General features: G+C 40.9%; 54 protein-coding genes (1 of these 54 running past the window's edge). 35 read left to right on the forward strand and 19 right to left on the reverse strand.

The features are described 5' to 3' along the window. Positions 1-269: 269 nt before the first annotated feature. The 3 genes from AB1K89_RS11860 (at position 270) to AB1K89_RS11870 (ending at position 2,470) form a co-directional block, all read left to right on the forward strand. Positions 270-803 carry a GNAT family N-acetyltransferase gene (locus AB1K89_RS11860; RefSeq protein ID WP_413054926.1) on the forward strand — a complete coding sequence of 178 codons (534 nt, stop codon included), beginning with the start codon at positions 270-272 and terminating at the stop codon, positions 801-803. 18 nt (positions 804-821) lie between these two features. Then, positions 822-1,313, forward strand: coding sequence for a DinB family protein (locus AB1K89_RS11865; protein ID WP_413054927.1), 492 nt, complete (start codon positions 822-824; stop codon positions 1,311-1,313). 248 nt (positions 1,314-1,561) lie between these two features. Further along, positions 1,562-2,470 (forward strand): lysylphosphatidylglycerol synthase domain-containing protein, encoded by a 909-nt coding sequence (locus AB1K89_RS11870; protein WP_413054928.1) that lies wholly within the window; start codon positions 1,562-1,564, stop codon positions 2,468-2,470. A gap of 176 nt (positions 2,471-2,646) precedes the next feature. Here the strand turns inward: AB1K89_RS11870 and AB1K89_RS11875 are convergent, their stop codons facing one another. Then, a complete protein-coding gene (locus AB1K89_RS11875; protein WP_413054929.1) occupies positions 2,647-3,150 on the reverse strand; it encodes a DinB family protein in 504 nt (167 codons plus the stop codon). Positions 3,151-3,324: 174 nt separating this feature from the next. On the opposite strand from AB1K89_RS11875, the gene AB1K89_RS11880 reads away from it, so the two are divergent. The 5 genes from AB1K89_RS11880 to rlmD all read left to right on the forward strand — a co-directional run bounded on the left by AB1K89_RS11880 (position 3,325) and on the right by rlmD (position 7,625). Continuing rightward, positions 3,325-3,714, forward strand: a complete 390-nt coding sequence (locus AB1K89_RS11880; RefSeq protein WP_413054930.1) for a hypothetical protein — start codon at positions 3,325-3,327, stop codon at positions 3,712-3,714. Between the two features lie 188 nt (positions 3,715-3,902). Further along, positions 3,903-4,409 (forward strand): RDD family protein, encoded by a 507-nt coding sequence (locus AB1K89_RS11885; protein ID WP_413054931.1) that lies wholly within the window; start codon positions 3,903-3,905, stop codon positions 4,407-4,409. A gap of 114 nt (positions 4,410-4,523) precedes the next feature. Further along, positions 4,524-5,429 (forward strand): peptidoglycan DD-metalloendopeptidase family protein, encoded by a 906-nt coding sequence (locus AB1K89_RS11890; protein WP_413054932.1) that lies wholly within the window; start codon positions 4,524-4,526, stop codon positions 5,427-5,429. A gap of 43 nt (positions 5,430-5,472) precedes the next feature. Continuing rightward, a complete protein-coding gene (locus AB1K89_RS11895) occupies positions 5,473-6,081 on the forward strand; it encodes an FMN-binding negative transcriptional regulator (protein ID WP_413054933.1) in 609 nt (202 codons plus the stop codon). Positions 6,082-6,260: 179 nt separating this feature from the next. Then, complete coding sequence (gene rlmD, locus AB1K89_RS11900) at positions 6,261-7,625, forward strand: 23S rRNA (uracil(1939)-C(5))-methyltransferase RlmD (RefSeq protein ID WP_413055101.1); 1,365 nt, start codon at positions 6,261-6,263, stop codon at positions 7,623-7,625. 115 nt (positions 7,626-7,740) lie between these two features. Here rlmD and AB1K89_RS11905 read toward each other — a convergent pair whose 3' ends face one another. Beyond that, positions 7,741-8,505, reverse strand: coding sequence for a 2-keto-4-pentenoate hydratase (locus AB1K89_RS11905; protein WP_413055102.1), 765 nt, complete (start codon positions 8,503-8,505; stop codon positions 7,741-7,743). A 185-nt stretch (positions 8,506-8,690) separates the two neighbouring features. On the opposite strand from AB1K89_RS11905, the gene AB1K89_RS11910 reads away from it, so the two are divergent. The 4 genes from AB1K89_RS11910 (at position 8,691) to AB1K89_RS11925 (ending at position 14,672) form a co-directional block, all read left to right on the forward strand. Beyond that, on the forward strand, positions 8,691-10,100 hold the full coding sequence (locus AB1K89_RS11910; protein WP_413054934.1) for a SulP family inorganic anion transporter: 1,410 nt from the start codon (positions 8,691-8,693) through the stop codon (positions 10,098-10,100). Positions 10,101-10,118: 18 nt separating this feature from the next. After that, entirely contained in the window at positions 10,119-10,532 is a 414-nt protein-coding gene (locus AB1K89_RS11915) for a universal stress protein (protein WP_413054935.1), read from the forward strand. A 386-nt stretch (positions 10,533-10,918) separates the two neighbouring features. Next, the gene (locus tag AB1K89_RS11920) at positions 10,919-12,151 is read left to right on the forward strand and encodes a Zn-dependent hydrolase (protein ID WP_413054936.1); all 1,233 of its coding nucleotides are present in this window, start codon (positions 10,919-10,921) and stop codon (positions 12,149-12,151) included. A 400-nt stretch (positions 12,152-12,551) separates the two neighbouring features. Beyond that, entirely contained in the window at positions 12,552-14,672 is a 2,121-nt protein-coding gene (locus AB1K89_RS11925; protein WP_413054937.1) for an ATP-dependent Clp protease ATP-binding subunit, read from the forward strand. A gap of 187 nt (positions 14,673-14,859) precedes the next feature. On the opposite strand, the gene AB1K89_RS11930 is transcribed toward AB1K89_RS11925, so the two are convergent. Both AB1K89_RS11930 and AB1K89_RS11935 read right to left on the reverse strand, forming a co-directional pair. Next, a complete protein-coding gene (locus tag AB1K89_RS11930) occupies positions 14,860-16,542 on the reverse strand; it encodes a M20/M25/M40 family metallo-hydrolase (RefSeq protein ID WP_413054938.1) in 1,683 nt (560 codons plus the stop codon). A gap of 22 nt (positions 16,543-16,564) precedes the next feature. Continuing rightward, positions 16,565-17,929 (reverse strand): alanine/glycine:cation symporter family protein, encoded by a 1,365-nt coding sequence (locus AB1K89_RS11935; protein ID WP_413054939.1) that lies wholly within the window; start codon positions 17,927-17,929, stop codon positions 16,565-16,567. A 227-nt stretch (positions 17,930-18,156) separates the two neighbouring features. On the opposite strand from AB1K89_RS11935, the gene AB1K89_RS11940 reads away from it, so the two are divergent. Continuing rightward, positions 18,157-18,894 (forward strand): IclR family transcriptional regulator, encoded by a 738-nt coding sequence (locus tag AB1K89_RS11940; RefSeq protein ID WP_413054940.1) that lies wholly within the window; start codon positions 18,157-18,159, stop codon positions 18,892-18,894. Positions 18,895-19,366: 472 nt separating this feature from the next. Here the strand turns inward: AB1K89_RS11940 and AB1K89_RS11945 are convergent, their stop codons facing one another. From AB1K89_RS11945 to AB1K89_RS11960, 4 genes are all read right to left on the reverse strand, one after another. Then, complete coding sequence (locus tag AB1K89_RS11945; RefSeq protein ID WP_413054941.1) at positions 19,367-19,888, reverse strand: hypothetical protein; 522 nt, start codon at positions 19,886-19,888, stop codon at positions 19,367-19,369. A gap of 258 nt (positions 19,889-20,146) precedes the next feature. Next, entirely contained in the window at positions 20,147-20,626 is a 480-nt protein-coding gene (locus AB1K89_RS11950) for a DUF6584 family protein (RefSeq protein ID WP_413055103.1), read from the reverse strand. A gap of 702 nt (positions 20,627-21,328) precedes the next feature. Beyond that, the gene (locus AB1K89_RS11955) at positions 21,329-21,784 is read right to left on the reverse strand and encodes a hypothetical protein (protein ID WP_413054942.1); all 456 of its coding nucleotides are present in this window, start codon (positions 21,782-21,784) and stop codon (positions 21,329-21,331) included. Between the two features lie 33 nt (positions 21,785-21,817). Continuing rightward, positions 21,818-22,435 (reverse strand): hypothetical protein, encoded by a 618-nt coding sequence (locus tag AB1K89_RS11960; RefSeq protein WP_413054943.1) that lies wholly within the window; start codon positions 22,433-22,435, stop codon positions 21,818-21,820. Positions 22,436-22,989: 554 nt separating this feature from the next. Here AB1K89_RS11960 and AB1K89_RS11965 point away from each other — a divergent pair. Further along, positions 22,990-23,187 (forward strand): hypothetical protein, encoded by a 198-nt coding sequence (locus AB1K89_RS11965; RefSeq protein ID WP_413054944.1) that lies wholly within the window; start codon positions 22,990-22,992, stop codon positions 23,185-23,187. Positions 23,188-23,308: 121 nt separating this feature from the next. Continuing rightward, positions 23,309-23,749, forward strand: a complete 441-nt coding sequence (locus AB1K89_RS11970) for a cell wall hydrolase (RefSeq protein WP_413054945.1) — start codon at positions 23,309-23,311, stop codon at positions 23,747-23,749. A 231-nt stretch (positions 23,750-23,980) separates the two neighbouring features. On the opposite strand, the gene AB1K89_RS11975 is transcribed toward AB1K89_RS11970, so the two are convergent. After that, positions 23,981-24,436, reverse strand: a complete 456-nt coding sequence (locus tag AB1K89_RS11975) for an SRPBCC family protein (protein ID WP_413054946.1) — start codon at positions 24,434-24,436, stop codon at positions 23,981-23,983. 271 nt (positions 24,437-24,707) lie between these two features. Here AB1K89_RS11975 and AB1K89_RS11980 point away from each other — a divergent pair, with 271 nt between their 5' ends. The 7 genes from AB1K89_RS11980 (at position 24,708) to AB1K89_RS12010 (ending at position 33,854) form a co-directional block, all read left to right on the forward strand. After that, positions 24,708-25,040 carry a YrdB family protein gene (locus AB1K89_RS11980; protein ID WP_413054947.1) on the forward strand — a complete coding sequence of 111 codons (333 nt, stop codon included), beginning with the start codon at positions 24,708-24,710 and terminating at the stop codon, positions 25,038-25,040. A 240-nt stretch (positions 25,041-25,280) separates the two neighbouring features. Continuing rightward, on the forward strand, positions 25,281-25,718 hold the full coding sequence (locus AB1K89_RS11985; RefSeq protein WP_413054948.1) for a general stress protein: 438 nt from the start codon (positions 25,281-25,283) through the stop codon (positions 25,716-25,718). A 366-nt stretch (positions 25,719-26,084) separates the two neighbouring features. Next, positions 26,085-26,195 carry a putative holin-like toxin gene (locus tag AB1K89_RS11990; RefSeq protein WP_413054949.1) on the forward strand — a complete coding sequence of 37 codons (111 nt, stop codon included), beginning with the start codon at positions 26,085-26,087 and terminating at the stop codon, positions 26,193-26,195. Between the two features lie 283 nt (positions 26,196-26,478). Further along, complete coding sequence (locus AB1K89_RS11995) at positions 26,479-28,422, forward strand: DNA/RNA helicase domain-containing protein (protein WP_413054950.1); 1,944 nt, start codon at positions 26,479-26,481, stop codon at positions 28,420-28,422. Between the two features lie 62 nt (positions 28,423-28,484). Then, on the forward strand, positions 28,485-30,407 hold the full coding sequence (locus AB1K89_RS12000) for a TerB N-terminal domain-containing protein (RefSeq protein WP_413054951.1): 1,923 nt from the start codon (positions 28,485-28,487) through the stop codon (positions 30,405-30,407). Then, positions 30,397-31,710, forward strand: a complete 1,314-nt coding sequence (locus AB1K89_RS12005; protein WP_413054952.1) for an ATP-binding protein — start codon at positions 30,397-30,399, stop codon at positions 31,708-31,710. Before AB1K89_RS12000 ends, AB1K89_RS12005 begins: the two co-directional genes overlap by 11 nt. A gap of 59 nt (positions 31,711-31,769) precedes the next feature. Beyond that, positions 31,770-33,854 carry a DEAD/DEAH box helicase gene (locus AB1K89_RS12010; protein WP_413054953.1) on the forward strand — a complete coding sequence of 695 codons (2,085 nt, stop codon included), beginning with the start codon at positions 31,770-31,772 and terminating at the stop codon, positions 33,852-33,854. Between the two features lie 341 nt (positions 33,855-34,195). Here the strand turns inward: AB1K89_RS12010 and AB1K89_RS12015 are convergent, their stop codons facing one another. The 4 genes from AB1K89_RS12015 to AB1K89_RS12030 form a co-directional block, all read right to left on the reverse strand. Beyond that, positions 34,196-34,945: a hypothetical protein gene (locus tag AB1K89_RS12015; protein WP_413054954.1), complete on the reverse strand. Its 750-nt coding sequence runs from the start codon at positions 34,943-34,945 to the stop codon at positions 34,196-34,198. Positions 34,946-35,086: 141 nt separating this feature from the next. Then, positions 35,087-35,848, reverse strand: a complete 762-nt coding sequence (locus tag AB1K89_RS12020) for a hypothetical protein (protein ID WP_413054955.1) — start codon at positions 35,846-35,848, stop codon at positions 35,087-35,089. Next, positions 35,838-36,692, reverse strand: coding sequence for a hypothetical protein (locus AB1K89_RS12025; RefSeq protein WP_413054956.1), 855 nt, complete (start codon positions 36,690-36,692; stop codon positions 35,838-35,840). The genes AB1K89_RS12020 and AB1K89_RS12025 overlap by 11 nt, the downstream gene beginning before the upstream one ends. Position 36,693: 1 nt before the next feature. Continuing rightward, positions 36,694-38,589, reverse strand: a complete 1,896-nt coding sequence (locus AB1K89_RS12030; RefSeq protein WP_413054957.1) for a hypothetical protein — start codon at positions 38,587-38,589, stop codon at positions 36,694-36,696. Between the two features lie 498 nt (positions 38,590-39,087). Between AB1K89_RS12030 and AB1K89_RS12035 the strand changes: the two genes are divergently transcribed. The 4 genes from AB1K89_RS12035 to AB1K89_RS12050 all read left to right on the forward strand — a co-directional run bounded on the left by AB1K89_RS12035 (position 39,088) and on the right by AB1K89_RS12050 (position 46,226). Continuing rightward, on the forward strand, positions 39,088-40,818 hold the full coding sequence (locus AB1K89_RS12035; RefSeq protein ID WP_413054958.1) for a DEAD/DEAH box helicase: 1,731 nt from the start codon (positions 39,088-39,090) through the stop codon (positions 40,816-40,818). Further along, positions 40,815-44,111 carry a DISARM system helicase DrmA gene (drmA, locus tag AB1K89_RS12040; protein ID WP_413054959.1) on the forward strand — a complete coding sequence of 1,099 codons (3,297 nt, stop codon included), beginning with the start codon at positions 40,815-40,817 and terminating at the stop codon, positions 44,109-44,111. Before AB1K89_RS12035 ends, drmA begins: the two co-directional genes overlap by 4 nt. A 2-nt stretch (positions 44,112-44,113) precedes the next feature. Then, positions 44,114-45,820 (forward strand): DrmB family protein, encoded by a 1,707-nt coding sequence (drmB, locus tag AB1K89_RS12045; RefSeq protein ID WP_413054960.1) that lies wholly within the window; start codon positions 44,114-44,116, stop codon positions 45,818-45,820. 175 nt (positions 45,821-45,995) lie between these two features. Then, complete coding sequence (locus AB1K89_RS12050) at positions 45,996-46,226, forward strand: HRDC domain-containing protein (protein ID WP_413055104.1); 231 nt, start codon at positions 45,996-45,998, stop codon at positions 46,224-46,226. A 367-nt stretch (positions 46,227-46,593) separates the two neighbouring features. On the opposite strand, the gene AB1K89_RS12055 is transcribed toward AB1K89_RS12050, so the two are convergent. The 3 genes from AB1K89_RS12055 to AB1K89_RS12065 all read right to left on the reverse strand — a co-directional run bounded on the left by AB1K89_RS12055 (position 46,594) and on the right by AB1K89_RS12065 (position 49,194). After that, the gene (locus AB1K89_RS12055) at positions 46,594-47,319 is read right to left on the reverse strand and encodes a VCBS repeat-containing protein (protein WP_413054961.1); all 726 of its coding nucleotides are present in this window, start codon (positions 47,317-47,319) and stop codon (positions 46,594-46,596) included. A gap of 151 nt (positions 47,320-47,470) precedes the next feature. Continuing rightward, a complete protein-coding gene (locus AB1K89_RS12060; protein ID WP_413054962.1) occupies positions 47,471-47,968 on the reverse strand; it encodes a YehS family protein in 498 nt (165 codons plus the stop codon). Between the two features lie 377 nt (positions 47,969-48,345). Then, positions 48,346-49,194: an STAS domain-containing protein gene (locus AB1K89_RS12065; RefSeq protein WP_413054963.1), complete on the reverse strand. Its 849-nt coding sequence runs from the start codon at positions 49,192-49,194 to the stop codon at positions 48,346-48,348. Between the two features lie 298 nt (positions 49,195-49,492). On the opposite strand from AB1K89_RS12065, the gene AB1K89_RS12070 reads away from it, so the two are divergent. The 7 genes from AB1K89_RS12070 (at position 49,493) to AB1K89_RS12100 (ending at position 53,842) form a co-directional block, all read left to right on the forward strand. Next, positions 49,493-49,681, forward strand: a complete 189-nt coding sequence (locus AB1K89_RS12070; RefSeq protein WP_413054964.1) for a hypothetical protein — start codon at positions 49,493-49,495, stop codon at positions 49,679-49,681. 152 nt (positions 49,682-49,833) lie between these two features. Then, positions 49,834-50,052, forward strand: a complete 219-nt coding sequence (locus AB1K89_RS12075; RefSeq protein ID WP_413054965.1) for a DUF6980 family protein — start codon at positions 49,834-49,836, stop codon at positions 50,050-50,052. A 57-nt stretch (positions 50,053-50,109) separates the two neighbouring features. Beyond that, positions 50,110-50,373, forward strand: coding sequence for a CPCC family cysteine-rich protein (locus AB1K89_RS12080; RefSeq protein ID WP_413054966.1), 264 nt, complete (start codon positions 50,110-50,112; stop codon positions 50,371-50,373). Between the two features lie 270 nt (positions 50,374-50,643). Further along, positions 50,644-51,417, forward strand: coding sequence for a PDDEXK-like family protein (locus AB1K89_RS12085; RefSeq protein WP_413054967.1), 774 nt, complete (start codon positions 50,644-50,646; stop codon positions 51,415-51,417). Positions 51,418-51,458: 41 nt separating this feature from the next. Then, positions 51,459-52,436, forward strand: coding sequence for a hypothetical protein (locus tag AB1K89_RS12090; RefSeq protein WP_413054968.1), 978 nt, complete (start codon positions 51,459-51,461; stop codon positions 52,434-52,436). A gap of 4 nt (positions 52,437-52,440) precedes the next feature. Further along, on the forward strand, positions 52,441-53,181 hold the full coding sequence (locus AB1K89_RS12095) for an HNH endonuclease (protein ID WP_413054969.1): 741 nt from the start codon (positions 52,441-52,443) through the stop codon (positions 53,179-53,181). A 256-nt stretch (positions 53,182-53,437) separates the two neighbouring features. Then, the gene (locus AB1K89_RS12100) at positions 53,438-53,842 is read left to right on the forward strand and encodes a helix-turn-helix domain-containing protein (protein ID WP_413054970.1); all 405 of its coding nucleotides are present in this window, start codon (positions 53,438-53,440) and stop codon (positions 53,840-53,842) included. Between the two features lie 144 nt (positions 53,843-53,986). Here the strand turns inward: AB1K89_RS12100 and AB1K89_RS12105 are convergent, their stop codons facing one another. The 3 genes from AB1K89_RS12105 to AB1K89_RS12115 all read right to left on the reverse strand — a co-directional run bounded on the left by AB1K89_RS12105 (position 53,987) and on the right by AB1K89_RS12115 (position 55,887). Further along, on the reverse strand, positions 53,987-54,256 hold the full coding sequence (locus AB1K89_RS12105) for a hypothetical protein (protein ID WP_413054971.1): 270 nt from the start codon (positions 54,254-54,256) through the stop codon (positions 53,987-53,989). A gap of 144 nt (positions 54,257-54,400) precedes the next feature. Continuing rightward, positions 54,401-54,883 (reverse strand): DUF2975 domain-containing protein, encoded by a 483-nt coding sequence (locus AB1K89_RS12110; protein ID WP_413054972.1) that lies wholly within the window; start codon positions 54,881-54,883, stop codon positions 54,401-54,403. Positions 54,884-55,212: 329 nt separating this feature from the next. Further along, positions 55,213-55,887: an SH3 domain-containing protein gene (locus AB1K89_RS12115; RefSeq protein ID WP_413054973.1), complete on the reverse strand. Its 675-nt coding sequence runs from the start codon at positions 55,885-55,887 to the stop codon at positions 55,213-55,215. A 292-nt stretch (positions 55,888-56,179) separates the two neighbouring features. Here AB1K89_RS12115 and AB1K89_RS12120 point away from each other — a divergent pair, with 292 nt between their 5' ends. Together AB1K89_RS12120 and AB1K89_RS12125 are read left to right on the forward strand one after the other, a co-directional pair. Next, complete coding sequence (locus tag AB1K89_RS12120; protein ID WP_413054974.1) at positions 56,180-57,007, forward strand: STAS domain-containing protein; 828 nt, start codon at positions 56,180-56,182, stop codon at positions 57,005-57,007. A gap of 163 nt (positions 57,008-57,170) precedes the next feature. Then, a protein-coding gene (locus AB1K89_RS12125; protein ID WP_413054975.1) for a CBS domain-containing protein crosses the window boundary here: on the forward strand, positions 57,171-57,671 show its 5' portion. The gene runs 204 nt beyond the window's last position; the window shows 501 of its 705 coding nt (coding positions 1-501); it begins with the start codon at positions 57,171-57,173; its stop codon lies off the right edge, out of view.

Below are 57,671 nucleotides of genomic sequence, written 5' to 3' on the forward strand. Positions count from 1 at the left end.
CAATCGCCGGTACAATACCGACAACTGGCTGCTTAATAAGGTGTTTTTTACTTGTCTCAAAAAAGATAGTCAGTGCCATCAATATTTTGTTGGCTTTTTTCCGTATATATATTACTCATGTTGAATTGTCATAAATGTGTGATGCACAGGCACCGATTAAATGGCACGAATTAAATAATGGCAATTCCGAAAACTGTGTTATTCTATATGGAAGCAATCTAGTAACTTTTTACAAGTGTTGTTATTCCATTTGAAAGGGAGCGACCATCATGACATTTCCCGAATTACAAACAGACCGGCTGTATCTTGTAGAGGTCAATAAGGAGCATGCCCAGGGGGTATTTGATAACTTTTCTAATCCTGCGGTTCTCCAATATTACGGAATGGATCCGATGACTGAATTGGTGCAGGCGGAAAAGCTGGTTGAGCGTTTTAAGAGTAGTTTTTTAACAGGTCACAGCGTGCGTTGGGCTATGATTCGGAAGGAGGACAACCGTTTCATGGGGACAATCGGTTTGAATAACCTTTCGAAAGGAATGAAACGGGCGGAAATCGGATTTGAGATCCATCCGGATTTTTGGCGAACCGGCATTACATCAGAGGCGTTGAAGGCGGTATTGCATTATTCATTCAAAGAGCTGGGCTTGCACCGAATGGGAGCTGTCACGTTCTTGGACAATGTGGCTTCTATCAATTTATTAGAAAAGCATGGGTTTGAGCAAGAAGGAATCCTACGTAGCTATCTCTTCCAAAATGGACAATCGCATGATGCACGAGTGTTTTCGGTGTTGAAAAATCAATGACTGTAAGGTGGGGGCCGTTTGAAAACATTTTTTGCGTACAATTGGCAAGTGAGAGAGGATTGGTATCGCTGGTGTGAAGAGGTGGAGGAGGAAGATCTACTTCGAACGCGAACTGGTGGGGTAGGCAGCATTTTAGAGACGCTGTTCCACATTATTGATGTGGAGTGGAGCTGGATTCGGATGTTGCAAGGAAAGCCGGATTTTCAAGAGAACTTTGAAGACTTTAAGAGTCTGCAGCGAATCCGGGAGCTGGATGCGCAGTTCAAGCCGGAAGTGGAGGCGTTTGTCCGGAATTGGGAGGAGAGCATGGAGCATAACCTACTACAGGAGACAATGCCGGATGGCCGGATTGTGGCAGATGCTTGGGGTGAGGTCATGCGGCATATAATTGCGCATGAAATTCACCATATCGGGCAGCTGTCAGTGTGGGCGAGGGAGATTGGGAAGAAGCCGGTTTCCGCTAATGTGATTGGTCGAGAGTTAATTACGCATAGGGTTAATGATAACTGAATTGTCGAAGGTGTTCGGGCGCCTGTGTATCACACTACTCAGATTATACACTTCAATTGAATAAAACAAATGAAGAAGCCATCCATGATCGGCTTCTTTTTGTGTATTTATAACTCTAAGTGAATTGTCATAAATATGTGGTGCACAGGCACCGGGCTGGTACCTTATTGAATTGAAATTCTAGGTTTTTTATTCCGGAGCTAGGTACTACAATGGTAGGGGACTTTATTAGGGAGTGGGGTGATGGGATGTTCAAGATAAGGAAGGAGCAACTGTTCAGCGTTCTAAAGGTGTTGTTTCCGCTCGTCTTACTAGCTTTGGCGGCTTTTGAAATTCGACAGGCGGTATCTGGTGTAGATCTACCAACGCTTTGGATGGAGGTAAATCAATTACAGCCATGGAAGCTCTTGCTCATCTTGGTCGTTTCATTTTTCGCAATCGCTCCTATGCTTTACTATGATGTCGTTCTTGTGAAGGTATTGGGGATTAACATGAAGACACGGAGCGTCTTACAAAATTCATTCATTGCCAACACGTTTTCCAACCTGATCGGGTTTGGCGGTCTAGTCGGCGTCATGCTGCGCAGTTATTTTTATTCGAAATATAGGATTGAAAAAGAAGGCGTATTGAAAAGCATTGCTTCCGTCACTTTGTTTTATTTGACGGGGATTTCCGTATTGGCGTGGATTATTGCTTTCTTCTATCGAGATTTTCCGTTATTGCAAGAAACAAAATGGCTCTTCATTGCTGTTGGAGCGGTGAGTCTATATTTTCCGGTTTTCATTGGCATTTTCATTGCACGCTTTCGGAAATCGGGTTCCCCTCAGATAAATGCAACCATGGCTGTTCAACTAGTCATCGCTTCTCTGTGTGAATGGATTTGCGTCTTTTTAGTAATCTGGTTTTTAACATCATTATTGAATATTCCAATCGGTCTATCGGTTCTGATTCCTATTTTTATAATCGCTGCCTGTACAGGGATTGCGAGTATGATCCCCGGCGGTCTTGGTTCCTTTGACGTCGTTTTCCTATGGGGGACGCAGAGCTTTGGAATCGCCGACGAAAAGGTGCTATTCCTGCTCATTTTGTATCGTATGGGTTATTTCATCCTCCCGTTCCTCTACTCATCCCTATTATTTTTCAAAGAGTATCGGTAGCGGTAGCATGTGTCAGAATTGTTTGGGTGCCTGTGCAGGACACTATTCAGATAATACACTACAATTGCATAAAGTAAATGAAGAAGCCAACCATATCAACGTTTGGTTGGCTTCCTGGTGAATTTATATTCGTTTTAATGAATTGTCATAAATGTGTGGTGCACAGGCACCAACTATTATACTGTTGGTGCGGGAGCGCCGAACGCTGCCCATTCCTCTCGTGCGGGACCGTATACGCCGATTACGCGTAGTCCGGCTTGGCGCATGAGGACTGTCATTTGGCCGCGATGGTGTGTTTGGTGAGCTGTTAAAATACCGAGTACTGTACCGACTGACCATTGTTCTCCATACATCTCTTTTACCTCTGCAAGTGATTCGTCCGTCCATTGTTCTTTAATTGCGGCAACCATCGCCTCATTGGAAGTGCGGTAGGCTTCAGCAATTTCAGCTGCAGTTTCCGGAACGGGCAAATTGTGATCTGTTGCCTCGAACTCAAGACCTGTGCGCGACATCATTTCACCGAGTGTCGTCACGATATGCCAAGCGATGCGACCGAGCGTGCGGTCTTCGGGAGTAACCTCTGTACGCAGTGATTCATCCGTTAATGTATCGAGTAATTTCTGCGTGGAATTACTTTCATGTCCCCAATGAATAAGAAAATCTTCAATTGTCGTAAACATTTTAATATCCCCCTTTTTTTCAACTTCCTTCACTTATTCGTGAAATGAAGGTCGAACTCCTTCATTTGGTTTCTGTAATAGGCAGGAATTGTTAGTATTAGTGCAGAAGATACATTCATAAGGAGTCGATCGATGACAAGGTAATGAAAATAAGATAGAAGGGAGGTGTGCAAATTGGCGGAGAAATTGAGGCACGTGAGCAGGCTGTTGTTAGGTGTCATTTTTCTAGTCGCGGGAATTAACGGCTACTTTGTCATCTTCGGGTTGGAGCCATTCATCGCAACGAGTCCCGAAGCAATGGCATTATTCGAATTCAAATATCTATTAATCGCAGAAAAATCATTAGAAATCATATGTGGAATCCTGCTCTTAACGAATCAATTCGTCCCATTGGCCATTGCAATATTAGCCCCAATCGTCGCCAATATCTTCTTACTCCATCTGTTCCTCGATCATTCATTGCTTCTTCTAGCCATCCTACTTGTCCTTGCCTTTGGATATTTATTGTTCTCATGCAGAAAAAACTTTATAGGAATACTTGAAAGGCAACCGAAATCCTCTTAGAAGTTTTTAGAATATTTCCGGTGCCTGTGAAGAACACAATTCAGATAATACACTACAATTGCATAAAGTAATTAAAGAAGTCATTTACATCAACATTCGGTTAGTTCCAATATGCAACTATATAATTCCTAATGAATTGTCATAAATGTGTGCTGCACAGGCACCTGTTTTCCGAGGAGGAGAAAACAATGCTTTTTTTAAAGAGACTGACTGCATATTGGCTGGATTGCACGCTCATCGCATTCTTATTGATCGGATTCCAATGGGCACTCTATCGCGCGACGGATGGATTTCCTTTCAATCATTTCGAAAAGGGCTATCAAATCGAGCTTTGGGTGCTTCTCACTTTTTCATTGCCAGTTTGGTTATATTTCATTCTCAGTGAAATGTACAAACAAAGAACAATCGGCAAAAAGTTGTTGAAATTAACCATCTCAACCGACCGCGAAACAAAAATCAGTTGGAAACAAGCCCTTATCAGAACAGCCGTCAAGCTGTTGCCATGGGAGTTGACACATCTCATTGTTCTCTTCCCGAAGCCATGGTGGGGGATTGAAGAACCAGAAAACTTCTTCCACATCTTCATCCCAAACGGCCTACTCGTTTTCTATATCGTGTTTTTCGCTTGGACAAAAGGAACGAAAGGGTTTCATGATCAATTGGCGCGGACGCGGGTGAAGGAGCTGGCTAAGTGAAAGCGGTGAATCTAACAGGTGCGCTGCAAGGGGACCGGTCTACAGAAACAGGATTTACAGCTACACATGAAGGGATGAAGATGAAATTGAGATGAAAACAAGGGGGGGAACTTGATGTACGGAATCATTCTGTCACTCGCCATTCTCATCGCACTGCCGCTATTTTTCATTGCAACGCTGTGGAAAACTGCTTTTAAAAGCAGATTGGAATGGCTATTGGATGCGTTAACGTCAATTATGTTTCTAACTTGGTTGTTCCAGTCTGGCCACTGGCATTTGATCGGCTATTTTTTCCGTTATGTTTGGATCGGCCTGCTCATTATCGCACTCGTCATATCTTGGAGAAAAACACGCGACTTGCCATTCCGGACGACGAACACAGAGAAACAGAAAATGACGATCGGTGTCTATGTTGTACTTCTCCTCATATTCGGCCTTTGTAATACATTCGTATTTACAAGTTATTCGGTCAAAGAAGAGGCGATCGAGCTGGCATTCCCGCTCAAACAAGGTACGTACTATGTCGGCCATGGCGGAAATAATGTGCAAATGAATTATCACAACGAATATGAGGATCAAAAATATTCATTAGACGTCTTGAAATTGACGAAACTCGGAACACGCGCAAACGGGCTCTACCCGAAAGACCTGCCGAAATACGCAATTTATGGCGATGAACTTTTCAGCCCGTGCAACGGAAAAGTTGTGGAAACGAGGAACCACCTGCCGGACTTGACACCATCCGAATCAGATTCAGAACATCCGGAAGGGAACTACGTCGCCCTTGTCTGCGAACAGCACGAAGCTACGCTTTTCCTAGCACATATGCAAGAAGGCAGTGTTGTTGTGGCGGAAGAGGATGAGGTGGAAATGGGTCAACTGCTTGGTAGGGTCGGCAACTCCGGAAATACAACCGAGCCTCATTTGCATATCCACGCGGAGCTAAACGGGGTAGGGGTGCCTCTAATATTCAATGATAGATTTTTAGTGAGGAATAGTTTAATTAAGACGGGAAAATGAACTTTCCCATATACAGCAGATCTTATGAGAAAGGAAGAATTACATGTATATCCCAAAATACTTTAAGGTCACAGATGTTAATGAAATCTTGAGTTTCGTACAAGAGAATTCATTTGGCACGATTGTCACGACGAAAAAAGGGAAACCGGTTGCGACGCATTTGCCTTTCGGGTTCACGAAACATGAAGAGGATCTCTATATTACCGGGCATATGGCGTATGGCAATCCGCAATGGCGAACATTCGAAGAGACTGATGATGTTCTCGTCATGTTTCAAGGGCCGCATGCTTATATTTCTTCTTCCTGGTATTCTCATGAAAATGTGCCGACGTGGAATTATCAGGCGGTCCATATGTATGGCAAAGCAAGCATTCAAACTAGGGAAGAATTGATCAAAGACTTAACAGCAATGCTTGAGAAATACGAGGGCATACGCGAAAATCCCGTGCTATGGGAAACGCTTTCGCCCAAGTTTCTTGAAAGTGAACTGAAAGGCATCGTCGGATTTAAAATAAAAGTAGAGGAGATTCAGGCTGCCTATAAATTAAGCCAGAATCGCAATGAAACGGATTATCATAACATCATTGAGCAATTGCGAAATGAAGGAAATCCACAGTCGAAACAACTGGCGGAACGGATGGAAAAGAGGTGAACTCTGGCGTAGATAGATAGACCTTAACATGGAAATGAACATTCATTTTCATTCCGCTCCATTTCCGTTATAATAGTACAGTTGAAGACAAGTGCAAGCCGTTTAAAAAGCGGCCGTTTAATAGATAAAGGAAATTATGAAAGGAGAATCATCGATTGACCGTTACAATAGAAGAAAAAATGGTTGCGGAAATCGACCACTTGGACAGAAAAGGAAATGGACAAGCGGTCATTTGGCGTGAGAATGAACTGGGCAACCTAAAAAAGTTGAAGCTCGTCATTCCGCAGACATTACCGGGAGAGACCGTACAAGTTACGGTGGATGATCCGACTATGAGATGGAGGAAGGTATTACCTGAAGAAATCTTGGTCGAAAATCCGGACCGCATGGAGGCGCCTTGTCCGCATTTCGAGCTTTGTGGCGGCTGTGTGTGGCAACATTGGAGTTATGAAGGCCAGCTGAAGCATAAGACGGAAAATGTGAAAAAGGCGTTGGAAAGCGTCGGAATGAATCCGGATCTCGTCCAGGAAACGATTGGCATGGACGAACCTTGGCATTACCGCAATAAAATGGAATTCACCTTCTCTCCTGAAGGGGAACTCGGCTTGCATGAGCAAGGGAATTTCCGTAACATCATCCCGCTTGAAACATGCCTGATCGCCGGCCGGAATATGGTCGATGCGACGATGGAAGTGAGCGAATGGGTGAAGGAGTTCGGCCTTCCGGGCTACAATAAAGATACGAAGGAAGGGCTTCTCCGTCACTTAATGGTCCGGGAGTCTTTTGAAACCGGCGAACTCATGCTTGCATTATTTGCGACAGAACAGCCTGCCGATGAATTGGCGGCGGCTGCGGAGAATTTGATTGACCGGATCACGAACAATTATCCGAACGTGAAAAGCTTAATGTGGATCGTGAATACGGATATAGCGGACCGCACGCAATCCGAAGAGACTTTCGTGTTGGCGGGTCGTGACTTCATTTACGATGAATTGGGCGGCTATCGTTACCGCCTATGGTTCGATACGTTCTTCCAGACGAACCCTGTCCAAGCGCAAAAGCTCGTCGACCTTGCGCTGGAGATGGGCAAGCCGCAGGAAGACGAAAAAATGATTGACCTGTTTTGTGGTGTCGGGACATTTTCATTGCCATTTGCCGCGCGCGTGAAGGAATTGGCCGGCATTGAGATCGTCGAGACATCGATTGAATCTGCAAAACGGAACGCGGTTGACAATAACCTGCATAACACGACGTTCCTTGCTCGCGATGCGCGTAAAGGAATCGATGAAATACATGAAAGCTGGGGCTTGGCGGACCTGTTAGTAGTTGACCCGCCACGCTGCGGTGCTGGCGGTAAAGTGATGCGCCGAATCGGCCGCGCCCAACCGAAGCGGATCGTCTACGTCTCGTGCAACCCGGACACATTCGCAACGGATACAGCTGAGCTACTCCAATTCGGCTACACACTTCAAAGCGTGCAGCCGGTCGACCTCTTCCCACACACCGTGCATGTGGAACTCGTCGCGTTGTTGACGTTGGATTGATTATTGAGGAAGGAACTGCCGCTGAGAGTCGGAACATGACTTTCAGTGGTGGTTCTTTTTTTATTGTCAGGAAGGCCTGCCCAAAGCAAATCCCCCAGCTGGCTTTCCTATTCATTCACTCAAACGTAATTTCAACTTCTCCAATATGTGAATACGTTACCTTATATGTTCCTTCCTTCGCCACGAGCGGAGAAATAAATGTACCGGAAGAGATGACCATGCCTTCCTGCAACACTTTATTTTTCATTGCTAGTTTCTCAGATAACCACGCGACAGATGATACGGGATTGCCGAGCACGGCGGAAGACATGCCTTCACTGATCTTTTCACCGTTATGAAACAGCTCCATTTCAACATGTTCAAATTGATTGAATGTCAACGGTTCGATCGGGTCGGCTAAGACGACAAGTCCAGTGGCGGTATTGTCGCACAGCAAGTCCGCCAAAGAGAAGTTCGGGAACCAGTCGATATAACGGGCATCCGGAATTTCGATGCCGGCACACACTTTGCTTTTCTGAATGATTTCCTCTTCACTTGCATTCGGTGACAAGTCCTCTTGCAAAATGAACATGATCTCCGGTTCAATTAACGGGTCAAACAAAGAAGAAAGCGGAATCGTATCACCGCTATATTGAATATGGGTGGATAGCAACGTGCCGTATGCCGGCTCATTCGTATTGGCGATTGCTTGCGTTTCGGCGCTCGTCATGCTGACCTTATAGCCAGCAATTTCAGCGTTATGTAAAATCGCTTGTTTCATTACTAGCTGCTCCTGCACGAAATAGGCGGTATCCTCGTCCAACTTATAATCGTGGCGGATAAATTCAATCGGCTGTTTCGTTTTGTGTGCGTGACTTATTTTGCTCACAATTTCATCCATCTTAATCATCGAAAAAACACCCCATTTCGAATTTTGTAAAAACAAATGTACTATATTTTTAGACTTTAGTAAAGATGACGACAATTCAGCTCGAGGGGAACTTGTGTTGATGACAGGCATCTAAATAGTTCAGTCTGTTATAATGAGAACGATTTTACCTGACATTTTATTGAGGAGAACAACATATGCATACATTGAAACAACAATGGTTCGGGAATATCCGGGCCGATATTTTAGCAGGAATCGTCGTAGGACTGGCACTCATTCCTGAAGCGCTCGCGTTCGCGTTCATCGTAGGAGTGGATCCGCGTGTCGCGCTCTATGCTTCATTTACAATTGCGGTCATCACTTCGTTTGTCGGCGGCCGTCCAGGTTTGATTTCCGCGGCAACCGGTGCGATGGCGTTAGTGCTCGTCAACTTGATGGCGGATCATGGCTTGCAGTACGTGTTGGCAGCCACCGTATTAACAGGAATTATTCAATTGATTCTCGGGGGACTCGGGGTTGCGAATTTAATGCGCTTCATCCCGAACTCCGTCATGCTCGGGTTCGTGAATGCGCTTGGCATTATGATCTTCATCACTCAGCTGCCCTATTTACGGGGACATGATGCAATGACGTTTGTTTTTGCAATCGCGACATTAGTATTGGTATACGCGGTTCCGCGTTTCTTCACGGCTATCCCCGCGCCACTCATTGCGATTGTCGTCATGACAGGCATTGCACTTATAAATGGCGTATCGATGCAAACGATCGGTGATCTAGGAAGGATGCCAAGTTCACTGCCGACGTTTTTCCTTCCGGATATTCCGCTTAACTTGGAAACACTCAAAATCATCTTCCCGTATTCATTGGCGTTATCGATCGTCGGCTTGCTGGAATCATTGCTCACTTCCCAAGTGTTGGATGATATGACCGATACGCCGAGCGATAAAAATCGGGAGGCGCGTGGACAAGGGATCGCGAACTTCATCACCGGCTTTTTCGGCGGGATGGCAGGATGTGCGTTGATTGGCCAATCGATGATCAATATCAAATCGGGCGGCCGCGGACGTCTGTCCACTTTCACAGCGGGCGTCTTCCTCATGTTTTTGATCATTGTGTTGGGAGACGTCGTCGTCAAAATCCCGATGCCAGTGCTTGCCGGTGTCATGATCATGGTTGCCGCGACAACATTCAACTGGGGCTCATTCAAGTTCCTGAAGCAAGCGCCTAAAACGGAATCAATTGTCATGCTCATCACCGTCGCAATCATTTTATATACGCATAACTTGGCAATCGGCGTTGTTGTCGGTGTCATCCTGAGCTCGCTATTCTTCGTCGCCAAAATTTCCCGCGTGACTGTGACGAACGACGCAGGTCTATACAAAGTAAAAGGGCCGTTGTTTTTCGCATCCACAACGAAATTCATCCAAGCATTTCGCGACGTTCAGGAAAAGGACATCATTATCGACTTTGCAGATAGCCAGCTTTGGGACGAATCTTCTGTCGGGGCTGTCGCCAAAGTGAAGCAGAAGCTCGAAGAAGAAGGAGTGTCGGTGACAATCCGAGGTTTCAATTCTTCAAGTGAACAACTATATGAAAAATTACTTTGAGGGAAAGGGAGGAAACACATGAAAATAGGTGTAGCAATCGACGGGTCGGAAAATGCGCTGCGTGCTGCAAAACATGCCATTACGCTTGCACAACATTTACCGGAAGCGCAATTGGAGTTCATCTATGTCGCGGATTACAATAAAGCAAAAGACGAACGTCTCTTATCGCAAAACGAAGAAAGCCTCCTGCTGAAACGAAAGCATAAAGTCGATCCTGTTCTGGAGTTGGCGCATACGGCTGGCGTGAAAGCGAACATGACGATGCTCAAAGGGGACCCGAGCCAGGAAATCATCAAATACGTCAATGCCAAAGCGATCGACCAACTCGTCATCGGCAGCAGAGGCCTAAATGCATTCCAAGAAATGATCCTCGGCAGCGTCAGCCATAAAGTGATGAAACACGTCGACTGTCCAGTGACAGTCGTAAAATAGGGTGTCCGCCCATTTTGGTGCCTGTGCAGCACACTATTCAGACTATACACTACAATTGCATATAGGGAAAACATAAACCTTATAGATATCATGTTTACCGATGTCTTCTTTGTATAACTAGTCATTTCGATGAATAGTCATAATTGGTTGCTGCACAGGTACCAACACAATTCTGACTATACGTTAAAATTGCATAAAATAATTGAAGAAGCCAACCGTATCAACATTAGGAAGGCTTCTTTGTGTATATAAATGACTTATCTTGAATTGTTATAACTGTGTGGTGCACAGGCACTTGATTTAACGCTGTTTGATTTTTTCTAGGGTAGTTGCGATACTTTATCTAAAGATAGTTCGAATGTTAACTGGATGAATGGAGGATTGCCATGAAGCTGGATCGTTTGCGTCAGTCATTTGGAGAGCTTGCAAGATTTACAGACGAAGGGGAAGGCATTAATCGGCTGGCCTACACCGAGGCCGAGAGGAATGCCCGCGATTATCTGATCAAGCAGTTGGAACTTGCGGGGCTGATAGTGCGTACCGACTACGCAGGAAATGTCATTGCCCGACGGGAGGGGCGTTCACCTGACCTGCCGGTTGTCGCGACCGGCTCGCATATCGACTCCGTCTATGCTGCGGGTGAATTTGACGGGACGGCGGGCGTCCTTGTTGCACTTGAAGTGATGCGGTCTCTGGCGGATGAAGATGTGGTGACAGAGCACCCGCTTGAAGTCATCATTTATGCTTGCGAGGAGTCTGCTCGCTTCGGTGCATCGACCCTTGGAAGCAAAGCGATGTCGGGCCGTCTCGATCCGGCGTACACGCGGTCGCTCACTGACAAGAACGGAATCACGCTCATGCAGGCATTTGAAGAAAACGGTCTCGATTTGGAAGAGGTCCATTTGGCAAGGCGCTTTCATGATGAAATCAAAGCGTTTGTCGAGCTGCATGTCGAACAGGGCCCCGTGCTCGAAAAGCAGGGGAAGGCGATTGGCATCGTCTCCGCCATTGCCGCGCCAATCCGTTTTCATGTACATGTCGGAGGGACAGCGGATCATTCCGGCACGACGCCGATGGATTACCGTCATGATGCATTGCTTGGAGGCGCGGAAATCGCCCTTTCCGTCGAAAAGGCAGCATTAGCAGAACTTGAGCATGGCACGGTCGGCACAGTCGGCGTCTTCTCCATACAACCGGGTGCGATGAATGTAGTACCGGGTTCCGCTGATTTGTACGTCGACATTCGGGGAACGAACCGTGAATCACGCCAGCGAGTTGTCGTTGCACTCGAAACAGCGGTCAAAGGCGTGGCGAAAGAACGCGCCCTGAACATATGGATGGACAAGATTTCAGAGGAAGAACCTGTTCAGATGGACAGCGCACTCGTTGCCGAACTAAAAGCAATCTGCGAAGAAAGAGGAGTGGCGTGGCTCGAAATGCCAAGTGGTGCAGGACATGATGCCATGAATATGGCAACGCTCTGTCCGACTGGCATGATCTTCGTCCCCTCAAAAGACGGACTGAGCCATAACCCAGCCGAGTACACATCAATGGAACAGTTGATGGAAGGGGCGGAAGTATTGCGCGCTTTTATGTTAAAGCAAGCGAGTGTAGTGTAAGTATACTTTTTTTTGATGAGGAATCGGGCGGTCTTGGTGCAACACCAGGCGGTTCAGGCATGACATCAGGCGGTCATGGTACGACATCGGGCGGTTCAGGCGTGATATCGAGCGGTTATGGTACGATATTGAGCGGTTCAGGCGTGATATCAGGCGGTCATGGTGCGACATCAGTCGGTTCGGCCGAGTAATCATGCGGTCTCGATGCGTTCTAGGAAAAAGTCTTGAAGATAAAAAAGGCATCTATTCCCACGATGGGGAGATGCCTTTTTGCATTTAGGTACATCAAGCAAAAATCTTGAAAGTCAAAGAAGGTCAGTGTATAATAAAGTTATAAGTCAAAGATAGTCAATGTCAGTTTTAATATAAATGAATGAAAACTATAAGGAGGAAATGGCTTATGAAATGTCAACATTGTGGTAAAAACGAAGCGACAGTGAGCCTTCGCCTACATGTGAATCAACAACGTATGCAAATGCAAATGTGTCATACATGTTTTCAACAGATTCAAGGACAATTGAATGCAGGCAAGATGCCGTCATATGGCCATGATGCCAATCAATTTTTCCAAGCGAACGGCCAGCCATTCGCACAAACGCAAGTTAGAGAAGTCGATGAAAACCATGAGAACGGCTTGTTGGACCAACTCGGGAAAAACCTTTCGAACGATGCCGAGGAAGGACAAATCGACCCGGTCATCGGCCGCGACAATGAAGTGAAACGCGTCATCGAGACGTTAAATAGACGAAACAAAAACAACCCGGTGCTCATCGGTGAGCCGGGTGTCGGTAAGACAGCGATTGCAGAAGGGCTTGCAGTGAAAATCCATGAAGGCGATGTCCCTTCAAAACTGCTGAACAAACAAGTTTATGTGTTAGACGTCGCTTCACTTGTGACGAACACAGGTATCCGCGGTCAATTTGAAGAGCGGATGAAGCAATTGATCGAGGAGATCGAAAGCCGGAAAGATGTCGTTGTGTTCATCGATGAAATCCATCTTCTCGTCGGTGCAGGTTCAGCGGAAGGCTCCAAAATGGATGCCGGGAATATCCTAAAACCAGCATTGGCACGGGGCAGCATGCAGCTCATCGGGGCGACGACGTTGAAAGAATACCGTCAAATTGAAAAAGATGCGGCACTCGAACGACGCTTCCAGCCGATCATCGTCAAAGAGCCTTCTACGGAAGACGCGATCGCAATCTTGAATGGCATTAAAGACCGTTATGAAGCTTTCCATGAAGTGCGTTATTCGGATGAAGCGATCCGAGCATTCGTCACATTGTCCCAACGCTATATCCAAGACCGATTCTTGCCGGACAAAGCAATTGATCTGATGGATGAAGTCGGAGCACGCTTGAATCTGAAACATTCTTCAGCAGACGCGGATGCAATCGAAAAACGGATAGAAGATGTCGTCCAGCAAAAAGAACAAGCTGCGGAAATGGAAGACTATGAAAAGGCGGCAACTTTACGCCAAGAAGAAATGCAATTACGTCAACAACTAGAAGACGCCGAAAAAGGCGAAGCATCTCTCTATGAAGTGACGGTTGAAGATATCGAGGAAATCGTAGAAGAAAAAACAGGCATTCCGGTGACGAAACTGCAAGCATCGGAACAAGCGAAAATGAAAGACCTTGCAGAAAATCTACGGAAAAAAGTAATTGGACAAGAAGAAGCGGCCGACAAGGTTGCTAAAGCAATCCGCCGAAGCCGTGCAGGGTTGAAATCAAAAACGCGTCCAATCGGATCTTTCCTATTCGTCGGTCCAACAGGTGTCGGTAAAACGGAAATTACAAAAGTGTTGGCGGAAGAACTATTCGGTTCCCGTGACACGCTCATTCGCCTCGATATGAGTGAATACATGGAGAAGCATGCCGTGTCTAAAATCATCGGCTCACCTCCAGGTTACGTAGGGCACGAAGAAGCGGGCCAATTAACGGAACAAGTCCGCCGCAATCCGTATTCGATTTTGCTATTCGACGAAATCGAAAAAGCGCACCCGGACGTTCAACATATGTTCCTTCAAATCATGGAAGACGGCCGACTAACGGATTCGCACGGACGAACAGTCAGCTTCAAAGACACGGTCATCATTATGACAAGCAACGCCGGAACAGGGGAGAAAAAGATCAATGTCGGGTTCAATCAAACCGCACATGAATCCGTCTCCATGCTAGAGTCTCTCGGGGACTACTTCAAACCTGAATTCCTCAACCGTTTCGATGCCATCGTATCGTTCAACGAATTGACAGAAGACAACCTACTCGAAATTGTCGACTTGATGCTCGTCGATTTGGAAGAAGCGATTGAAGAAAACGATATCGAGATCTCCATCTCGCCTGAAGCGAAACGGGAATTGGTGAAGCTCGGCTACGACAAACGTTTCGGAGCACGACCACTTCGCAGAGTTATCCAAGACAAAATCGAAGATCCATTGACAGATCTCATTTTGGAAGAAGATGATATTGAAAAAGTCCATGTAGACGTTGTGGATGAAGAGATTGTTGTAAGTAAAGCGTAATGGCGTCTAATGCCGATTGAGCTTGCATAGATCTACTTGCATCGATGCAATAACAAAGTAAAACCCCTTCATAGCCGTGAAAAGCTTGAAGGGGTTTTGCTGTTGTTACAAACCGTCCCGGTCTCGAAAAAGTTTCATCATGGGGTAATCTCCCATATACCGGTCAAAAGGGGCCGTTTATATACTTTTACACTAATTCTAACGACTGATCTTCAGACGCCTTTTCGAGCATACGCATGGTTGTTTTGCGGATCAACAAAGGCAAAACTCCGAATGAGTAAGGTTTATAGACACGTTCCGTCCATTTATGGCCGTCTTTTCCGTAGACACCCATATTTACGGATGGGATATTCAATTTTTGAATGGTATGGAATGGAATTGTGTAAATGTTGTCCCATTCCGGCAAATTGTGAACAAGTGGTGCCAGTTCTTCCTCTGCCTCATGGATCGATAGAAAACTGCCATCTGCCAAATAAGGGAAGAATTTTTTTAACTCAAAACACTCGTCTGTCAGTTCACCCATTTCTTCCAGCACTTCCGCAATGGAAGATTGGATCTTTTTATCACGTGATACATCCGTCTTCAAATAATTATGCGGAAGGAACGGCGGTGCGAAGAATAAAATGACCCGAGCTTTTTTTTCAGGATCGGCTTCCTGCAAGGCGCTGACGATAGAGAAACTAACATCTCGTAAATCGCCAGACTTCTTTGCAAGCGCTTCGTCGATAATCGATTTCACATTGACGCCACGCTGAATCAAATATTGTAAGTACTTATCATAAGTAGTCACGTCAATTTCCCATGACAAATCTCGGGAAGGCAATCCGGTAAACTCGATATATTCTTCAAACTGTTGCTGCAAGTAACGCTCGGTTTCCTCACATGCCTCTCTAGCTTCATGCAACAATTTCCCGAGTATTTGCTCGGGAGTATCTTCATAAACGAAATAGTTGAAGTAAAGATGACTGCTAATCGCCGTTTGAACCGTATAAAGCTCTTTCGTGTCGCGTTGTTGTAGACAAGTCGGCGGCAGAACAAGCTCCCCGGGAATTTTTTCCGCAAGGGCATATCGGTTATGGATCCGTTCCGTCAATTTGGCAGCAATGAAATTCGGATCAATACCTGATAGTGTGTCACCAACATGTACTTCTTTACCGTAAATATGGAAGCAAGGAAGGATCTTGCCTGCGGCTCCCGTGTAAATATATCGGTTTGAATCGCCGTCATACAATGGAGTGATGAAATCAGTATTGATAGCGGTGACAAAATCAAGACCCTGTTCCGCTTGGAGTCGATTTAATTCGGAAAGGGCACCGATAATGCCACGGTGTTCGCTTTCTTCATCCCCATTGCATAGGAGGAGTACATTACCGGTCAGTTCTTCTGGATGTTCTGTAAAGTATAGAGTATTCGCAATATGGACAGCTGCACCACTTTTCATGTCCACAGAGCCGCGTCCGAACATCCAATCGCCTGAAAGTGCCTCCTGTTGGATTACTGGATCATTTTCATATCCACGGAAAAAATCTTCCATTGCATCCGTAGAAAAAGCATCCTTTTTCAAGGGTCCGAAATCTTCGACAGCAACCGTATCAATATGAGAATGGTATAAGACGGTTTGCTTCGAGAGTTTTTCGCCTTTTACTAAAGCGAAGACATTTTGACGGCCGATTGGATCACCTTCAATTGTCTGGAGCCAGAGATGGTCGGGATGTTCTTCGAAATATGGGAATGATCGAAGTATCCGATAGATCTCCTGAACAATCTCCACCTCACCAAGTGTCCCGTTAATGCTATTGATGCTTACCAAATGACGAGTCAACATCTCGACCTGTTGTGATAATTCCAAATTTTTTAGCTGATTGTACATATCTCTTGCCTCCTTAATTGATTCATTTTTTTCGTTCGATCGGATAGAGATTCATAAAATAGTCGTTTGTAATTTCTTTCACTTTACCGCTCAAGAATAGAACAGCGATGACGTTCGGGATGACAACAAAAGCGAGCAATAAATCGAGGAACTGCCAGATGAACTGCAATCCTCCGACTGCACCGACGATAATGGCACCGATATAAATGAAGCGCATCACCTTGGAGAATGTTGTCCCGAAAAGGAACTCAGCCTGCTTTTCACCATAGTAAATGATGACGACTACTGTGGTGATGACGAATAGGAATAGCGTTGCTGAAACGATAGTCCCGGCAAGTGATGAACCGAATACTGGCACAAACGCTTCTGTCACCATGGATGAGGCATCATCCGGTGACATGGTTTTCCAGACGCCAGACGTCAAGACGACAAGGGCAGTAATTGTACAGACGACGAGTGTATCGACGATTACTTCGAACACACCCCAGAATCCTTGTTTCGCAGGATGATTCGTAATGGCTGCTGAATGGGCAATCGGCGCCGTTCCCATACCTGCTTCATTGGAATACAGCCCCCGGGCAAGGCCCCAACGAATGGCAGCCGCTACACCAGCGCCGGCAAAACCGCCCGCCGCCGACATCGGCCGGAACGCATATTCAAAAATCAGTCCGAATGCAGTTGGAAGTTCTTTTATATTTGAAACAATAACAACAAGTGCAGCAACAAGATAAATGACAACCATGAGTGGAATCAACTTCTCCGACACTTTTCCGATTGTTTTAATTCCACCGTAAGTGACCAAGACAACAAGAAGTGCAACAAGAGTGCCTGTAACAATAGGAGACAAGCCAAACGAACCTTTCATCGTTGTTGCGATGGAATTGGATTGCACCATCGTACTCGCTACAATTTCAATCATAAGTGCAAATGCAAGGAAAGAAGCGACCTTTTTCCAGCCAAGTCCTTTTCGTATGTAATACATTGGGCCGCCGACATATTCACCGACCTCGTTTTTCTCCCGATAGTGCATTCCGAGAACGACTTCCGAATACTTGGTTCCAATCCCGATAAGAGCGACAAGCCACATCCAGAAAATTGCCCCCGGTCCGCCGAGTGCGATAGCTACCGGAACTCCGACAATATTCGCTGCACCCATTGTGGAAGCAAGCGCACTTGCCGTCGCTTGGAATGGAGTCAACGTACCGTCCCCTTCACTTTTTGAAAATATCTTTCCGAAAGTCTGCTTGATAATATGCGGGAAGTAGCGGAATTGGAAAAAACCAAGACGCACCGTCAAGAAAACGCCACCTCCGATGAGAATGACCATGATCGGTATCCCCCATATGAAATTTGAAATATCCGCGATGAACTTTGTGAACCCTTCCATTTCTCCCACCCTCTCTATTTCTCTCTTTAGAAAGCGCTTTCACTTGTCGTATTGAAATTCCGCATTGTGGAATTAATTCTACATAGTGAAATGTTAATATAATTTTAGTTCTGTCATTGGGTGGATGTCAATCAATTTCTCTTTTATTTTGGAAGGGTCTGATAATTAAAGATGCGGGGCTGGTCCAATATCTGCTACAATATGGGGAAGACGGGAGGCAAACGAAGATGATTCAATCGATAGACAGGGCCATGCTCATCATCGAAGTCATGTCAGACTCACAAAAGGATAAATGGCTCGTCGCAGAATTGGCGAAGGAGACGGGACTGCCGATTAGCACGGTGTATCGGTTGTTGCAATCACTAGAGTTGCATAATCTCGTTTCGCAAATCGAACATACGAAGCAATATGAACTAGGCTATAAATGGATGGAACTGGGCTTAAAAAAATACGAGAAACTGGACATTCGTCATGTAGCTCGGCCGATTCTCGAAAAATTGGCAAAGGAAGTAGAGGAAACCGTATACCTTAATACACCGAACGATGACGTATCTATTATCATAGACCGGATTGATAGTCCGCGGAATGTACGTATCATTGATAGTATAGGTGAACGCATACCGATGAACATCGGGGCCGCTAATAAAACGATGCTGGCATATGCGCCTCCCCATATTACGGATGCCTTGCTACAAAGGCTAATTCCGGAAGAGGGGGAGCGGGAACAATTTAAGCAACAATTGCGCTCGATCAAACGAAAAGGGTTTGCAATCAGTATAGGCGAAAAAACGGAAGGGACACTAGCAGTCGGTGCGCCTATTTTTGATTTTGAAGGAACGGTGCTTGGGGCTATTAGTATCGAGGCACTCGAAATGCAAACAACTGAAGATCAATTGGATCACTTTATCGAAAAAGCAACCGAAGCTTCAGAAAAGATTTCTTCTGCGATGGGGCAAAAAAAATAACTAGCAATGCATTGAAAACGCAGGAAGTGTATAGATTCCCTGCGTTTTATTTTTTAAAATCCGGTAGAACTATTGCAGTCGATAGTCCGTATAAAATATAGTTCTGTCTGCGATAATTCCAGATGGAAAATCACGATCTTGTTTCTTTATTAAGAAGGTACAATAGCTTTCTTTGTGCTTCTTTACTTCGAATGATTTTTCTAACACGGATTGTGCTTTGTAAATAACGTCTGACATATTTATTCACAAAAAACAAACGGTGATATCTTTCATCCTCGTAGATCTTTTTAAACCAATCGTACTGATTTAACCTTTTTATATTGTGGTCAATTTTTTTCGTATGTAAAGAATCACTAGATCCAACGCTGCCGAAGATCCCTGCAATTAATTCAATAAAAAAACTAAGCATAGCTTACTCCTATCTACTTCACCTTTTAAATACTCCCGATTGTGGCTAATCCTTGTTCAAGAATTAGGACTTAATCTCCTCCAACTTTGCTAAAAACTCAGAGTGAAAGCCTGCTTGAAATACTACACACTGAATTATCTTCAGGTCTTCAGAAAAGGCAAACAGACCTTTTAAATCGATAAAAGATAGTGGGGTAAATTCAGGTCGAGGTTTTACTTCCCATGACTGGACTTCACCTATGCAAAGAAAATCATTAGAATTTCGATATTCACTCTCGGAAAAATAGTTTTCAAGGAAACCACTTGCTGAGGAATTTATGAAGTCAGTTTGAATCAGCTTTTTCCCTTTTAAAACAGTTTGTTTATAAGGAAGAGGGATTTTCAATGGAACAGGTTCCGATATGATTGTAATTAGCCTAGTTGAATAATCAGCGAGAATGGATATAACACCTCTAAAAATGTTATGGTACTGCTCAATGTCCTCACACTTTATTTCGAAAATGTTTGTAGGTGTTTCTTTTGTTTTAATACCGAAATTCACTTCTTCTTCATAGTCCTCGCTTACATTAATAAATGAAATTTCCACTATTTTTCATCCCCGTTAGCATAATCATCATAGTAAATTTAATATCCTCAATAAGCCATATACCATTAGTAGAAGCCCTAAATAAAACAAAGCTGTTAGCCCGGTAAAAGGGTCTAAAACAAAATTTAATAACTCCAACCACTTCTCCTTAACAGAATTGGCTTTCTTCAGATCGCGTATGTAAATAAGCAATGAAATGACTATGCATATCACTCCTGCAAATAAGGATAAAACCCCCAACATTCATCACGCCAATCATTAAAATATCCAATCAAAAAACGTATAAACTCCAACTGATGCAAAAATAATTATTGAAAGTATTACTGAAAGACACCCCAAAATAATCAATTTGTATGTAGGCCCTATTGGAACATCTTGTTCTTCTACTAATTTTTCTTTTACTTTATATTGACTAGATAAAAGTGCTGGGTCTACATCCAGTCCTTCTAAAAGCTCAATATCACCTTTATACTTTAATGCCCGCGCGATTTTATCCATGTCATTGCCCATGGAATTTTCAAACTCCATACACGCTTTTTTCATTTGGGGAGTCTTATTCTTTGCTAAATACCAGTATCGGCCCGCCATCGCAGGGTATTTTAATTCAAAATAAATGTCTCCCAACTTTTTACGAAGTTCTAATTCATTCGGATAGGTTGAGATTAACCCGTGCAATCGATCCCTCGCTTTTCCCAAATCATCATTTTCAATATCTTCGTCTACTCGTTTTAGCGTCATAGCGATTTTATTTTTAATAATAATTCCTTGTTCTAACAACCTTGCCTCATTCTTTATCTTTGATATTACGTCTCTCTCGTTCAACGTAAAACATTTAAAATCATAGTCAAGCCTATCAATCAGTTCACTTATTTCAATCCAAGGCGATAAATCATCTGAACTATCTAATTCAGTAGCGACAACTTGAAAAATCATATCGGCAAAATTAAAAATTTCCTGGGGATCATCAGCGTTCAGTATTTGTTTTGCCAAAAAAACAATATGGGCTCTTGCACATGTTTCAAATGTCGGTTCTATTATTGCCAATTCCTTTAATGACCGTTTAAAGTAAGACTCTATTTCAAAAATATTATCATCAAATGAACATGAGGATAGAATATTCAGGGATGGTGAGGATCTTCCGTTGCTCAATAAATCGTAAGACCAATTTACATAATCATGGGTTGTAACAGTACCTTTTTGAATTTTATAGAACAAGTGATTTGTTTCCATCTTTCACGATTCCCTTCTGCCATTCCAAAGGAACTGATAATGAAAAGTGCGCTTATTTTTCCGCTAAGAGCCCGTTAGCTAAAGTCCTTTAATTTAGCAAGAACAAAGAGCCGTCTAAGCAGCCCAGCAATCTTCAGCGAAAGCACCTGATTACTGAATAGGGGCTACTCCTTATTCAAGAATTGTGCCCTTTTTTTTGAACAACTCAAATTAGAATGGTTCGACAAGATCCGTTGCGGCTGTTTTTAAAAATTCTTCGTATGCTTCGTATTGCTCTTTTAGACGCCCATGTGCTTGTTCACGTTCTTCGGATGTTGTAGCCTCCATATAAGCATGTACAATAACAGCGTATTTTGTTTTTGCATCCATATACTCATAAAAGTATTGTTCCTTAATATGTGGTTCTAATTGTAGAGTCCCACCTGTGTAATTGAACACGTCAGCGAGCGCATTAAATAATGGCTCAAATAATTGGGCTCTTTGCGCATCATTATATTGCTCTGCTGTTTCCTGGAATGTCAGAATTCGTTCAATCGGCTTCTGTATAATCGCTAAATCCCCATAAATTGACTGCCGATAATCTTTAATTAACTGTTGCTGCTGATAAAAAATCGTGCCGACTACAATCAGTAGCAACAGTAATGCACCGATGTAAATCTTTCTCACCAACAAGACCTCCTCAATGCCAAGATGGTTCACTTATTCGAATTCACATAAGCTTGGTGTTACAAATTCCGGAAGAGTTTTTATTATATTTTCGTAAGTTGAAAAGCATCGCTGGCCCGAAAGAACGTCAATACTGTTCCCATCATAGCCAATCCAAAAAATACTCGTATCTACTTTCGGTTTGATGACTATTGTTTTTTCAATTAAACCGTCCCAATTTCCTTTCCACTTTCTTAATTCAACACTAAAAACATCCTCTTTTGTACCCCAAACCACAGTTTCTCCTCCACAACCAAGTGTAATATAAAAAGGAAAAGCTGCTAGTAGTTGCTTTCCATGTTGAATCCTTGCGACGGATATATGCTGTTCTTTACCCTCTGTTAGGTAGCGATATTCAATTTGCGCTGCACTCAAAATCTCTTCATATTCATCCTTGAAATAATTAGGTACTTCTGCACAGAAATAAAGAGGATATGCTTTTATATTTTCCATCCAACTCGGTACGAAATTTTCATCACACTCCGGTAAATAAATATCACAAAACGATACGACATAGGGAACTTCTATATCTACTGCAAACGGAAAACATCCTCCAGCATCCGGTGTGAAATCGTAGTAACTAATCGGTAAATATCCGATTGATAAATTCAAGTTTATGACCTCTTTCCGACAGTTGCCTTAAGTTAGTTGAACAAGAAAAAAGAGCTGTCTAAGCAGCCCAGTTAGCTTGGCTATTCCTTCACCTTCCTTAATTGAAAATACACGAAGACAGAAATAATCAAGCAAAGTATGCTGATTGTTATTTTGACAATTGTAAGGTCGAAAAACAACAGAGGTAGTGCTACAGCATTTATGATTAATTCCATGTGAGGCACATCAATACCCAAAATACCTAATATGACAGCACCTACAACGATACTAGCGCTGCATAATCCAACAATAAATAACCATTTTACAATATGTAATAGTACAATAATCGTCCTCAACATTATATAAACCTCTTTCTGACACAAAAACAATTTTAGGCTACTTTCCAAACTAGTAACACAAGTAAATAAAACCAGTTTGATCCTAAAAATACTTCATATGCTTGAACCGGAGTGGATGTTTTATGAAATAAAAATCTTTGAAACTATTTTCGGATATCTCCGTCTATACGTTGCTAACCAGACAAGAGAGGAATTGAAATAATAGGGGGTAAATTCATGAAAACAAAGTTCACTGTAACTCTAAATGATCAGGAAATGAAAAAACTCAAACTAGTGGCAGAAATGTATGGGAAGGACATTTCGGCAATCGCAAAAATAGGTGTACAGCTATACCTTGACCGATTTATCGATTTTGTAGTAGAAGAATTTGAAGAGATAGAAGAAGGAAAAGAGAGATACTCCATTTTGCATTAGAACATCTTGGCGTGGCGGTGTCTAAAGAAGGCTGAGTTTAACATCCGTGCATCAGATTCTTATTTTTGAAAAATGGCATTTGAACAGGCATTGCTTCATACAATATATTTGAGGTGGATAAATGCCAAGAGTAAAATACCGGGATTCAGATGTCAGTTTAATGGCAAGGATGATGAGGGCGGAAGCCGAGGGTGAAGGACAACAGGGGATGCTGTATGTCGGCAACGTCATTGTAAACCGCGCCGTAGCCGATTGTTTGGATTTTCAAGACGTAAGAACGATTAACGATGTCATTTTTCAGGTGCAGGGAGGAAATTATTCTTTTGAGGCTGTTCAAAAGGGGAATTTATTTTACCAACGGGCGAGAGAAACTGAAAGACGATTAGCAAGACGGAATTTGGAAAACTGGAGACAACATCCAGCGAAATTCGCGCTTTGGTATTTCAATCCATTCGGTCCTTGTCCTGCAACTTGGTACAACCAACCGTTTACGGGCCAATTTAAACAGCATTGCTTTTATGAACCAATCGCGGGAACGTGTGCAAGTGTTTATAGTGGGTAGGCTTTCGATGTAGGTTCTGGTGCCTGTGCAACACACAATTCAGTAAATACACTACAATTGTATAAAGAAAATGAAGAAGTCAACCATATCAACACCCGGTTGGCTTCTTTGTGTATTTATATACATAACAATACAAAATTTAAAATGCCACTTAAACTATACTATTACTCTGTAAATAAAAAAAGTAACCACGCATTGCTATGGTTAAGGTAGCAAGGTGGTTACTTCAGTTTACACTCTTCTCAATTCAATACTCGTAAGTTCCTCCGCAATCGCTTCCGTCAAATTCTCCGCCGTCTTCGGGACGAATGATTTTAAAATGGTGTTGATCACCGGACCCTTCAACCCTTTAGCAACGATTTCCAAATTCCCGTGCATTTCGGTTTTAAAACGTGAGATGGATTCCGCTTTAAAATACCCATTACCCGCAAAGTTTTCATTCAACCCAGTTAAATCGAATGTGACTAGCGTCGGTTCCTTCCATTTAGTGATGTCAATTTGCAACTTCACTGTCTTTTGCATGACGCCGAGATCACCTTTAAACGTCCACGTCGATTGCGTGTCACTTAGAATTTCATGCTCGATATATCCCGGGACAAGTGGTGCCCACCTGTTCATATCACTGACGAAATCCCATACCTTTTCAATGGGGATATCCAATTCTGTCGTATGTGTACCACTAGGCATCTGATCGTTCCTCCTTTATGTTGTTAGAACGTTTCCATGTCGCTTATAGTACGCACCGGCACGTACCCAATATGCATTCTCGTTAACTAGCATGCCCGCCAGCATCCTGATAGCTCTGTTATTTCTATCTACTATTTCAATACCCCCTTATCTGTCCGGGAAACGATTACGAATCCGTCACATATAAAATCACTTGATGCTATTGAGTTGAAACCTAGTCCTTGAATAGGACGTATAGAATAGCGACTACGAAAAGTAAGGGTGAATGGAAATGAAAGTAAACCTAGCGCTTCGCTTTATGTTAGAAATGAGTGGCCTAGTAGCAGTGTCATACTGGGGCTTTCAAAGTGGTAGCAGTTTTCTAATGAAGGCAGTTTTAGGTATAGGCTCGCCTTTCCTAATGGCAACAATTTGGGGTATCTTTATCTCACCTAAGGCTCCTCTGCGAGGCAAAGGTTCCGGGCGAGTAGCACTTGAACTTATCATTTTTGGTGTAGCGGCTTTCGCTTTATATGATGCTGGACAGCCAACCGTAGCAATTATGTTAGCAATCTTAGCGGTAGTAAGTAGTATACTGAACCACCTATGGGAACAACATAGGTAAGGAAGTATAGGTTCTGGTGCCTGTGCAGCACACAATTCAGTAAATACACTACAATAGTATAAAGAAAATGAAGAAGTCAACCGTGTCGACACTCGGTTGGCTTCTTTGTGTATGTATATACTTTAAGTTGAATTGTCATAAATGTGTGGTGCACAGGCACCTGTTAAATAGTAAATATATTCTAGTCTAGAAAAATTAAAGGGCGGGTAGAAGATATATATAATTAGGAGGTAGTTTATATTGAATAATCATATTGTTGGTGTATATGAAAATGAGCAACAAGTGGCTGGAGTTATAGAGGATTTAAAAAAGAAAGGCTATACAACTGAAGAGATTTCAGTGATTGCTAAAAACACAAAAAACCTGCCTGCCATCGCACAGGAAGTAAAACCTTCCACTAAGGACGGAGCGATTGCTGGAGCTGCAACTGGAGGAGCAATTGGTTTAGCAGGAGTGATAGCAGGGTTATCCACTGTATTGATTCCGGGATTTGGTGCTTTGTTGGCAGCAGGTCCTATACTTACAACAATTGGAGGGGCAGTCGTAGGGGCCAACTCGGGTGCTGGAGGATTAAAGCACGCGCTTATGGAAATGGGAATCACGGATGATGAAGCTGAACGCTATTCAAAAGATGCTGAGGACGGTAAAATCCTTGTATTCCTTCATCCGAAAGAGTGAGGTTGGATTGGAATTAACTAAATAAGATATGTATTATGAAGTGATTCACAATCAAGAAAAGGATGATAACATTGCCTCCTACCCCCCTCACAGCGAGAGAACGTGCTGCACTAGAGGAGTCGATTGTCTTTCGAGTTTTTGCGATGCAAGAGAAACCCGGGATGCCAAAGCATTATTATTATGACGGAAGGAGTCGGGAGCTTATTGCTTCTGACTCTTTTTCTTTTTAGTATTCTCTAGTTAGGTAACTCGAATGTTAAATTTCTTAATATTCAATCGAAAATTAATAAAGATATGATAGACTAATAGTAGCAACGGCATATAGCGGATGGACGGTTGGCACTCCCCTAGAAAGGGGGTGTTTACATGGTGACATATGAAGCAATGAACATGATGTTCCAATTTGGAATATTTATCGCAACAGCTGGACTAGCGATCGCAGCAATCATTGCTCTAGACACCAATAGAAAAAAGTAACCACCCACCGCTAACGACCAAGAAAGCAGGGTGATTACTTTTTGTGACACTTTTATTTCGCTACTGGTCAACCGCTCTTCTTGCGGTATGTCCGTTGCATCGTGATCGGATGTTAGTGCATCCGGTCTTTTTTATCTTACGTATAGTTTAACACAATTAGACGGAAGTTACACGAATATTGAGCGAACGAAGAGGATAATCATCTTCGGTATATAGACTTGCGGTAAAAGCGGAATTGAAAGACAATGGAATTAATGAATTTTTTAAAAAAGTTGGTGTGCTTATGATCATATATGAATCTACAAAAGAACAATTTGTAGGGGATGTCGTCAATGAATTGCTAATTGACCGTCTCTACAATTCCTATCAAAAGAAAATAGGACGTACCTCTAAAGCGGAGATTCGCTCATGGGAAAACTCCTTGCAAAAGATGTCCAATGTCATGCAGGACGATGAAATTCCAAATGACGCGTCAGTTGCGATTGAGTTTAACATTCCTAACACATCTAAACGAGTGGACTTTTTAATTGCCGGCAATGATGGCAAGCAAGATCATGTTGTCATTGTGGAGCTGAAGCAGTGGGAAGAAGTCGAAAAAGTCACCTCTAGGGATGCGATTGTAAGGACGTATTTGGGCAAAGCCAATCGTGAAACGACTCATCCTTCCTATCAAGCGTGGTCGTATGCTGCGCTCATTGAGGATTTTAATGAAAACGTGCAGGAAAAAGAAATTCAGTTGAAACCTTGCGCGTATTTACACAATTACAGGAAAACAGAGGATGACCCTTTGACAGATGTTCATTATCAAGACCATCTCGAAAAGGCTCCTGTTTTTACTAAGGGCGAAATACAAAAACTTCGCTCATTCATTAAGAATTTCATTCGAAAAGGTGACGAAAATCACCTGATCTATCAAATTGAAAATGGAAGAATACGACCTTCAAAATCACTGCAAGATGCGTTGAACAACATGCTGAAAGGCAACGAAGAGTTCATTATGATCGACGAACAAAAAGTGTTCTTTGAAGAGGCATTTCATAAAGCAATAGAAGCCGTTAAAACGGATACGAAACAAGTGATGATTGTGGAAGGGGGACCTGGCACAGGTAAGTCTGTGTTGGCCATAAATTTATTAGTGAAACTGATTGACCAAGGGCTTGTCACGATGTATGTAACAAAGAACTCAGCCCCGCGGAACATTTACTCCACCAAGCTCAAGGGGGATTTCAAGAAATCCCATATCGATAATCTATTCAAAGGGTCCGGCAGCTTTACAGAAGTGGATGACAATGAATTTGACGTATTGATTGTAGATGAAGCACATCGGTTAAACGAGAAGTCGGGGATGTTCCGTAACAAAGGTGAAAACCAAGTGAAAGAATTAATTAAAGGGTCTAAGTTCACCATCTTTTTCATTGATGAAAATCAAAAGGTAACATTGAGTGATATCGGCAGTGTCGACATGATCAAACATTATGCAGAGCAATACAATGCCGAAGTTATCTCATGCGAACTTACATCCCAGTTCCGTTGCGATGGGTCTGACGGGTATATCGCGTGGCTAGATGATGTACTTCAAATTAGAAATACGGCAAATAAGAACGACTTAGGAATGGATTATGATATTAGACTATATGATGATCCAAATGAAATGCTTACGGAAATTGAGAGATTGAATGAACGAAACAATAAATCCCGTGTAATGGCGGGGTATTGCTGGGAATGGCCGAAAGAAAATCGCCAGGACGTAGAACACCATGATATCTCTATTCCTGAGCACGATTTCGGAATCAGCTGGAATATAGAAAACACATGGGCGATCGAAAACTCCTCCGTTAGAGAAGCAGGCTGCATCCATACTGCGCAGGGATTGGAGTTTGACTATGTTGGCGTAATTATCGGTGACGATATGCGTTTTGAGAACGGACAAATTATTACGGATTTCACAAAGCGTGCAAAAACGGACCAGTCTTTAAGAGGAATTAAAGGAATTGCAAAAGAAGACCCAGAAAAAGCACATGCATTGGCCGATCCTATCATTAGAAATACGTATAGGACGTTAATGACCCGTGGGCAGAAGGGGTGTTTTGTGTTTTGTACGGATTCGGCATTACAGGCGTATTTGAAGGATAGGTTGGAGAGGGTTTCGTTGTATCGGAAAGAGAGGGAGGAGACGTTGTATTTGGTGGATGAGGGGGAGGGTTATCGGACTCTAGATCGAAAATAGTTTATGTTGAAATGTAAAAAGGAATGGATAGAATACTGTATTTAAGTTAAGGGGGTTGCGAATTGCCTACTTATAAATCTGAAACTGCAGGATATATATTTGCCGCCTTATTTGGAGGTATTGGTGTACACCACTTTTACTACCGAAACTACATTAGGGGGTTTGCATACTTATTATTTTGTTGGACATTAATACCGGTAGTTCTAGGCTGGATTGATTTATTCTTTATAAAAAAGTGGAACGATAGGATTAATGCCCAAATTAAGGCTGGTTTGATCAATTCTCCTGATAGAAAAGTTACCCATAATCCTACTACATTAGAAGATATGAAAGGTAATGCAAATAAAACAGAAAAAGAAGTAGTAGCTTCACCTAAAAAAATTGTGAAAGAGTTAGCTTATGACCATAGCTTATACAATGAGCAGGACATCATACTTTCAAAATATGAACACCTTCAAACGCCTAAAAAAATAGAAGCCGATGTTCATTCCTTAGTAAATACAAGGAAAAGTAAAAATAGAGGCGACATTGTTATAACCTATTCGAGCAGTCAAATAGACTTCGCAAGAGATTCATTTAGTTATAGAAATAAAAGACAAAGTAAATGTCAAGAAATCCCTCTGAAAGAATATTGGACAACCTTTAGCAAATTAAATGATAGACAGCTTAAATGGTATTTTTATTGGAGGGAACAAGCTTTAAAAGGAAATTATTTGGACGTGGATTTAAGCTACCTTATTTTATTCTCATATGAACTAATTAATTATACTTTTCATCCCAAAGCAGCCTTTAACGTAAGCATGTTAGTTAGGTTGCATGACAATTATATTGGGAGAATTCCTAACGTAGCGAATTACTTATCAGATTGGATTGCCGATATGTTACTGGAATTGGGAGAAGGAGAACTAGCGAAGGAATGGCGGGATGACTTAGAAATGATTCCCTCATTATATATGCAGTTAGTTGAAAAAAGAGAGGTACTTGAAAAAATCTCGATTACAGCATGGAAGCCTTATATCCAAAACTATCGTGAGACGGTATTTTTTTTAAATAACAAGAATAAGGTTTACAAAACTTTCAAAGAAAGTATCCCACTACTTAGAGAATATTATGAAGAACAGGGAAGCAAACTTGAGAATGTTTGGTTTGAGAAAGTGACACAACGCAATGTAAGACCCCTTTTTAGGAGTGCTGTTCTAGCCAGAGATGTTGACGATGTCCATGTATATACAACTAACTATATTCCTACCGAAAGACTCTACAAAGAAATAACTGCATTGTTTAAGCTTGCAGAAAATGTTACCCGTTCACTGAATGGAGAGAAGCGTGAAATAAAAGTCGAGGATGGTATATTGCCAGACGATTTTAAACAAGAGATATTTGAAAGACTCGAAGAAGTGAAATCTGCTAATAAGCGTTTCAAAGTGGTACAGGAGGAGAGCGGTCCTTCATCTGGAAGTAAAATTCCTCACCCTACAAAAGAGTATGAGCCGAAGGAAGAATCGAATCATAGTAGTCGTGTCGCTAATATTCGATTTAATGATGAGATTATTGAAGAAATAGCAAAGGCGAATGAAGATTTGCAGAAAGAGTTTTTGGCTCTCTTTGATGGGAACTCAGGGAGCAAGGAAGAAGATGAGGCCGTTAACTCAAAACCTGAAGGTAATAATGTTCTTTCAAAACAAGGATCGATTCCAAGAATTGCTGATGACGGAGGTCTTAATAAATTTATAGAGTCATTGACAAATATGGAGGTGGAGTTTTTGTCCCAGTTCGAAAACGAACAACTTAACAGTGAAGAGGCAAAGTTGTACGTGAAGCAACAGGGACAGATGCTTGGAATGTTCTTGAGTACATTGAATGAAAAGTCGAATGAATTCCTCGGAGATAATCTTTTGGAACAGCAGGGTGAAAACATTGTTATCTATGAAGAATTCGAGCAGTGCCTACCATTGGTAAAGGAGAGAGGGAAGTTTGAAAATTAATAAACGCGATTCTACTGCTATAATAAATTCGTTGTTGGGGGGAGTCGTGCCTAGTAGAGGGCTGCAATATATAATGGTAGGTCGTGCAGAAGAAGCCAAACAAATTCTTACCGATTTATCCGATGTAAAGAGCGGTTCCTCTATAATAAAGTTTTTTATTGGTCCCTTTGGGAGTGGAAAGAGCTTTATCCAAGCTTTAACACAGCAAATTGCTTTTACAGAAAAATTTGTTGTTACAAAAGCGGACTTTACGCCGGAAAGAAGATTATATGGCGGTGAAGGAAAGGCGGTCGCAATTTACACTGAATTAATGAAAAATATATCCACGTCTACAGTGCCAGATGGAGGAGCCCTTCCAACAATATTGGATAAATGGATCAGTGAAGTGTTGTCTTTGGTTGTTAGAGAGAAGGATTATCGCGCTGTAGAATTCAATAATCCAGAGTTCGTTAAGGATGTTGAAGCAGAAATCACTTCTATTGTAACTAAGATGGACAGTCTAACTGGCGGCTATGACTTTGCACGTATACTAACTCTGTATTTTAAAGGTTTTATTGAAGATAATACTGAAATTCAACGTAGAGCCATACGGTGGTTGCGAGGGGAATATAGTACCAAAACTGAAGCTAAAGCAGATTTAGGAGTAAGAGATATTATTAACGATAGCAATTACTATGATTACATCAAAGTGGTTTCTCAGTTTGTTAAGCAAATTGGCTACTCGGGATTGGTAATTAATTTTGACGAAGCAATTAATCTTTATAAAATTACACACCCTCAGACACGGGATAAAAATTATGAAACCATATTAAGGATTTACAACGACACCTTGCAAGGAAATATGGAGGGATTATATATAACATTCGGTGGCACACCCGAATTCTTGGAGGATGAACGTCGTGGGCTGTTCAGCTATGGTGCATTAAAACGACGTTTAGAGTCAAATCCGCACGAAACGTCGGAATTTCGGGATCTTACCCAGCCAGTTATAAAGTTAACGCCTCTACAACATGATGACACATTTGTTCTTCTTCGGAATCTTAGAGATATCCATGCAGGACATTATGGATATGATGTTGATATTAGTGATGAAGAAATTAAGAACTTTCTTCGCATTGAATATTCGAGACCGGGTGCAAATATACACTTAACAGTTGGTGACATCATTAGGAAGTTCCTAGGGGCTCTAAATATAATCCATCAAAACCCTGATTTTAATCGTTCTGAAATTTTCGGAGAAAGAGATGTACCTGCAAACGCAGTATCTAATATTCAGTCGCGATTTTCAAGGACAGAAGGGTAGAGATTACCATGAGCTCCTTCGAGTTGTTGTCCGAAAGTATTCAGAAAAAGATTTGGGATATGAAATGGAATAGTTTCACCCAGATTCAAGATAAAACCATACCTATAATCCTAAATACAAATAAAGATGTGGTTATATCATCAGGGACGGCATCCGGGAAAACCGAGGCAGCCTTTTTGCCAATCATTTCTCTAATTGAGAAGAAGGCGGCCTCAACATTAAAAGTACTATACGTATCGCCACTTAAAGCACTAATTAATAATCAATTTGGGAGAATTGAAAAACTTTGTGAGTATACAGATATCCCAATTCATCGCTGGCATGGTGACATTAATCAAAGTCAAAAGAAAAAAATTATTAATCAACCAGCTGGAATCCTTCAAATTACACCAGAATCGATTGAAAGTTTATTTATAAATAGAACAGGACAGCTGCTACAAATTTTCCAACACTTAGAGTTTATTGTTATTGATGAAATTCATTCTTTCATTGGGAGTGAGAGAGGTGTACATCTCCGCTCCTTATTATCTCGGATTCAAAGTTACACACTAAATCCACCTAGAATTATAGGATTATCAGCTACTATCGACAATTTTGAACTCGTGAAACGATGGATTAATTTTAGCAATCCTAAAACCGTAGAGATCATTGAGGCTTTAGATAGTGATAAGAAATTACTATATCACCTGATGCACATACCTACGGACGAGGATAAAAGAATTCCGGTTGAATTATTTGAGGATATACGCGAATTGACTAGGGATCAGAAAGCAATCATTTTTTGTAATAGCAGAGGTAACGTTGAAGAGACTACAGTGTTTTTAAATCGGCTAGCCGAAAGAGAGAAAATGGGGGAAACATATTACGCGCATCATTCTTCGATAGATAAAAAGGAAAGAGAATTTGTAGAGAAAACAATTATGGAATCTAAACTACCTAAAAGCGTGGTAGCCACAAGTTCATTGGAATTAGGAATTGATATAGGGGATATCGACGTTGTTATTCAATTGGATAGCACGTTTACTGTATCTTCTTTAAAGCAAAGGCTAGGCCGGTCTGGTAGAAAGAAAGATGCAAACCAAATGCTACAGCTATATAGCACCAAGGAAGACAGCCTTTTACAGTCCTTAGCCGTTATGGAGTTGGTACTTGAGAAATGGATAGAGCCCTCTGCTAATTACCCATTTCCGATAGACATTGCATTCCATCAAATTATCTCTATTTGCCAAGAGACAAATGGTGTAAGTAATAGAGAACTACTGGATATAATTGGATTAAATCACATCTTATATACCCTAGATAGTGTGAGTCTCCAAGCATTGATCAGCCATATGATTGAGCGAGATTACTTAGAAGTTGTTCGAGGAAAGGATGAACTAATCGTTGGGATTGAAGGAGAACGGATATTAAGGAGTAAGGAATTTTACTCGGTTTTCATAACACCTGAAGAATATGAAGTCTTATCCGGGATTAGAAGGATAGGTAAACTGGACAAATCACCCTTCATAAGTGCTGGAGACAATATTATACTAGCAGGTAAATTGTGGACCATATTAAATGTCGATGCAGATAAAAATAAAGTATATGTAACTAGCGCAGTGAACGGAAAACCTCCCCTGTATGTAGGTAGTGGAGGGAAGCTGCACAAAAAAATCGGAGAAAAAATGTGGGAGATTGCTATTTCTGATAGAGAGTTCTCATATACGAACGAGGAAGCTACAAATACGCTCAATAGCATGCGTGCTAAGTACCAGCATTATGGATTTTTGTCGAATCAGAGGCCAGTTTGGATAGATAAAGAAGAGATGTTGATAGAGACCTTTACTGGCACAACAATAGCTCAAACTCTTGGTTGGATGTTAAGAGCATTTGGTGTAAATGTAATAGGAATAGATGGTATTGGGAGAATTAGAATTAAGGGAACTCCTGAAATCAATACTATTTTAAGCAAAATTCAGCAAAAAGACTGGCAACCGGAAGATTTATTGCCACATACCAAAGAAAATGAATATTATTCCTCAAAGTACTCATTTTATTTACCAAAGAGCTTGCAGGATAAGATTCATATGGCTCATGAAATAGATCTTGTATCAACATTGGAATATTTAAATAGGAATGCTTTTAGACAAATTGTATTGGCTTAAGTTATCAACCAGTTCCTGATTGTCTAGCGTTAAAATGACAATCACAATAGATTTTATAACTGTATATAATAATCAAACACTGCTTACAAAAACCATCATTGAAAGTGTAAACACAGGAACGAAAAACACTAAACTCGACAAGGCGATCAAAGCGTTTAATTATGACCCTGTGAGTGGAGCATGGAATAAACGAGAGATCGAGAGAAGGGCAAAAGCGTTGAAAGATTTGGCGGAACATATTTGGTTTAAGTTCTAATGCTTAAACACAAATGATCCATCCTTTGAGTGGGAGCTCAATAGGATGGATTATTTTATTACTTGTTAATGGGAAACCAAGATATTCAATTTAACAAACTATCAATTCGTATTTGCATATAGTGTATAAATTCATCTTTGAATTTTAAAGTGTCACGTAATACTTTAATTTGTGCTGAACTAGATAGCTGTTCAAATCGTTTCACCTTTTTGAAAAAGACTTGTAGGAGTTTTCGCTTTTCATCAGTCAGTCTTTTATTATTACCTTGTGGAAGACCTGCCCGTTTGTACAAAAATGCCTTCACATCATCATTAACAATTAGGCTGCTAATCCAGTTTAAAGTATTTACTGTGGTGTTTAAGTTTATATACTTTTTGGGAACTTCTTGATTGTATTTGTAACCACTTAACTCCTTTTTGGTTAATCCAGTCATATTTTCGATTCGTGGTAATGATAGGTTCCTGATTTGTGGCTTGCTTAAAACACGCTCTTTGCTAGTGGAATTAGAGTCGCCTTTATTTTGAAGTCTACGAAGGATCTTGAGATATTGGCCCTCTCTTCCTGTAAACGTTTCAACTATACAAGGCACGGACTTAAGAGGATCTTTGTTGGCGATGAATGAGTAAACGTCATATCTGCCAACTAAAACATATTCGTCTTTATGGGGATATTTTTCAACAGGGAGAATTAAATCAAAATAGTCGAGGAAGTAAAGGTTGTTTTTCATCCGTTTATAAAAAACCTCTGTAACATGTGGTTCAAACAACGTTTTAATCTTTCGAAGCGGAATCATGATAATGTCAGGCCCCGGGTAAGTCTCAGCCCTCACTTTCATATACATACCTCCTTGTAGCATGTATATGGGATATGTAAGTTGTCCTATAACTATGATTTATTATGAAGAAACATCAAAAGAGAGCATGTAACACATGCTCTCTTTACCATAGTAATAGCGCCAGTTTTGCCGCTATTACCCTCAAACCAACACTCCGAGCTCCTCAACATCCACATAATACCCAAGATACTCCATAAAGATCTCCTTAAGCTCCTCTTTCTCCAACATAGGAGACATCACGACAGGATAGGCTTTATTAAACTCCAGAAGGACTTGTCGTCCCACCCGTGGATCATCACCTAAGTCATCGCGCCAAGTTATTTTCTTCTTCAATACACTGGATAATTCTAATTCATCAACAATCGACAAGATATTAAAGACAAATTCTTTGTTTCGGAAGACTTCATATTTGATCATATAGTTATAGAGGTCCAAGTTGTCGACGATGACCTCGTAATAGTGTTTGCGGGTTGCTTCGTCATCGACTAGATCGGTTATATATTCTGCTCCAATTACAATCTTGTAAATGTAGTTTTGCCAGTCAAAGTTCTTCAACACAATATTGTTGAAGTTAGAAATGCTTTCTGTAATCTCCGGGTATTCTCTAAGCAGGAAATCCCTTTTCTTTAAGACGAGCAATGAGTGCCAAAATTGCTCGTCAAAGTGTAGCTCACGATTGCTCGATAGATAGTGATTCCCGACTGTTTCAAATGCTTCTAAGAATGAGCGCTTCCTAATTCCATCGCTCCTAGATGCTATGTAGATGGGGAAGTCAGGCGCATCTTTTATATAGACGGTTTCATCGGTAAAGTAGTCATCGTTGTTTTCGATTGTGTCGTTCAAGAAGTCATTGTAAAACTGTTCGTTTTTCTTGTAGCCTTTGCTTAGCAGTTTAATCTCCACTTGCTTCCAATCCTTTCACAGCTGTCGCGTATTTTTCAATGACGCGGTCGGAAATTTTGTAGATCACTTCGTCAAGCGAATCGACATCTAGTTCGTATACCATTTTCGCTTTCATGAGTCGATACAGCTTGGCATCCAGCTGGTCCGTCGGCAATTCAACCTCGTCTAGGTAGACATGGCCGTCTTCTCCATATTCAGGATTGGTCGCGAAACGGTGCAATGCTTTCTGAAGTCCCATATAGATGTACGGGTTATTTAACGTACCGCTCATCGGCATGCCAGCGAATTGCAGATCTTCATTTTTGTAATGAATGACAATCGTTTCACTGCCGAGTTCCACTTTAATGTCAGATTTTAATGCAGGGTCAATCTTCCGTTCAAATAGATCGAACGGTTTTGTAGAGCTGCCTTCGAAAATGACGGTATTCGAAAAGCCGAGAAGCGCATGTTTTGGAACGACGATGTCATCTTTGAATTCTCGATAGAAGTCGTTTACGTCTTCATTGTCACGGAATGAAATGTCAGTCATCGCTTGAATGCTCATTTGAATAGATGTTCGTGTGTTGATGGATAAACGTGATTTCGCAATTTCGATAGCACGTTCATCTGGCTGCAGTTTGAAGAACTTATTATCCTTCGACTGGATGATTAAGAAAAGCTGAGCCTGCTTTCGAGCGAGAAGCTGTTTTAGAAAATCTGATTCTACTTCGTATTCGATATCGAATCGATACGTATCTGTATTCTCTTTCAGATCAACGTTCAACGTAAATCCGCCGCTCTCATAACTGTTCGATGTATTCGTGAGCACTGGGTAAGGGAAATTGGCATCCTTTTTGTAAATCATTTTACACCTCTATATAATAGACGAATTTCAATGCGCGGTTGTAGTTGTTTTTCAGATCGAAAGTCAATTCAGCTAACCCTTGCTTGATCGTCACGTGATTTATTTTATTGTTGTTGAGTGAGCATGTTGAGCCTGTCGATTTATCGATGACTTTACTGAAATTATCTTTCAGTTTGAATGCGCTTCTGTATTCTTGGCCCATGCCGTCAATAATGGAAATGCTGACGTTGCATGTAGCAGCTTTTTTAACTTCCTCATTGCTAGAAAGGTTGAATCGTACAATTTCTTTATTCCCCATAAGCAAACGCTCTACAGTGTTCGGATGGACGTTAAAAATACTAACTGGCTTGTCATCGGTTGAATCGCTATCATCCGCAGATCTATCCCTTTTCACGGGTTTGATCATTGGCGGTGTCAGTTTTTTGCGGCCGCCAGGTTTCTTTTTATCTTGACGAGATGGTAGATCATCATCCATTTTGACAACCGGTTTCTTCTTATCGATGACAACTGCGCCCATCGCTTTCGATAATTCTTGCTTAAATTGAATTTCAGAAACGTACAGCAAGTCTTTTGTATCCATTTTGCCATCAGTTGGGTTATGTTCTTTCACCGCTTCGTCAATGACAGCAGTCATCGCTTTTGACAAGTTGTTAATGAATCGCTTCGCTCGTTTCTGAAGCACGGGATCTTTGATGTGATCATGTGTGAGCTCGGTATGCGACTCGTTTTCTAATGACTTTAAATACGCATCTTCTTTCATTCCGCCGATTAAAACAGCGTTAAAAGGTTGGTTCGCTTTGTTCTTCACTTTTTTATCTTCGATCTTCATGCCAATTGTTCTAACAATGGCGACTCGGCCTTTTGGTATTTCTTCGTCATACCTGAAATACAGATTGAATTCGTAATCGTCTTTGCCGTCGGATACTTGAATCGTGCGGGCAGGCTGTTCCAAATAAGTGCTCACATAAAGAGGGGTGAATACATGCTTCATGTCCGCGATATTTTGGTTGTAGTAATCCGGGTTTTTCACATAGTCCTGAATGTTGTCGGCGTTAATCATTCTGCCATTGACGTCGACTTCTAATTTATTCAGTAGAATCGAAACGAAGAAGCTGTCGCACACGCTGCGAATGATTTCCGTTTCATCGCTATATTCTTTGCGTAAAAACGGGATAATGATTTTTAATCCACGTGTTTTCTTTTCGAACACTTCATGGAAGGTGTTCTCGAAAGGATAGAACTTTGTTTTATTGGAATCTAGGTATTTAATATCTGCGAAGTAGCCTGTGGAACGGTAACTTTGATCGTTATAGTTATGTTCAATTAGCTGGACGGTACCGCCTAAATGCTGATCTCCGTTGGCATCGCAGTTTGCGAAATACATGACATTTAAATCGGAAGCAGCGTTGGAAGCAATTTTACCAACTCCATGAGATCCGCCGCGAGACGTTTCGACAGCTGCATCCTCTTCCTCTGAATGGACACCTTTGTTATAGGCGTAAATCGCCCACGTGTCTTTCGGCGAATGACTCTGGCCATTTTTAGCTCCACTCAAGCCTCTCGTATTAGAGTCTTCGAAAGAGATATAGTGGACCTCTTCTTCCTCAGACGTTTTCACCATATGTTCTATGGCTTCTTTTGTATAACTGTTGCGTCCTTTCAAGCAATGGATGCGCTCGATTACTTCCTCAATGCCTGGGACGTCTTTCTTTTTAATCGTGCCAGTTGTTATCGTGAACTTTACCGGACCTTCATAGCCAAGCAACCTTCCATCCAACGAGTTCTGGATGTTTTCACGGATGAGCCCAGCGACTTTCAAGTTATAAAAACGTTCAAGGATTTTATTGAAATTGGATTCTTCTATATTAGGAATCGGGGAGAACTGCCAATAGGACATACTGCACCTCACATGGGTTTTCTTATTTTAATAGCTAATGTCTTGGATCTAAGACATTGTATTAAAGTATAGGGGAAAAGGTGCAGCGGATCAATGTATCTCGTAGTATTGTTTTAGGTAAGTTAACCCATGAGACCCTAACGGTATAAATACGCCCTCAACCAAAATAAAGGAAAAGGGTGTGTTTTTCGTCCTGTTCAATTAGTAGTAAAATCCTCTAACGTATCTACTATTCCTCGAAAATGAAATAGTTATCGATATAACAATTGAAATCTGGATTTTCAAAGTCTGATTACATCCGGAAAATGCTAAACGCCGTATTAGAATTAAAGGTTATATGGTAATATTGTTGCATGTACTTTTATATAATTAAAGGTGAGAAAAGTATGATGAGATGTAATTCATTTTTAAGAAAAATGATGAAGAGAAAAATAAACCTTATAAATTCGGTGACTAAATAGACTTGGCAATGAAAAATACAGTGAAGGAGCGGTAAAAATGTTTTTATCAGACAGTGATATTAGAGCAACAATTCACTTGCTTTTAAAGCGTATAGAATTACCAGCGCGATTAATAAAGGATTTAATAGGCGAGGAAAAACATCACAAAATTGCAGATTTTATTAATGAAGTAGAAGGAAGAAAGGCAACTGATGAAGATCTACTAAAAATTATGCTAATGGCAAAAGGACCAGAATTTTTTGCAGGGAGTTCAGAAGCTATTCGGGAAATTCGTCGCCATATGTTGAGAACATTGCCGGAAAACAAATTAATAGATTTGTATAACAACAATCCAGTGTCCGGTAAAAAAATTACTTCACCTTCTTATATGATTAGACCGCTTTCAGAAAAAAGATGGGTAAAAGGCGGGAGGTGGGCCCGCCAATTTATTGCGGCATTTAATATCCCAATTATTTTTGCAGGGATAGCATCAATTAAAGACCATAAAGCAGATTCAATTATGGATATTGAACCGAGAAAGCAAGTGCCGCCACTCGCTGAATTTCAGGTGGGAATTAAAAATGAAATGTTAACCGTATTAAATCGTGATAACACAGATGCTAGGTGTATTGTTTCGTTGCCAACGGGAGCTGGTAAAACACGTGTTGCGGTTGAAAGTTTTATTGAATGGATGCAACCACGATTTTCGAATGGAAAGTATTTGTTTTGGATTGCTCAAAGTGAGGAGTTATGTGAACAAGCGATAGAGTGTATTGTCGATATGTGGCAAGACAAAGAGTTCCCGGAATCATTAAGGGTTTATAGATATTTTGGCGGCCATAAGTTCAAGCAAAGTGATGATTTGGTCGGTGGTGTTGTCGTTGCTAGCATTCAACAGCTTCGTGCACGTATTATGTCGAATGACGAAGCATTAATTGAAATGCTCCAAGGTACTGGGGCGATGATTATTGATGAAGCACACCATGCCACAGCGAAAAGTTACCAAATATTATTTGCAAAAGCCCGTGAACTGGTTGGTGAGAGTTTGTTTCCGATTTGTGGATTAACGGCGACCCCCGGTAGAAGTAACGCAGAAACGATGGAATTAGTAAGCGAGTTTCAAGCGAATCTAATTCATCCAACCTTTAAAGATGATGTGATTTATAGTGAGAATCCATTGCAATATTTTAGAGATGAAAAATATTTGGCCATACCTGAATATATTTTAATGCAAAATGAGGAAGAAATTATTGTCGATGAAGAAGATTTGGATGGCGAGCAGGAGTTCACTAGCGAATTTTTACAAACGTTAGCGAATGATACTGCACGTAATGAATGGATTTTAGATTCTTTAAGAGCGGTTCCGAAAGGGGCATCAGTTTTGGTTTACGCGTGTACAGTGGATCATGCGGAAATGTTAGCAATGTTTATGAATGTAGTGGGAAGAAAAGCTGTGTCGATATCTGCGAATACGCCGAAGGCATTAAGGCGTTCGTATATCGATGCCTTTAAAAAGGGAGAAATCGAGTTTTTATTTAACTACGGGGTTTTAACAACAGGATTTGACGCACCCATTACAGATCATTTGTTTATTTTGCGTCCAACTTCAAGCAGTATTTTATATGAACAGATGGTAGGGAGAGGTTTACGAGGTCCGAAGTTTGGCGGGACAGAGAGTTGTAAGATTGTGGATTTCTCTCAAAATATTATTGTACACGGCAAGCCACTTGCGTTTGCGAGGTTTACAGATGAATGGAATATTGAAAAAGAATATGAGGTGATTTCATGAGTGTACTTACAAAGGAGTTACAAGACTTTTTAAAAGCAAATAATAATTTACATATTAACGATGTTCGTAAAATTAACTCAAAATGGACAACTGCCAAATTAAAACGAATTGTTAATGAAAATGATCATCTATTTGAGATTGTAGATGAGAAAGTTTCACTCGTTCAGGAGAATGCAACTGATCAGGAAAATCATCCAGAAACGCGTAAGCAAGTGGTGGAATCATTAAATCGATATTTGGTTGGTCCGTTTGAAGAAGAGGAAGTGCTTGGAAGCCGTAAACAACCAACTGCCCTTTATTTATCCGGAAAGTTGGTTCCTTTAGGTTCAGGAAGTGAAGTTGTCAAAGAAGAGGAAATGGATGTAGCAACAAATGTGGAAGCGACAGACGAGGAATTAGATGAATATATTGGGGACCGTAAATTATTTCGTCCTTCGTCAATGGGCTTAAGTTTTAAAGTGAAGGAACCTACGACATTAACCGTTAAGGCAAACTGGGCAATGTACGAAGGCGAAGTGCATAAGAGAGTACCATTCGAAGAAACATGGACATTGAAAATTGATAAGGATGACAAGGTCACGCTGCCAACTCAATTGGATGGAACGCCGGCATCTGTTTCGTATCGTATCATTGAAAGAAATGGATTTTTTAATGTTAGTCTTTTTTTGACGAATCGGTATAAGCGTAATAACCAGTATCCGAAACAAAATGAAGTGATGTTTCAAACGAAGCTCACGGTAGAGGTTCCTAATGAACATATTGCAGCATTCCATTCAAAAACTGACCCTTTAAGGGTTCGGGATGAACTGCTTTACCGGGACCGAGAAGAGATCGCGATTGGTCATGGTGTAGGAGTGATGTGGGAACAAAAACAGGGTGTGTATTCAATTAAAACGGTTTGGTTGCCTTTTTATGAATTACCAGTGATTGAACATGCTAATTTCGAAGAAGTTGAATTAGGGATGAAACGATTATCTGAAATGCCGGTAGATGAATTGAAAGTGTCAATGTCAATAATTCCAGAGCTTTATAAATCTTGGTTGGATGGTCAACGTGAAGTGATTGCGTCCTTAGAACCGCGATTACAAGTAGAAGCAAATAAGATTGCCGGCCAAGTAGAAAGTATTATATCTCGAATTGAAGATGGAATAGCAGCCATTTCTTCTTGTGAAGATAAATTAGAAGCCTTCCGATTTGCGAATCGGAGTATGATGATTCAACAAGCACAATCAAAAGTAGCGCATGATTACCGAGTGCTATCTAAACGCGTAAACCCGCAATATACAGGGAAATGGAGAATTTTTCAATTCATGTTTTTATTAATGAATATTGAAGGTGTATCTTCTCCAGAACATGAGGATCGTGAAGTGGTCGACTTAATTTGGTTTCCAACGGGTGGAGGAAAAACAGAAGCTTACTTAGGCGTTGCGGCTTATTTAATTGCATATAGGCGATTGATTTCAGAGATCGATTGTCCAGAAACGTATGCAGGTGTAACAGTATTTATGCGTTATACACTTCGCTTATTGACGATTCAACAATTTCAACGTGCAACTGCTTTAATCTGTGCGGCTGAATATATTCGAAAAGAGCAAACCTATCGTTATGGTACAGTTCCGTTTAGCATTGGTCTATGGGTTGGGGACAATTCATCACCAAATAAATTAGTGGATGCGAAAAAAATACTTGAAAAGCTTGAAAAGGGAGAAGAAGTTAAAGAAAGCAATCCGATGCAGTTAACGCACTGCCCATGGTGCGGAGAAACGTTATTGCCTTCAGATTATACAATTACAAACGACGATCAAACCATTCATTGTCATAATGTGTCTTGTGAATTTCATCATGAACCTATACCAGTTTATACAGTTGATGATGCGATTTATCAGCATGTGCCGACGATTTTAATTGGGACGGTAGATAAGATTGCTCAACTTCCATGGCGTGCAGATATGTTTGAGTTATTTGGCCATAAAAATATACAAAAGGATCATTATTTTCATTATGAAGAAAAGGGTACGAAAAGAGGTTATCGTACAATTAATCATTTAAAGCCACCGGAATTAATAATTCAAGATGAATTGCATTTAATATCCGGTCCTTTAGGATCTTTAACGGGACTTTATGAAGTGACAGTAGATTTGCTTTGTAAACAAAATGGGCGCGGTCCGAAAATTATCGCGTCTACTGCAACAATTCGGGGGGCAGATGAACAAGTTAAGGCGTTATATGGTCGTAAATTAAGTCAATTCCCGCTTTCTGTAACGTCGATAGATGATAACTTTGTATCTAAAACGGTTCCGGTTAGTGAGTCGCCCGGCCGTTTGTATATGGGTATTTGTTCACCTGGAGTTAGTGCAAAGATTCAAGCGATCCAAACATATGCGGCACTCGTTGATATCACAAGAAAAATGGATAGGTCAAAAATCGATCCTTATTGGACTTTACTCGGCTATTTCAACACTGTGAAAGAACTTGCCGGAATGACTACAGCTTTCAAAGATGAGATTCCGACACGATTGAATATGTTAGACTCGAAAAAATCTTATAATCCTTATCTGGAAATTGAGGAAATGACAAGTCGTAAAGCTTCGAAAGAGATTCCAGATTTATTGTCACAGATGGAAATCACGGTTGAAGAGGAAGGGACGCTGGATGCAGTTCTAGCAACGAATATGATTTCAGTGGGCGTAGATATTAACCGGTTAGGTGCGATGGTGGTACATGGACAACCTAAAACCACTGCGGAATATATTCAAGCATCGAGCCGAGTGGGAAGACGAGATCCGGGGCTGGTTTTGACAGTGTATAATTCACTAAGGTCACGTGACTTATCCCACTTTGAACGATTTGTTCCTTATCATCAGGCGTTGTATCGCCACGTCGAACCGATGAGTGTCACACCATTTTCTACAGGCGCACTTCACAAAGGATTAACGGGGGCATTCATTGGCTGGCTACGTCAAATGATCAAGGAGATTAGTCGGGAGCAATCAGCAAATGCATTTGTTAACGATGAAAATATAGAGGAACTCGTTCAATTGTTTATCGGACGAGTGAAAAAGACTGGAATAGATACGGCTGAAATTGCAGGATTAGTAGATGAAATCTTGTCGTGGTGGGAATCGATGGCGCAAGCTTACCCAGAAAATTTTTCATACCGAGAATCCCGCTATACGCGTGCGCACCTACTAAAAGATTTTTCGAAGAAGGCGAAAAGTAGAGATGCAAGACCTGCTATGAACTCATTACGTAACGTTGAAGGGTCAATCGAAGTAGAGGAATGGAGGTCATAAGCATGACAACATCGTTTGGAACAATCCGTTCAAGTCAATTAATTTATCATTATGGGCCGGGTTCAATTGCCGATTTAAAAGAAGGTACTGTAATGCCTTTGGCAGTTGATAAATGGAACCTATATGATGCGATTCATGAAGTGGATAAGCGAATTACGAATGTTTTAAAAATAGATCATGTGAAATTAATAAGCGAGGAATCTGAATCACTTAGGGTAAAGGCAGTTCGTTTCCCAAAATGGCAGATTTGCCCGAGTTGTGGAATGATGACTGAATGGAATCAAACACACTGTTATTATTGTAAAAAGGATAGTGGGAAAGAAATTGATTTGTATCCGAGTCGGTTTGTAGTGGCGTGTGAAGCTGGTCATATTAAAGATTTCCCTTATAACGAAGTCGTTCATAAAGGAGAATCTTGTTCACATTCAACACCATTATTGAAATTAACCCGTCGTGGAAATTCAGGCTCACTGTCAGATCTAGTAGTTGAATGTGTTAAGTGTAAAAAGGAAGAGCCTCTCGGAATGATTATGCAAAAAGATGAGATGAAAAAGTATATGTCTCAATGCAGTGGCAATCGTCCTTGGCTTTTAGATAAAGTAGAATGTACAAATCCAGTTGAAACTCATTTAAGAGGTGCGTCATACCTATACTCTCCATCAATTGTTACCTTTCTAAAAATCCCTTTAACCGAAATAGGCTTTTCCAGGATTGAAAGTTTTATTCGTGAGCGCAGAGAAGATTTTACTAGAATGAAAACAGAAGAAGAAAAAAGATTCTATCTTAAAATGTTTGGTCAGATGAAGAAAAATGAAATTGACTATGCGTTAGCGTTATTAAATGATGAACCTGAGCAGATTTCTTATGAATCAATTCGAAAACAAGAATGGCGAACGTTGGAAAGTGGTACAAGAGATGATTTACATGGTACTGGCTATAAGGCAACTGAAATGCTAATACATGAATCAATAAAAGGTTTGTTTTCAACTATTACAAAAGTCGATTCTATGCCGGAGATAAAAGTATTACAAGGCTTTACACGAATGGATTATTCGGACCGCTTTGAAGTTCAAGAGCGGGAGAAATTACTTCCTGTTACAAGTAACACAAACGTTAATTGGTTGCCAGGCATAAAAAATATTGGTGAAGGCATCTTCTTTAAGTTTAATGAGCAAGCTTTGCAGCAATGGGAAAGTGACTTGGAAGAAGTCTATAATGGCCCAATTAAGAGATTTAACGAAACTAGGGAAGAAGAAGGGCAAAAAGTAATGGACTATTCACTTCGTCATATGATGATTCATACATTCAGTCATGCAATGATTGAAGAGTTTAGCGCACATTCCGGATATCCGACGACTTCTTTACAGGAAAGAATGTATTGCGGGGATGGAATGTATGGGGTATTAATCTATACTTCTTCGGGTGATGCAGAAGGAAGTTTAGGCGGTTTAATCAACCTTGCTACACCTGATAAGTTAAAAGCAATTCTGTTAGATGCGCTTGAACGTATCGTTTATTGTTCGGCAGACCCACTCTGTTCGGATGTGGAGCACGGCCTACATTCAACTGCCAACGGAGCTGCTTGTCATTCATGTAGTTATTTGTCCGAAGTTTCGTGTGAATGGGGAAATGTGTTGCTAGATCGTCGTTTATTAAGAACGATTAATCCGCATGAAGAGACGGGTTATTTTGATGAATTGTTTGCATGAGCAAGTGATGTACTAGGTCTGATAGTAATTAAATAACCAAGACCCCTTTCAAATTCATTCGGATTAAAAGGGGTCATTTTTCATTTGCGGAGGACGAAAATAGTTTTAGACGTGATTATTTCGCAGCGATTAGGCAATTCAGGAAAGCCCCGCTGGTGAAACACTTGCTGCGGAGATTTCGGATGATGAGCTTGAAGCAGCGCTGAAAGAGTTTCGAAAACAACTTGCGGATAGCAGCAATCGAAAGGCATTCCATATCTTTACGAACAAAACGTTGGACGATTTGCTTGAAAAAAGGCCTAAAACAATGGACGAGTTAAGGCAGATCCATGGATTGGGTGATAAGAAGATAAATGAGTTTGGTGAGGAATTGGTGGGGATGGTCAGGGTGAGTACTTATAGGTGAATAATAAAGAACGAAGATATTATTTTGTCATTACTGCTTTTATTCTCTTGCTAAGTGTTGGGTATAATATTTACAACTATTCTCATGGCTACCCTTTTGGAATAGGGGTATTCATCGCGATAGTTGCATTGATTTGCATGCCGTTTCTGCTATTTGAAAAGTAGGTGCCTGGCACCTTTATTTTAAAAAGGCGTGTTTATATTGGCGTTGAAGCTGCATGCAGTGGATGAAGATGGGGCGGATAGGCGAAGGGATTACTCAGACCTCACTGTACAGCCTTGTATTTGAAGTAAATAATGAACCCCTTCAAGCCGTAAAAAGGCTTTGAAGGGGCTTTGCTGTTTGTTTAATTTGCAACTTGCAAACACTACACCTGTGCGCCGTATATAGCTAAATACTGTTCCTGCAATACAAATCCATTGTTTTTCCAACGTAATGTATTCAGTATATAACCTAAGCTGTCCGCATGATATCTTCCGGATATCTTTTGATAAGCTAACAGCTCGTAGACTCCATTGGCATCAAAATCGACCGGATATAAGCCGCTTAACGGATCCACAAAACCGGTGATTGGGCTTTTCAGCTTGCCATTGCTATCATATATTTCATTTAAATAATCCGGACCTCTAAGAGATATATCGATAATATACCTCTCATTATTCGGTCTGCTGACCACTTCAACCTTATAATTGTCTAGATACGTGACGTCGTATTGGAATTGATTATTATAAACATCAGAGTCAAACAGTAGTCTTGCTCTATTTCCGGCAAAGGAAACAATGTAATAATTTATAATCCCACCACTGCCACCTGTAGCCATGCCAATTAATATCTCATCTACGCCATTCCCTGTAAAATCGCCCAAGAACAATGTCGGATTATAGCCCTCATTGTTATGAAGTGGAATACTTGCCGTTATTCCTGTTCTACCGTCCCTGACGAGAAGCGTTATATTTTGGATGTATGGACTATCCGACGTTTTTGTGCCAGTGAGATAGACTTGATCAATCACGTTATCACCCGTTACATCTCCACTAACAAATGCAACAATACGTGGTTGACCCATTTCAGCTGAAACACGTGAATTATTCATAATACGCCCCTTTTCATAAAGACTCTAGTTATCATCTATCCTATGGGTTAATGGACTGAATGCTACTAGTAGTAATGGGAGCAAGTTGTTGAATTAAAAAAGTGCCTGGTACGAACGCAATTGGAATTGCATCAGTACCAGGCACCTTACATTAGGCCCTATATTTTAAAGCTAATCCTTTTAAGAAGTTCCTAGCGTATCGATCCAAGCACGGTTTATAATTCTTGTGCCCTTCTTTTCTCAATACAGCGCTTAGTTCGCCTTTTGATATTGTGATTCCTGCATCTTCTAAGATTTCAAGCACATCCTCACCTGTTAACGCGAGTGCTATTTTCACTTTCTTTAGTAGGATATTATTAACATTTTCATTCGTCATGACAGATCCTGCTGGAGCTTGAGGTTGTCCTGGTTTTGGATCCTGTTTTCCTCGTTTATAGATAATAAGGCCATTTAAAAATGAATCCAACATTTGATTCGTACACTTCATTTGGACTTCATTTTCCGTTTCATCATCATTTGATTTTGTAAGTAACTGTAATACTTCTTCTTTTGTCACTTCGACGCCGCCGAGTTTGAAAATGTCTACCATCTCTGTATTACTAAGATCTAAAGCATACCGTAATCGAATTAATCTATCATTATTATTCATTTGTAGACCTCCTGTATATAGTGCTGTTAGTACAATACGACTTCATCCTTATTATTACCCTTTTTGTGTGTTCCTAATAGGTGACTCAAGGGTGGTCGGCCATTAACCATAAAAAATAATCCATCCTTGAGTGGGTAGCTCATAGTGGATGGATTATTTTAATACCCGAGCTGATTCCCCTTGTAGGGAACCTGCTATTACTTATTACAGACCGCCTAATGTTTGCCGCATTGGGCGGTTCTTTTTAGTATACGCCTGTTATTCTTATTATAATGCAGTTTTTTCATCATTACAATAAAAGCATTTAACGCATCATGTCCAACCATCAACATTTTTCCAAGGCTTACGGCATTTTAAAATACTATTTACTTAAACTTTTAATCACGATTAAATTTTAGTTCTTCTAGTGCCTTTTGCAAAGTTCCTTTTGTCATTATATTACTAAAGTCCAATCCAAGACTTACAGCAGTCTGGGCAACTTCAGGCCTCACACCTGTTATGATCGTTTGAACTCCCAGCAATTTTAGGGTAGAGCTCAAATTAAAGATATGATGTGCTACCATTGTATCGACAATCGCTACCCCGGACAAGTCGAGTACTAAGTAAGATATTTTTAATCTCCCTACTTCTTTCGTCGCATTCTCCATCAACAATAATGCCCGTTCAGTATCGATATTACCGATTAGCGGGAGTACGGCGATGTCATTGGAAATGGAAACGATAGGAACAGATAATTCAATAAACTCTCTTCTTGCATTATCGAGACTGACTGTGTAGAAGTTAACAAAGGTTAAGCTAAAACAGTAAACAGCATGATCAAGCAAAGGGTCTATGATCTTAGACGTTGCTAACAATGATTTTACCGACATATCTTGGTGTATTACCGTGTTTTCAATTGCTTCATTGATAAAGGTTCGATAAAGCGTTGTATCTTTCAAGGCTTCATCTAATGGCACTCCAAGTTTATATATATACTCTGAAGTTTCCTTCGCCCATTTTTCTATTTCCTCATTGGCCGTTTCTCTCTTTTCTGGTGTGGCCAAGAATTCTCCAAAGAGGCTTATAAAGTCTGCTCTCATCTTTAATATTTCCTCTTCAATATGTGAAGGGATTAATTGTCTTTGATCCTCCGGAATCTCTGCTAATCTTATCTCGTGGATTTTACGTGCTATATTAGTTTTTTCTTCTAATAAAGTTTTTCCGAGTACTTCCATTTCATTTATCATTGGCTCATTCCCCTTAATAGATATACATATTGTATTTACATTTTAGTGTAAGGTATTCAGAAGATTACTGCAAACCAACATTCAATCATACAAAGGTTTGCTACCTCACGACATTTAGATGCTTAGAAGGAAGATAGAAATCCATGCTGAAAGAAATTGAATATTAAGGAATGTGGCGGGTTTGTTGAAGAAGGATAAACGCAATTGCGTTTAATTACCATTGCATATTGTTTTCCTAATGTCGATAATCAATATAGAATTTGTCAACATCCGTGGAAATAGTAAAGGAGTCAAATGCATGAAAACAAAGGTCACTGTATCTCTAAATGAATACGAAATGAAAAAACTCAAACTAGTAGCAGAAATGTATGGGAAGAACGTTTCGGCAATTGCAAAATTAGGCGTACAGCTTTACCTTGATCGCTTTATCGATTTTGTATTAGAAGAATTAGAAGAAGAAAAAGAAAGCTCCTCCATTGTGCATTAAAAGAAAATAGCTATCACTAGCGTTATTGAGTTTAGCATCCTCAACGAACGGGTGCTTTACATGAAGATGGGATAGCTGCTAGGGGCTCATTTCTTATTGAACTAACGCGGCAGTTTAGTTGAAGATGATTATGTCCAATATCAATTTAGGCAATGATAATAAAGAGGTGGATTTCATTGAAAAAACATTGTTGTGAGGATATGACTTATCATGCTAATTTCATGTGTGATATACATAATAATCCCTTTGAATGTCCCGACAAAATAATCATATTCGATGAGAAAGATAATGACTATGGTTTGATAATCCATGATGGTGGTGCCTCAAGTATAGGAATTGCTTTTTGTCCATGGTGTGGTTCGACATTATAAATTGATTAACAAAGTTTTTTCACTAATGGGTGAAGTTCTTTAATAGAGGTGAAGTTCGTGAAATATACTTGTCCTTGTTGTGGGTATAAAACATTAGAAGCAGAACCACCAGGAACATATGATATTTGCAGTATTTGTTTTTGGGAAGACGATGGAGTTCAATATCAAGACCCTGATTATGAAGGTGGTGCAAATGAGGTTTCATTAAAACAAGCACAACAATATTTTATTGAATTTGGGGCTTGTGATGAAGGCAGTATTAAATTTGTTAGAAAACCAAATCAAGAAGACATTAAAGACCCGTATTGGAAACCGTTATGATTATAGATTTGCGTATATGATTATGTTTCTTATTCAAGTAACGGGTGCTTTCGTTCAATAAGGATGGTAAAATATTTCGAAAAAAACGCTCAGTTTGAGCGTTTTTATTTGTTTTTATATAGCAACTTCATTGATATAGATGCTGATTAACTTGCTAATTATTTTGTTAAGTGCACTTTTCTCCCCCTCAACCGAATCCGTTTCAATAAGCTTGAAAAGAAAATTTTATGCTAACATGGTCATAATAGAATAGTTTAGGAGGAACGCACCATGCACCACCACCAGCAACAAATCCTGTCCCTCATCGAGGATTCTCAGGAGTTCACTTATTTACATAACCATTTCAACCGTTTCAATCCATTCAAGGTGCTTCAAGTCGATAATTATGAGATCCGCCATTCCAATGTGCTGGCGTGGTTGATGGATCCGCAGCAGAATCATGATTTGGGCGCGTATTTCATTAAGAAGCTGATTGCGAAGGTCTTTGTCAATCCTGCCAATTATGAGGATGAGGACAAGATTGCCAATTATGATGTCCTTCAGCTGAGCCGTCATTCGTATCATGATCTTGTAGTGTATAAAGAGTTGGCAACGCCTAACAAAAAGAGGATCGATTTGTTGGCTGTCTCTCACTTGCATGAAGTGGCGGTTTTGATTGAAAACAAGTTTTGGTCCGTTGAATCTGAGGGACAGCTTGAAGAGTATATCGAGTTTGTTCGAAAGGAGTATGATGGATATAAGATCATCCCGGTGTTTTTGACGTTGCAGGATGAGGCCCCAACGCATGAGGACTATTTGATGCTCGGCTATTCGGATGTGTTGGATATCCTCAAAAACATGACGGCTGCGAACCAAGACTATATGCACCAAGATGTACATTCCTTCATTACCTATTACATTGACATTTTGGAGGATCAGTTGGTCCAAAATGATGAGCTGAATGAGAAGGGGATGGCTCTCTATAAAAATCATAAGGAAGCTGTCGACCTCCTCTCTGCTGTTGGAAATGGGAAGTTAGTGGCGGAAGCTTTACGAATGAGTTAGTCCATATTTACAGTCAGTATCAGGAGACGATCGACTTCGTTGTGAAGGTCGGTAGTAGCTTCTTGCGGGAGGCTTTCATTCGATTCGCCCGGAAGCTGGGGTGGCCGGATCATTTGTATACGCCGCATTTCCGCGTGCCTCACTTCATTGAGCAGACGTGGGACGAGCATTTTGACGAGAATAACTTGCGTAAGAAATGGTGGATGAATAGAGGGCTGATCGCTTGGTTTGAGCAGGCAGACGACCGGTTGAAATTGAAGGTGGAGGTTGGACCTTTGCATCATGAGGATCGAGTGCGGCTATTACGGGCACTGGTCGCAAAAGGGATTGACGTGAAGGAGCAGGCTTTTGAAGAGGGCAGGCAGTATACGAGGATCTATATGGATGCGGATCGTCCGACTTCGTGGGAGGATGTTGATTCGTTAGTTGAATGCATGATGCGGCTGTATCGGAAGGACTCTTTCCAGACGTTATTGCGATTGGTAAACGAGGCAGTTTCAGGGGAGGGGGATGGCATTCCGTTACTGAAACCTGCTGTACTGAAGGCGCAAACTCCTATGGAGAAGGCATTCACTTCGTTTGTAGATGAACAGCGTATTGCATCCGGCTATTATAATGTGAATCACCTTGTTCCGAGTTTTGTGGAGCGGGAGTGGACGGAGCTGCCGTCGGAGTACGAAGTTACGGAAAGGTATTGGCTCGGCTATCCGCTTATTGCGTGGTTCAGGAGACGGAATTCCACGGTTCGCTTGATTGTTGAAGTGGGTCCGCTGCCGCATTTGGAACGGACGAATTTATTGAAGAGAATAGAGGAGCAGGACATTCCGGTGCGAGCGCTTGCTTATGAGGAAGGTAGGCGTTTTACACGGATTTATTCCCGGGCCGTGCCTGTTGAGAATATGGAGGATGCAGAAGAGTTGAAAGTGGCGATGGCTCGGTTGGTTTCTGATCAGGAGTATGTAGCTGCACGGGATGGAATTGCGCGGGCGATTGTAGCATTGCATAGAAAGGTGATGTGAGAAGATGGAATGGATAATTTCTGCAAACCCTAATATTTACGATGTCCAAAAAGCATTCAGTGAAAACGAGCGAATCGATTGGAGACAAACAGCGTCTCAGCAAGTGGGCGATACGGTTTATATATACATAGGGAGACCAGTACAGGCACTTTTATATTTGACTGTTGTAGAAGAAGTCGATATAGCGTTTGATGAAACAATAGGAGATCCTGAATATTGGCTGGATGAAACTGAGATTGAGAATAATGTTGATCGTCGGTTTATGAGATTGAGATTACTTGAAACCTATCCTGAAAGTGCTTTTCCGTTAGAGGAATTAAAAGAACACGGGTTAAAAGCAGCACCCCAGGGGCCGTTACGGGTAAAGAAAGAGTTGCTAGATTTTCTCAATATGGTTACTGTGAATCAAGTCGAAATGGGCTATCGAGAGGGTAAAAGTGTTTTGAGGGAACATTTTACTCGGGAACGAAACCGGAAGTTGATTGAAGCTGCGAAAGAAAGTTTCTTAGTAAAAGAAGGACGGTTATTTTGCGAAGCGTGTGGATTTGACTTTGAGGAGACGTACGGAGATTTAGGTGAACATTTTATTGAGGCTCACCATACAATTCCAGTTTCCGAAATGAGCGAAGACCATGTATCGAAAGTGAGTGATATTATTTTGCTTTGTTCTAACTGTCATCGGATGATTCATCGCAGGATGCCGTGGCTTACTGTTGAGGAATTGAAAGATATCCTTAAAAGGTGATAGGTACGCTAGGTTGTTGAATGGAGGGGTAGGATCTTTCTCGCTTTAGAAAGATAACATCCAAAAGTTGGATATCTATTTTTTGACCCCGAACAATATTTTTGTAGTATAATATAATTAGTAGCGAGTTGATCCGTGGGTGAAATGAACGGTAGGTCCATACCATCCTTTCGTGTTTTCGTTGTTGTCAAATTGTCCTCCCCACGGACCGACTCGCTATTTTTTATATCTGTAATGTGAATTGTGAGGGCTCGATATGAAAAAACGTAAAAATATAAATGAAATAGTAAATGAAACGATGGAGGAGTTCGGTCAGGTTAAAGTTCAAACTAAGATATCTGAACGCTTAGAGGAATTAGGGATGAGTTTAATGGGACTTTCTATGTTAACGGGAATTCGTTATGCTTCTCTAAACGAATTGAAAAACGGGAAGAAAGTAACGTTGAATCTTCAACATCTTATCGCGATTATGATTGCTTTGCGTATCAAATCATTCGATCAATTGCTAATTTTAGACTTTGTGGATGAAGATAAGGAAGAGTTGTTTGATAAGGAAGTATTAAAATATAGAGAACAAGGCTTACCGGATGAAAAGCGTGAACAGATGAGAATGAATGCGATTCGACTTGAAAGCGAAAAAGAACTTCGTAAATCTCAATAAATACAATACATAATACATCGTGCCAGGCTCCTTATTAGAGAGCCTGGCATTTTATGTAGGGCACTTTATTCCTCGCAGGCACCTCATTCTCCTACAAAACAAAAAAGACCTTTCTCTAGAAAATAGAGAAGGGTCTTGTCCATTTTACTCATAAAAGTATTCTTTAATATCCTGCTGCATTAAATCTATTTTGGATTTAACGTTTGGTTTTGGAATATCATAATGCTTTTCATATTTGCACATCTTGCAAGAACAATTCAACTTCGCTTTCGACAATTTGCCGGGATGCTTAATAAAAGGATGTTCGCTATCCTCCGCATTATTCAATCCCCAGGCATATCTTACAATCTCTAGCTTCCGGTTAATTGCCCGCTTTCTTTGATGGCGATAATATGAACTTGAACGATTTTTCACTAGTGAAAACCTCCCTTGAGAATCGTACCTGCCCGCAGGTGTCCTCAAAGGGTGTTTAAACCCCTACAGGCAGGTAGTTAACGTTTTCACTAGATTTCTTTCTATATTCATTAGATGTCCTCCTAATTGTTCTATCTCAAACCGTCAATCATTTTTCGACTTAATATCTAGGACATTTTTTAATGGCTTTTGAAGTGCATCCACAATGGCTGCGATGATACTTGTTGCTAAAATACCCATTATACCTAGTGATATAGGACCTGCTGCATCATCACCTGTGATTTGAGCAAGCACCCTTAAATAAACGATTGCTAACAAAATGAAGAAAATTACAGTAAAAGCACATTTTTTTAATACCTTCAAAGATCGAAGAGATAACTCAGAGAAAGCATTGTTCTTTTCGATATAGGTTAAAAGTTTAAATACTTGATACAACGCTACAGAAAACGTAATACATATTCCATATGCACATACCAAAAGTGGATATAGCGAATAATCACCCGGACGCTCTATCGCGTCTCTTCTGGCTGCTTCAGGCATCAAATATATACACACGGCAAGCAATGCAATTCCACTCAGAAAAATTATTACCTTTAAAAAAGTGGTTGAACCTCGTTTAACTTTCATTTAAACACCTCAATTAAATTAATAACAACATAATTTTACCACGATATTTATCGATTAACAATAAATTATTATTGTCTTATATTATATTATTACTGTTATTGAAATCAACTGAGGGATAGCCAATGTAATTACATTCTAATCCTCGCCATTGTCAGTTTCTGTTGCGGGCGATGTTATTGATGGTAGAGGAACAGGCATTGCTGATCATTATTTAAAGTATCTAAATGGTGATACAACAACAAAAAAAGGGACACCTATTCATATGCGAATTGTGTCCCTAAACACTGTGTTGTTTATTGTATTCTCCCCCTCAACCGAACCGTTCGTATTTATTTCCCTTCCTTCACAGACACTAACTCCGTATAAATCTTGCCGTTTTTATCTGTGATCTTTAGTATTCCGATTCCTTTTGCGAAGTAAACTCTCGAGCCACTCGGATAACGAAGAATGACGACATTCTGGAATGTACCGGCTTTCACGGTTACTGTTTTCGTCGTACTTTCAACCAGAACCTTTTGTTCCTCGAACATCAGGGACGAATCTATTGTGTAAGCCCCTTGTTTCAATGGATAGGGAACGTTGATGAAGATGTGGTCGGAACTCGATACACCCATGAGCAGCCTTTTTCCGTCTTCGATGTAGGTGAAGTTCGATAAATCCGGGTAAAGGGAACTCTTTTTATTATATAAGTACGTGTATTCACCATCTTTTTTTACATAAAACGTCTCTTTCTCCTCTTCTAAGAAAGATGGTGCATACGTAAGGATCAACCCTTCTTTAGGTGCCAGCCCACCTGTAACAGTCGTTGATGCGGCTTTCGGGTTTTTCTTAGATAAAGCGGATGTGTACACATACCCCTTAATTTTTCCGGCTTGTACATAGGACCAACCTTTTGATGATGACAATACAGTCACTTTCGAATGGTTTTTGATTGTGCCGAGCTTTTTCGCGTTTTGTTTTGGTTCTGCACGCAGGATGATATCATTTTTCGCATGTACATACATTTCGCTTTTCGTTGCTGCGGTTGTTTGCTGAGGAAAGGCATAAGAGCAACCAAGGATCAACACCATCATTGCTAAGAGTATTTTTTTAATTTGAATCACTCCTTACTGAATAGTTTCTACTAGACGAGGGTATGAAGCGAGTTTTGAAAGTAGAACATCTTGCATGTTGAATTGGCGCTTTTCTTAAAGAATGCAAAGAGAATATTCTAAAAATAATAAAATGTGGTAACATAAATGAAAAGTAGCTAATGATGATACTCTTCGGCATTGAGGGGTGTAGGAGGAGAAGAAAATGTCGGCAAAAAGGAAACTCTATGATTTTTTAATGAGTAAGGCAGAACAAATGACGGAAGAATGGTACAAAAAAATAGATAAAAGTGAACCGTCAGGCGTGTATTCTTCTACCTGTCCTTTTGGGATTGAAAAATTGAAAGATCAAAATTATAGGTTCCATCAAAATGCGTTTAGAATATTAATTGAAGAAGAATCTGAAGTTATGAAGAGGATGGAAAGTTGGATTTTGGAGACGACTAGCGACCTTGAACATGTAAATACACCTATTGAATTTATCATAAGGGAATTTATGAGTACCCGGAATGTGTATTTGGGTTTCATTAGAGAATTTGTCGATGCGAATAAAGAGTCGATGACCATTGAATCGACTTTACACTATTATGAACTGATTTTAAAAATAACGGATCAGGCGATTGTTGAGTATACACATGAAAGAAACAGACATTTAAACGAAAAACTGCGATCCCAAAATGAACTGATAAATGAATTGAGTTCCCCAGTCATTGTTTTAAGTGATCACATAGCCTTACTTCCGATAATTGGAGAGATCGATAATGACCGGGCAAAATTACTCATAGAGAACACATTGGAACAATGTGTGGCTAAAGGGATAAGCAGCCTATATATAGATTTGTCTGGTGTGGTAAAGATGGATTCGGTGGTTGCACAACAGCTATTTGGGCTACTACAGTCTTTAGAGTTAATAGGCGTCGTACCAACTTTATCCGGCATAAGGCCGGAAATTGCCCTAACGGCGATTCAGTTAGGAATTTCTTTTGAAAATGTACGAATCACATCAAAACTTTCACAAGCGATAGAACAATAATACTAAGTATTTCAACACCACCCCATCGACCAAAAGGTAGATCAAGGGTAGGTGTTTTTTTCATTTCAATAAAATATTTTTCTCTTTTAGTATCCTTTTCGTGAACTCAGTTGATGATGAAAAAAAACGGGTATACTTCTCTCAAAAGGAGTTGCATGAGCTGATGACTGTGAAAAATTCAGAGCGTTTTATTGTCGCTTATAATCGGATTGAGAAAATACTTGCTGAAAAAGCGGATGGCGATGAGTATACCCCGTTTTATCGCCTTATTGATAAAGTGAAGATTACAAACTCCGTTGTTCGCAAATACGAAGACGATTTGCGGGAGTTAGGGGATTTGCGTAATGCGATTGTCCATAATCGAACAGACATCGACTATGTTATTGCTGAACCCCATGATGAAATTGTGGAGCAAATCGAATTGATTGAACAGAAATTAAGCAATCCGCTTACTGTAGGTGCTCTATTTGGCTGTAAAGTGCATACATTGCAGGCGGAGGATCCGTTAACCGCTGCCTTGAAGGTGATGTCTGAAAGTAGGTTCACCCAAGTCCCTTTTTATGAGAATGGAAAATTCAAAGGCTTGATTACCGCTGCTGACATCACCTATTGGTTGGCCGGCCATTCGACAGAAGACGTCCTTCCCCGGGAAATACCGACACTT

It is taken from the genome of Sporosarcina pasadenensis, assembly GCF_047228845.1.
Lineage (GTDB): Bacteria > Bacillota > Bacilli > Bacillales_A > Planococcaceae > Sporosarcina.

Excerpts from the sequence above, each read along its gene's own strand:
- AB1K89_RS11860 (WP_413054926.1), top strand. The coding sequence starts at position 270 with ATGACATTTCCCGAATTACAAACAGACCGGCTGTATCTTGTAGAGGTC.
- AB1K89_RS11870 (WP_413054928.1), top strand. The coding sequence starts at position 1,562 with ATGTTCAAGATAAGGAAGGAGCAACTGTTCAGCGTTCTAAAGGTGTTG.
- AB1K89_RS11875 (WP_413054929.1), bottom strand. The coding sequence starts at position 3,150 with ATGTTTACGACAATTGAAGATTTTCTTATTCATTGGGGACATGAAAGT.
- AB1K89_RS11885 (WP_413054931.1), top strand. The coding sequence starts at position 3,903 with ATGCTTTTTTTAAAGAGACTGACTGCATATTGGCTGGATTGCACGCTC.
- AB1K89_RS11890 (WP_413054932.1), top strand. The coding sequence starts at position 4,524 with ATGTACGGAATCATTCTGTCACTCGCCATTCTCATCGCACTGCCGCTA.
- AB1K89_RS11895 (WP_413054933.1), top strand. The coding sequence starts at position 5,473 with ATGTATATCCCAAAATACTTTAAGGTCACAGATGTTAATGAAATCTTG.
- rlmD (WP_413055101.1), top strand. The coding sequence starts at position 6,261 with ATGGTTGCGGAAATCGACCACTTGGACAGAAAAGGAAATGGACAAGCG.
- AB1K89_RS11905 (WP_413055102.1), bottom strand. The coding sequence starts at position 8,505 with ATGGATGAAATTGTGAGCAAAATAAGTCACGCACACAAAACGAAACAG.
- AB1K89_RS11910 (WP_413054934.1), top strand. The coding sequence starts at position 8,691 with ATGCATACATTGAAACAACAATGGTTCGGGAATATCCGGGCCGATATT.
- AB1K89_RS11915 (WP_413054935.1), top strand. The coding sequence starts at position 10,119 with ATGAAAATAGGTGTAGCAATCGACGGGTCGGAAAATGCGCTGCGTGCT.
- AB1K89_RS11920 (WP_413054936.1), top strand. The coding sequence starts at position 10,919 with ATGAAGCTGGATCGTTTGCGTCAGTCATTTGGAGAGCTTGCAAGATTT.
- AB1K89_RS11925 (WP_413054937.1), top strand. The coding sequence starts at position 12,552 with ATGAAATGTCAACATTGTGGTAAAAACGAAGCGACAGTGAGCCTTCGC.
- AB1K89_RS11930 (WP_413054938.1), bottom strand. The coding sequence starts at position 16,542 with ATGTACAATCAGCTAAAAAATTTGGAATTATCACAACAGGTCGAGATG.
- AB1K89_RS11935 (WP_413054939.1), bottom strand. The coding sequence starts at position 17,929 with ATGGAAGGGTTCACAAAGTTCATCGCGGATATTTCAAATTTCATATGG.
- AB1K89_RS11940 (WP_413054940.1), top strand. The coding sequence starts at position 18,157 with ATGATTCAATCGATAGACAGGGCCATGCTCATCATCGAAGTCATGTCA.
- AB1K89_RS11950 (WP_413055103.1), bottom strand. The coding sequence starts at position 20,626 with ATGACGCTAAAACGAGTAGACGAAGATATTGAAAATGATGATTTGGGA.
- AB1K89_RS11965 (WP_413054944.1), top strand. The coding sequence starts at position 22,990 with ATGAAAACAAAGTTCACTGTAACTCTAAATGATCAGGAAATGAAAAAA.
- AB1K89_RS11970 (WP_413054945.1), top strand. The coding sequence starts at position 23,309 with ATGCCAAGAGTAAAATACCGGGATTCAGATGTCAGTTTAATGGCAAGG.
- AB1K89_RS11975 (WP_413054946.1), bottom strand. The coding sequence starts at position 24,436 with ATGCCTAGTGGTACACATACGACAGAATTGGATATCCCCATTGAAAAG.
- AB1K89_RS11980 (WP_413054947.1), top strand. The coding sequence starts at position 24,708 with ATGAAAGTAAACCTAGCGCTTCGCTTTATGTTAGAAATGAGTGGCCTA.
- AB1K89_RS11990 (WP_413054949.1), top strand. The coding sequence starts at position 26,085 with ATGGTGACATATGAAGCAATGAACATGATGTTCCAATTTGGAATATTT.
- AB1K89_RS11995 (WP_413054950.1), top strand. The coding sequence starts at position 26,479 with ATGATCATATATGAATCTACAAAAGAACAATTTGTAGGGGATGTCGTC.
- AB1K89_RS12010 (WP_413054953.1), top strand. The coding sequence starts at position 31,770 with ATGAAATGGAATAGTTTCACCCAGATTCAAGATAAAACCATACCTATA.
- AB1K89_RS12015 (WP_413054954.1), bottom strand. The coding sequence starts at position 34,945 with ATGAAAGTGAGGGCTGAGACTTACCCGGGGCCTGACATTATCATGATT.
- AB1K89_RS12025 (WP_413054956.1), bottom strand. The coding sequence starts at position 36,692 with ATGATTTACAAAAAGGATGCCAATTTCCCTTACCCAGTGCTCACGAAT.
- AB1K89_RS12030 (WP_413054957.1), bottom strand. The coding sequence starts at position 38,589 with ATGTCCTATTGGCAGTTCTCCCCGATTCCTAATATAGAAGAATCCAAT.
- AB1K89_RS12035 (WP_413054958.1), top strand. The coding sequence starts at position 39,088 with ATGTTTTTATCAGACAGTGATATTAGAGCAACAATTCACTTGCTTTTA.
- drmA (WP_413054959.1), top strand. The coding sequence starts at position 40,815 with ATGAGTGTACTTACAAAGGAGTTACAAGACTTTTTAAAAGCAAATAAT.
- drmB (WP_413054960.1), top strand. The coding sequence starts at position 44,114 with ATGACAACATCGTTTGGAACAATCCGTTCAAGTCAATTAATTTATCAT.
- AB1K89_RS12055 (WP_413054961.1), bottom strand. The coding sequence starts at position 47,319 with ATGAATAATTCACGTGTTTCAGCTGAAATGGGTCAACCACGTATTGTT.
- AB1K89_RS12060 (WP_413054962.1), bottom strand. The coding sequence starts at position 47,968 with ATGAATAATAATGATAGATTAATTCGATTACGGTATGCTTTAGATCTT.
- AB1K89_RS12065 (WP_413054963.1), bottom strand. The coding sequence starts at position 49,194 with ATGATAAATGAAATGGAAGTACTCGGAAAAACTTTATTAGAAGAAAAA.
- AB1K89_RS12070 (WP_413054964.1), top strand. The coding sequence starts at position 49,493 with ATGAAAACAAAGGTCACTGTATCTCTAAATGAATACGAAATGAAAAAA.
- AB1K89_RS12075 (WP_413054965.1), top strand. The coding sequence starts at position 49,834 with ATGATAATAAAGAGGTGGATTTCATTGAAAAAACATTGTTGTGAGGAT.
- AB1K89_RS12085 (WP_413054967.1), top strand. The coding sequence starts at position 50,644 with ATGCACCACCACCAGCAACAAATCCTGTCCCTCATCGAGGATTCTCAG.
- AB1K89_RS12095 (WP_413054969.1), top strand. The coding sequence starts at position 52,441 with ATGGAATGGATAATTTCTGCAAACCCTAATATTTACGATGTCCAAAAA.
- AB1K89_RS12100 (WP_413054970.1), top strand. The coding sequence starts at position 53,438 with ATGAAAAAACGTAAAAATATAAATGAAATAGTAAATGAAACGATGGAG.
- AB1K89_RS12110 (WP_413054972.1), bottom strand. The coding sequence starts at position 54,883 with ATGAAAGTTAAACGAGGTTCAACCACTTTTTTAAAGGTAATAATTTTT.
- AB1K89_RS12115 (WP_413054973.1), bottom strand. The coding sequence starts at position 55,887 with ATGTATGTACATGCGAAAAATGATATCATCCTGCGTGCAGAACCAAAA.
- AB1K89_RS12120 (WP_413054974.1), top strand. The coding sequence starts at position 56,180 with ATGTCGGCAAAAAGGAAACTCTATGATTTTTTAATGAGTAAGGCAGAA.